We start from the raw sequence: 57,671 nt of genomic DNA, 5'->3' as shown, positions 1-57,671 counted from the left end.
GCCAGTGGCGCGTTAATCCCCCGCTCAACCGCTCGCGCCAGAACGCTACCCTGTGGTTGCGGAATACTGGCCGCTTCCGGCAACGCTTGCCAGCCAGGCACAAAACGCAGCAAGTGCGCCAGCAGGTTGCGCCACGGTTGCTGCGCCGCTAAATCGCCCCCCGGCAACGCTACCGCAGGCAAGCCGCCCAAATGTTCGCAATGCTGATAACCCACCAACAGGCATTCGCCACCCCACAGTTGCCCGTTCATGCCATAACCCAAACCATCCAGCGCCAACCCGATGACCTTGCCACCATTGCGCGGCCAGCCATGTTCGGCCAGGCAACTGACCAAATGGGCATGGTGATGAAGTATTTCCACACAAGGAATCGCTAAACGTTCGGCCAACTCTTGCCCCTGCTGATGGCTGAGATAACCGGGATGAGCATCAATGGCGATCGCCTGCGGTACCACGCCGTAGATCTCACTGAACAGCGCAATCAATTGCTGTTGCTGCTGGCGGGTGGCCTCATCGGTCAGCGAACCAAGGTGCTGGCTGACCACGGCGTGATCGCCCCACAACAGGCAAAAGGTATTCTTATTATCGGCACCCAGCGCCAGAACCGGGGATTGCATGTTAAAACCGGGCGGCAATGGCAACGCATCGGGCACATAACCGCGCGCACGCCGCAGCATTTCACAGCCCTGTTGGTTTAGGCGCAGCACCGTATCGTCGGCACGCTGGACGATCTCGCGGTTATGCAGCAACCAACCGTCAGCAATTTCTGCCAATTCCTCAAGCGCTTGCTGATTGGTCATCGCCGGGGGTTTACCCGACAGATTGCCAGAGGTCATCACCAACGGGCGGGCAACCTGCTGGAGCAATAAATGTTGCAGCGGATTGGCAGGCAGCATCACCCCCACTTCGTCCAACCCAGGGGCAATTTCCCGGCACAGCGGACTTTGGGTATGTGCAGGCACCAGCACTACCGGTGCCGCCGGGCTACGCAGCAGTTTGAGCAATGGCACGGGGTCTGCCACCTGAACACAGGCAGCCAACCCGTTAGCATCCGGCATCATCACCGCCAGCGGCTTGGCTGGGCGACGCTTGCGCTGACGCAGGCGCTGCACCGCCGCTGAATTAGTCGCATCACAGGCCAGATGAAAGCCGCCAATGCCTTTGATCGCCAGGATCTCCCCCGCCATCAGTGCCTGAGCAGCCCGTTGCAGCGCCTCTTCCGCCTTGGCCGTCACATTACCGCTGGCATCGCTCAGCCACAGTTGTGGGCCGCAAACTGGGCAGGCATTCGGCTGCGCGTGGAATCGACGGTCAGTCGGATCGTCATACTCCGCCTGACACGCCGCGCACAGCGGGAAAGGCTGCATAGAAGTATTGGGGCGATCGTAAGGCATCTGGCGAATGATGGTGAAACGCGGGCCGCAGTGGGTGCAGTTGATAAACGGGTAGCGGTAGCGCCGGTTTTGCGGCGAGTTCAATTCTGCCAGGCAGGCGTCGCAAGTGGCAGCATCGGCGACAATATGGGTATCGAGCCGCCCTGCGCCGCTGCGGGCGATGGTAAAATCCAGCGGTTCCTGCGGCCAATGCAAGGGGTGCTGGCTGATGCTGTCGATCCGCGCCAACGGCGGGCATTGTAGCGGCAAGGCATGCAGAAAATCCGCCACTTTGGCCGATTGCCACAGCCGGACGATCACCCCAGCGCCATCGTTACTGACATCACCGCGCAGCTCGAACTGCCGCGCCAGCAGCCAAACGTAGGGGCGAAACCCCACCCCTTGCACCTTGCCTTTTACCCGCAGGCTAAGGCCATTTCTATCGGCGGCTGTAATATCAATATGTGTCATGGCATCTAGCTACCACTACAACAGATGAGCACCGGTGTTGATGCCATTGAAGGCGCTGAACGCAGACGCAGCGCATAGGCGAACGCGCCATGGACGGCGCGTTCAGGCGAGACAGGCAGGGACGCCTGTCGTAGCCGGCCGTAATGCGCTGTGGCGGAGTGAAGGGAGCCGCGCAGCGGCCGCCTGATATGGCAAGGGCCGGGGTGCAGGGGGCTGGCTCTTGAGCCCCCTGCTCGGGCGCGTTCACGGCGCTACCTGATAAACCCCATATTTTTAGCGTCCGAAAAACATGCTTATTCAAGTTCAAGCCAGCAAACAAAATATAGCCCTTATAGGTAATAAAACGGGTCAGCTAACAAATCCGTGGCAGTGGCTCATCCAACGGCAGATCCAAGCGGCGGGAAACGCCAAACAACCCCACCACATTCACCTGCTGGCGCTCCAGCGTGCGGCCAATCACCGCCGCATCCCGCCCCAATGGGTGCTGATGCAGCACGGCCAACACCTCGGCTTCTGCCTCGGGGGCCACCACCAGCACCAACTTGCCTTCATTGGCAAAGTTCAGCGCATCCAGCCCCAATAACTCGCAAATCCCGCGCACCGCCGGTTTCAACGGCAACGCCGCTTCCACGATCTCCATGCCGCAGCCGCTGGCGCTGGCAAATTCATGCAGCACCGCCGTTACACCGCCGCGCGTGGCATCACGCAGCGCTCGCACCCCGGCGATGTGTAACAACGGCGCAATCAGCGGGGCCAGCAGAGCACAATCGCTGGCCAGTTCGCTTTCTAAGCCTAAGCCTTCACGCAGATTGAGAATGGTTGCACCATGATCGCCGAGCGTGCCGCTGACGATAATGCTGTCGCCCTGCCGGATCTGATGGACACCCCAATCGACGCTGGCCGGAATCGCACCAAAGCCGGTGGTGTTGATAAAAATCTTGTCTGCCGCGCCACGGGGCACCACTTTGGTATCACCGGTCACGATCTGCATCCCGGCTTGCTGCGCCGTAGCCGCCATCGACTGCACGACTCGTTCCAAGGTGGCAAACGGCAACCCTTCTTCCAGAATCAAGCCACAGCTCAGGTAACGTGGCAGCGCACCGCTGACCGCTACGTCGTTGGCTGTGCCACACACCGCCAGCTTGCCGATGTCGCCACCGGGAAAGAAAATCGGGTCGATCACATAGCTATCAGTGGATACCGCCAGCCGATCCCCTGCTGCACAAAGCTCGCTCAGCGCGATACGCGCCTGATCTTCCCGTGCGTTCAGTGCCGGGTTGGCAAAGGCTTGCAAGAACAGTTCCTCGATCAGGCGTTGCATCGCCCGCCCGCCGCTGCCGTGCGCCAGCGTGATCTCGCGCTCATCGTTCGGTTTAAACATTAAGCCGTCTCCCTGCAGTACTGATAATAAGCCGCACAGGCCCCTTCCGATGACACCATCAGGGCACCAAAGGCGTTGCTTGGCGTACACGCGTTGCCAAACAGTGGGCAAGCGTCCGGCTTGCAACGCCCGGTCAGCACCTCGCCACAGCGCGAACGCGGATCATCCGCCACCCGTTGCGTTTGGGGCTGAAAGCGCCGTTCGGCGTCAAACTCGGCATAGTCCGCCGTCAGTTGCACGCCGGAATGGGCGATCTCCCCCAAGCCGCGCCATTCGCTGCTGTCTTTCAGGCAAAACACCTCCGCCAACGCCTGCTGCGCCAAGCGGTTACCCTGCTCCGGCACAATGCGCCGATACTGGTTCTGCACCGCGCAACGGCCAACGCTCAACTGTTCCAGCAGCATCACCAGCCCTTGCAAAATATCCAGCGGTTCAAACCCGGTGACCACCAGCGGTTTATGGTATTGCTCGGCGATAAAGCCGTAAGGTGCATTGCCGATCACCATACTGACGTGGCCGGGGGCCAGAAAACCGTCAATGCGGATATCGGGCTGCTGTAACAGGCTGCGCAAGGTGGGGATCAGGGTAATGTGCTGGCAAAACAGGCTGAAGTTGGTCAGTTTACGCTGGCGAGCCTGTTGCAGAGTCAACGCACTGGCAGGCATGGTGGTTTCAAAACCCAACCCGAAAAACACCACTTCACGCTGCGGATGGTCCACAGCCAGTTGCAAAGCATCCAACGGCGAGTACACCACGCGGATATCAGCACCGTGCCGCCGGGCATCCAGCAGCGAGCCGTTGCGCCCACGCACGCGCATGGCATCGCCATAGGTGCAGAAAATCACTTCCGGATGCGCGGCAATTTCCAGGCAACTATCAATGCGCCCCATCGGCAAAACGCAGACCGGGCAACCCGGCCCATGGACAAACTCCAGGTTGTCCGGCAGCAGCCGATCGAGCCCGAATTTGAAAATCGCATGGGTATGGCCGCCGCACACCTCCATGATTTGCAGCGGTAAACGCTGCGACGTGGGCATGGCGATCATGAGCTGTGCAATACGATGCAACAAGGCCCGGGTCAACGCCGGATCGCGGAACTCATCAACGTAGCGCATCGCTGCCCCCCGGCATGGGTGACTCCAGCCCGACGGCCCGCATATGTTCCAACGCGGCCAGCGTATCCAGCGCTTCCTGTTCGTCCAGCTGGCTCATGGCAAACCCTACGTGCACCAGCACCCACTGCCCGAGCAGCGCCTGCGGTGAATCCTCACACACCAGTGCGATATTGACCGCGAGCGACACGCCACCTACCTCGACCGTCGCCAGTTGGTGCAGGTCTTCGCCAACCGCGATCACTTTACCCGGTACGCCGAGGCACATTATTGCGCCTCCAGCCAACTGAGCCAGAGATCCATCCCCTCACCGCTGGTGGCCGACAGCGCAATCACCTGAATGGTTGGATTAACCTGGCGGGCATAGGCAATGCACTGTTCAACCGAGAAATTAACGTAGGGCAGCAAATCGATCTTGTTGATCACCATCAGCGTGGCAGCGGCGAACATATGCGGATATTTGAGCGGTTTGTCCTCGCCTTCAGTGACCGACAGCACTGCCACTTTATAGCGTTCCCCGAGATCAAAACTGGCCGGGCATACCAGGTTACCGACGTTTTCGATAAACAGCAGGCTGTGATCCTGCAACAGCAGGCGGTGGGCTGCGTCGTGCACCATCTGTGCATTCAGATGGCAGCCCTTACCGGTGTTCACCTGAATCGCCGGTACGCCCGTGGCGCGAATGCGTTCTGCATCATTGCTGGTCTGCTGATCGCCTTCGATCACCGCACAGGGGACGCGGTGCGCCAGCGCTTGCAGAGTGGCTGTCAACAAAGAGGTTTTGCCGGAGCCGGGGCTGGAAACCAGATTCAGCACCAAAATATTCTGCTCAGCAAAATGTTCGCGGTTATGTGCCGCCAGATGGTTATTTTTACTCAGCACGTCCTGCTCGATTTGTAATAACCGCCGCTGGCCGATACCAGGGGCATGGCTCCCGGCCTCGCCATGACCATAATGCAGATCTTGCGAATGTGGCTGAACCTCAGGCACCAACGGCTGCGCTTCAGCGCTGGCATAATGATGATGCACATCACCCTGATGGTGATAATGATGGTGGTGATGGATCGTGACCGCCTGATGGTCAGGTCCGTGATGGTGGTGTTCATCATCATGATGGTGATGATGTTCATCCCCTTCGATGGATCTTTCTCCGTGGTCGCAACCGCACGTCGTACACATAAAATTTACCCCCTCAAATTTATTCCACTTCTAATTGTTTTAATCGCAGGCTTTCGCCGTTCTCAATGCGCAAAGCGTGGCCACCACAGTGTGGGCAACCCGCGTCATGCCGTTCAACCGCTACGCGGGTGCTGCAATCCCAGCACCAGGCGTGAGCCGGTTGATAACTCAGATGCAACTGGCAGCCTTCTGCCAGCGTCTGGCGGCTAGCGCTGGCGAAGCTGAAGCGCAAGGCATGTTCTTCAATACAGGACAACGCACCAATCTCCAGCCACACCGCCGTCACCCGCCGGGCTCCGTGCTGCCGAGCCTGCTGCTCAATCAGTTCCATGGTGCTCAGACACAGGCTGATTTCATGCATCTATCAGCCCCCTTGCGGCAAGCGGAACAGCGCACGCCGCCCCAGGTTGCTCGGGATGCTGCGGTCTACCACCGGCAACGACAACGCCATACGCGCGCTGCTTTCGGCTAATGCCAACGCCTGTTCTGCCCCCAGTGAGCTTTCCAGCGGCGACATCAGTGAACAGGCCAGATATTGCCCACAGCTTGCGAGGTAACCCACCGTAAAGCCGACGTTGCCACAGGGCAGTTCCAGCGCCAGTTTTTCGCCGATCGGGCGCGGTTCCCAGCGTTGCTGCGGGCCAGGGAGCACCAACAGACTGAGCATCCAAGGCGTCAGCATGCAACCGATCCACTGCTGTTCGAACAGTTGAAACCCACAGGCTCGAATCGGGATCTGTGAATGGAAAAAGGGCAGATCGCGCATACCGCCAGTCGCGACAGCCTGAAACGCCGCTTCCAGTTGCGGTGCGGGGCTGGTTGGAAAACCGCTAACAGCATCGAGCATCGGCGGCCTCCTTGAGCGCGATCGGCACACCGCTGTATTGCAGCGCCACCAGCACCTGCGCCAAAGCCGGTTCGATCGCCTGAGTCACCAATGGGCTAAGGCCGATGCCCGGTGTCAGCGATTCCGGCACCACGCCGACCAGCGTTAAGCGTCGTGGGAATTCCCCCGTCAGCCGCAGCGCCATCAGCACGTCCGACAGCCCCAACTGATGCGGGGAAACCTTGCGGGTAAACAGCGTGGGGATCTGTTCATCATGCAACACCACCACGCTGCCCGGTGCATCGCCGGTCAGCACCGCATCGGCCACGATCAGATGGTCACGATCGGCCATCGCTTCCATCAGTTCCATGCCGGAGGTGCCGCCATCCAGCACTTCAACATGGGCCGGTAACGCAAAACGCTGTTCCAGCGCCTCGACGATACGCACACCAACCGCTTCATCGCTCAACAACAGGTTGCCGATGCCTAGCACCAGAATACGCATCACAGCACCTTGACCCGGGTAACTTCGTTGCCGGTGGTGTCCACAATATGCACGGCACAGGACATGCAGGGATCGAAGGAGTGAATGGTTCTCACCACCTCCAGCGGCTTGGCCGGATCGGCCACTGGCGTGCCGACCAGCGCGCGCTCATAAGGGCCGGGTTCATCGTTATAGTTGCGTGGCCCGGCGTTCCAGGTGGAAGGCACCACTGCCTGATAATTGGCGATCTTGCCGTCTTTGATCACCACCCAATGGGACAGCGAACCGCGCGGTGCTTCGATAAACCCAACGCCGCGAATTTCGCCGGTTAACGGAATATCGGGCCGGATAAAGGTTTCGTGGTCGCCTTTGCCGATGTTTTCCACCAGTGCCTGCCATTGCTGCCCCAGGGTTTGATGCAGCACGCAGGCATGCACCGTGCGCCCGACGATCCGCCCTAGGGTGGATGGCAGTTGTTCGGCGCTTAACGCCTGCCCGGTCAGGGTTTGATAGGCGCTGTTAATACGCCCGAAGTAGTGCTGCGTAGGCTGATGTTCGGCATGCAGGCTGCACATCAGCCAGGCCAGCGGCCCCATCTCCACCGCTTTACCGTAGAAGGTCGGCGATTTCACCCAGGAGTATTTGCCGTCTTCCTGCCAGCCGGTGTAATTAGGCCGCGTCAGCCCTTCCCAAGGTGCCAGCGGTTGATCGTCCTGATACCAGGCGTGTTTGCCACTTTCCTGAATGCCGTTCACCAGATAGGTATCGCGCTGGTTGACGATCGGGCGGAACTGGCCGTTCTCCAAAAAGCCACCCGGCAACAGGAAGGTTTCGCCTTTGCGGTCGGTCGGCAACTCCGGCAGGCACAGATAGCAGTCCGCCCCCTTCCCCAGCGCCAACCAGCCCGGATAATGTGCGGCGATCACCGCGCTATCCACCAGGTACACCTGTTCGATAAAGTCGCCAAGGCGATCGATAAAGGTTTTCAGGTACATCAGGCGTTCAAGGTTGAGCACGCTAGGCGCATCCAGATTGATCGGATTGGCTACCCCACCCACCGCCAGGTTTTGGATATGCGGCGTTTTGCCCCCCAGAATGGCCACCACCCGGTTGGCATCGCGCTGGCATTCCAGCGCTTGCAGGTAGTGCGCAACGGCGATCAGATTGACCTCCGGCGGCAGCGCCATCGCCGAATGCCCCCAGTAACCGTTGGCAAAAATGCCGAGCTGACCGCTGGCCACCAGATCTTTAATCTTCTGCTGTACACGGCCAAACTCGGCGGCACTGTTGAGCGACCAGTTCGACAAGCCACTCAGCAGATCGGCGGCCTTTTGCGGATCGGCCTGCAAGGCCGACGTAATATCCACCCAATCCAGTGCCGAAAGCTGATAAAAATGCACGATATGATCGTGAATACTGTGGGCCGCCAGAATGATGTTGCGGATATACTGCGCATTGACCGGTACTTCCATCCCCAGGGCATTTTCCACCGCCCGCACTGAGGCTAAAGCATGGGTGGTAGTGCAAACACCACAGATGCGTTGGACGATCATCCAGGCATCGCGCGGATCGTTACCTTGCACAATCTCTTCCATGCCGCGCCACATGGTGCCAGAAGACCAGGCTTTGACCACCTTGCCGTCTTCGATTTCACAGTCAATCCGTAAATGCCCTTCAATGCGGGTGACGGGATCAATGGTGATGCGTTGGCTCATGCTCTACCTCTATCTGGTTGTTTTCATGCTTGTGTTGCTGCGCGGGCAGCACCGGTAACAACCTGATCAACAGGATGTACGCACACACTTCTATCGCCACAAAACCGATGGAGATCAGCAGTTCGCTGGCGGTGGGGAAATAGCCGTAACCGTTGCCGGGATCGTAGGCCAACAGTGAGTAGTTGAGCCGCCACAGAGCCGCCCCACAGATCATGCTCAGCGCACCGATAAACAACAGGCGTGAATCTCTGCGATTGCGTTGCCAGCGGAACAGCAGCAACGGCAACAGCATCAGAGCGATTTCCAGCCAGAACAACAGGGCGAAACGATCGAACTGCCACAGGTAATCGGTTTTGTGGCGGACAATCAGTTCGCCAAAGCGCAGCACGATAAACAGCAGCAAAATGACATCAATGATGTAACTCATGCGGGTAAACAGCGGCGTCTCGCGGGCCCCTTTGCCCAACAGACCCGCCTGCACCAGCGATCCTTCAAAGATGACAATCGAGAACCCAAGGATGCCTGCGGTCAGCAACGAGAACAGCGGCAACATTTCATAGCTTTGCCACAGCGGATGCACCTTGATACCTGCGGCGATCATCAGCGAGCCCATCGATGACTGGTGCATCGCGGGCAGCAACGCCCCCAGCGCAATAATCAGGAACATCGCCTTATTCAACCATTTGAGCGACACTTTCCAGCCCAAACGTTCGAACAGCGCCGGGGCAAATTCCAATGCCACTACGCCGATGTAGATCGTCATACAGACTGCGGTTTCAAACAGCACCGAGGAGGTGTTGAAATGGCCGGGAATGTAAAAGTAAGGCAGATTCCAGTAGCGGCCCACGTCGATGGTGATCGACAACCCACCCAGCGTGTAACCGAACAGGCTGGCCAACAGCGCGGGGCGCACCAGCGGATGGTATTCGCCACGGTTAAACACATATACCGCCCAGGCCAATGCCCAACCGCCGCAGGCCAGCCCGGTGCCCACCAGCAGATCGAAGGCAATCCAGATCCCCCACGGATAGCCACCGTTCAGGTCGGTTACCGACCCAAGCCCCAGCACCAAGCGTTTCAGGATCAGCAAGGCACAGAGCACCACAAACGGGGCCAGCAGCATCACAGGCCAACTCACCAACCGCCCGCCAAGGGGCTGCGTTTTATGCATCGTCATGTCGGTCTTCCTTCTCATCCTGACGCTCTTGCCGCGTGTTGCGATGCGCTAGAAAAGTAATGCCCGTCAGAGCCACCAGTGGCAGCACCATGCCGCTGTACAGCGAGTGCTGCACATGCTCGGAACGCGCGCCGGTCGAAAGTGGCTCCAACGGCGGCAGACCCAGCTTTTCAAACGGCACCCCGGTCAGCACCAGTACCTGCGTCCCTCCCCCCTCGGCTTCGCCATACAGATGCGGCTGATAGTGTGGGATCGCGTGCTCATAGTGGTCATCCGCCTGCACGGTCTGCCGGGGAAAGCGGTAGCTGGTACCGGGTTTACTTGCCAGGCGCTGCTGCGCCTCGGCCAATAGCTGTTCACGGGTGCCAAAGATCACCGCGCCGGTCGGGCAGACTTCCACGCAACCGGGCAACCCGCCCTGATCCAGGCGTTCAATGCCTTTCTGGTTACACAATTCGCACTTGTGAATTTGGCCGAACGGGTTGTCGTAGTCGTATTTCGGCACGTTGAACGGGCAACCGACCATGCAGTAACGGCAACCGGTACAGACATCCGGGTTGTAATGCACAATGCCGGTTTGCGGGTGTTTGGTCAGCGCCTGTACCGGGCAAACCGAAACGCAGTTGGGATCAACACAGTGCATGCACTGCTTTTTGATATAGGCATAGCCATCTTCCAGCCGATCTTTATGCTGGCCGCTGCCGCTGCTCCATACCTGAATGATGTTGTTGGTATAGGGGCTGAGTTTGTCGTTGTTCGACCAAGTGGCCTCATTGCCCGCGTAGGCATAGGTTTCGCCATGGGCCTGATTATCGCTGTGGTTGATCTGTTGGCATTTGCTGACGCAGGCTTGGCAACCGACGCACAGGGTTGAGTCGTACAACATGCCCAATGCGCCTGGAATCGGCGGTTTATTCTCAGCGGCGGCCAGCGCCGGAGGTGCGCCCCCTGCCAGTAGCGCGCTGCAGGAGGCCAGTTTTAGAAAATTACGTCGGTTCACGGCTCACTCCTTGCGCGGCGGTTGTTCATCGTCTTTACGCTGCTGCTTTTGCTGCCGCCCCAGTTCCCGCACCGTCATCAGACTCACGCCAGCCACTAACCCGACCACGCCCCCCAGCAAGCCAACCGCAGAGGCGCTGACGTGGCCGCCTTCAGCATTCTGTACCGCCGGTTTAGCATAACGCGGGGTGGGATTTTCAACGTTTGCCAGTTGGGCAATGCCTTTGGTAAAGCCGATACCTTGCTCATTACAGCCGTAACAGGGGTGACCGATGCCTACCGGCCAGATGCCGCCACCGACGTCGCAGAATTCCAGCGTCGAACAGTTGCCGTAGGTTTCTGGCCCTTTACAGCCAAGGTGGTAAAGACACCATCCTTGACGATGCCCATCGTCACCGAACTCTTTGGCAAAACGCCCGGCGTCAAAATGTGGTCGGCGTTCACAGTTCTCGTGAATTAGGCGGCCATAGGCAAATTCGGGGCGGTTTTTGGCGTCCAGTTTCGGTGGCCGTTGGTAGGTAATGATGTGCGCCACCGTGGCCAGAAAGTTATGTGGATTCGGTGGACAACCGGGAATATTGATCACGGTTTTACCTGGCAGGACGTCCTGTAGGCTGACCGCGCCGGTCGGGTTAGCACCGCTGGCAGCAACGCCGCCCCAGGCCGCACAGGAACCAATGGCGATCACCGCCGCCGCGTGTTCTGCCGCTTTGCGGATGTGCTCGACGATCGGTTGGCCCGCAACCATGCAGTAGATACCGCCATCTTTCATCGGGATCGAACCATCGACCACCAGCACATATTGGCCTTGGTACTGCTCGATGGCGCGGTTTTTGTTCTCTTCCGCCTGTTCACCAAAAGCGGCGGAGAGCACTTCGTGATATTCCATGGAGATCACGCTGAGCAGCAGATTTTCGATGGTTGGGTGGGTTGCACGCAGTAATGATTCCGTACAACCGGTGCACTCCTGGGCGCCAATCCAGATCACTGGAGGACGCTGTGGTGCCGCTACCGACTGGGCTATTTCGGCAGCGGCTTTACTATTAAGTCCCATGGTGGCGGCCAGAGCCGCACAAAGTTTCATAAAATCACGGCGATTAACGCCATTTTGGAAAAATGTCTGATTTTCCCTTAGCATTATTATTGTTCCCCTGTTTTTGCGCCATAAAAGTACCAATCAATAAACGGGCGGTTAATTTTTTGTTATATATAGGGTGAGTGGTGTTGATCTTTATCAACCTTTAATGGCTTAAGCATTAATATTTCCATAACATGACTCAGATCGCTTCAGCAAAAAATATTTAGCTTGCATATCTTTATCGCTACCAGTAATAACCCACAACCAAACAAGAATAAATCTCATTATTAATTTAACGTCTGCCTGGGCGGAATAATGACAGAAAATTAACTATCACCTTTCGCAATAGAATAACAATATTTATCAAAGCGGCCAGCCAGAAAATCACGGCGATAAAAACCCATAAAACAATAATTTAAAGTTACACAGAGAGTCAAAAAAGCCCGAAAATTGACCTTAAGCAAACATTAGCAACGGTATAAAGGTATAGTATTTTTTGGCTGATATAAAATACCGTGACGCCGGATTAATAATAGCCACTGATGAAGCTGTTAAATTACCGGCCATTGCCAAACATTTATCTTTTTGTGTAAATGATATTAATACACAAATCCAGAATTACCCTGAGCCCAACACCTACGGGCAAATAAAACAGCCTGACTAAAGCAGGCTTTAAGAGGGAAGCATTTATGAACGACATCGAGAGTCAACATCTTCTCCATAATAACATCAGCCGACGGCAACTCATCAAAACCGGCGGTGCCGCCAGTTGCTTGCTGGCGGCCACATCAGGGTTGGTTTTACCGTTCCGCAAAACCGTTGCCGCCGAAAGCCCACCGAACAGCCCCCCTCAGGCAGACAAAGTGGTCTGGAGTTCTTGCACCGTCAACTGTGGTAGCCGCTGCGCACTGCGTCTGCATGTGCGTGATGATGAGGTGTATTGGGTAGAAACTGACAATACCGGTAACGATGAATATGGCGACCATCAGCTACGGGCTTGTCTGCGTGGCCGTTCGATCCGCCGCCGTATGAACCACCCGGATCGCCTGAAGTACCCGATGAAACGCGTCGGGAAACGCGGCGAAGGCAAATTTATCCGCATCAGTTGGGACGAAGCGCTGGACACCATCAGCGGCAAGCTCAAGCACACGCTGGATGAATACGGCAATGAAGCGGTACACGTGCTGTACGGCACCGGGGTGGACGGCGGCAATATCACCAACTCCAACGTGCCTTACCGGCTGATGAACTCCTGCGGCGGCTTCCTCAGCCGCTACGGCAGTTACAGCACCGCACAAATCACCGCCGCCATGCCCTATCTGTACGGCGCGCAAGAGGGCAACAGCCCGGATGACATCGCTAACAGCAAGTTGGTGGTGTTGTTCGGCAATAACCCGGCAGAAACCCGCATGAGCGGAGCAGGCGTAACCTACTATCTGCAACAGGCCCGAGAACGCTCTAATGCACGCATGATCGTGATCGACCCGCGCTATACCGACACCGCCGCAGGCCGTGAGGATGAGTGGATCCCGATCCGCCCAGGTACCGATGCGGCGTTAGTCGCCGGTATCGCCCATGTGTTGATCAGCGAAAACCTGGTGGACCAGCCATTCCTCGATAAATACTGCATCGGTTACGACGAGAAAACCCTGCCCGGCAGTGCGCCGAAAAACGGCCACTACAAAGCCTATATTCTTGGCCAGGGTGAAGACGGCGTGGCCAAAACCCCCGCTTGGGCCGCGCGCATTACCGGCATCCCGGCAGCTCGCATCGTCCAGTTGGCACGTGAAATCGGCATGACCAAACCGGCGTATATCTGCCAGGGCTGGGGGCCACAGCGCCATGCCAATGGTGAACAAACCGCGCGCGCTATCGCCATGTTACCGATCCTGACCGGCAATGTCGGGATCAACGGCGGTAATACCGGCTGCCGCGAAGGGTCGTTCGATCTCGGCGTGGAATGGTTTGATATGCTGACCAACCCGGTGCAAACCAAGATTTCTGTTTACACCTGGACCGATGCCATTGTGCGTGGCCCGCAAATGACAGCCAAACGCGACGGCATTCGCGGCAAAGACCAGCTGGACGTGCCGATCAAATTCATCTGGTGCTACGCCAGCAATACGCTGATCAACCAGCATGGTGATATCAGCCGCACCCATCAAATCCTGCAAGACGACAGCAAGTGCGAAATGATCGTGGGCATCGAGCACTTTATGACCTCTTCCGCCAAATATTGTGACATTCTGCTGCCGGACCTGATGCCAACCGAACAGGAAGATCTAATCCCCCATGAATCAGCCGGTAATATGGGCTATGTGATCCTCGGCCAGCCTGCCACTTCACGCAAATTTGAACGCCGCCCGATTTATGAAATCCTGTCGGAAGTGGCCAAACGCTTGGGCAAAGACGCCGAAAATACCTTTACCGAAGGCCGCAGCCAGCAGGAGTGGATCCAGTATCTCTGCGAGAAAACCCGTGAGCGCAACCCAGGCATGCCAAGTTACGAAGAGCTGAAAACGGTGGGGATTTATAAGCGTAAATGCCCGCAGGAACATGTGGTGGCATTCCGTGAGTTCCGCGAAGATCCGCAGGCCAATCCGCTAAAAACGCCGTCGGGCAAGATTGAAATCTACTCTGAGCGGCTGGCAGAAATTGCCGCCACTTGGGAGTTAGCGGCTGAAGACGTGATCCACCCCTTACCGGTCTATGCCGCAGGTTTTGAAAGTTGGGAAGATCCGGCCCGCAGCCAGTTCCCGCTACAGCTATTCGGTTACCATTACAAAGCCAGAACCCACTCCAGCTACGGCAATATTGACGTGCTGCAACAGGCCTGCCCGCAGGAGGTCTGGATCAACCCGCTGGATGCACAAGCACGCGGCATCAAGCATGGCGATCTCGTCAAAGTATTCAACAGCCGGGGTGAAACGCATATCCAGGCCAAAGTCACCCCACGGATTATGCCCGGTGTCACGGCTATGGGCCAAGGTGCCTGGTTGGCGGCAGATATGTTCGGCGACAAGATCGATCGCGGCGGCAGCGTGAATATCCTCACCAATCAACGCCCTTCCCCACTGGCAAAGGGCAATCCGCAGCATACCAATCTGGTTGAAATCGCTAAGTTATAAGGGGATTCGGGGCTGAATGACTCAGCCCCCATTCAACATGCAGTATGACGAATATGGGTAATGATCCGTTCCACGGCGGCGTCACAGGTTGTGTGGTTGGTAATTTCAACCACAGGGCACCCGATGTTCTCAAGCCACTTTCTATGCTTGTAAGCATTTCTGCTTATTTCTGTCGAAGTATCATAGGCTGCAGCCCATTGAATAAATGTTTGATATTTTTCACCTAATTCGCCCTCAGAGAAAATTGCCTCTCCATATCTTGCAAACTCTCGCTGCCTGAGGCGTTCGACCCTGACGTCGTTCTTTACATAAACATAAATAACCAGATCGAAAAAAGGAATAAACAGATCACCCCACCCGCAAAGAGAACCGCTCAGCACCCATTGGTTATTCGCTGTTAATTGGGCCGATAATAACCGTTGCCGTTCCTGAGTCTCACGCGCGGCAATATAGGGCGGTGATGTTTTATGCCAGTAAAAATCGTCAGTATCAAAATGCTGATAACCGATCGCTTTGCATAATTGTGCCGCAATGGAAGTGGTGCCCGAACCCGAGGCTCCCATGATATGTATTTTATTTTTTTGCGGCATAATCGATACCCGTCATACTGTAAGTTGCTGGTTGATGCCTCAACGGAAATGCTGGTTACGTTTAACTAAGATAAGTTGTCGTGTGCAGCGATTAAACCCGTCTTGGTAGTTGCTATTATTACGGTTATGGTAGCAATATTGCCTGATGCATCATCTACCTGCAACTCACTCTCTAGGTTGAAATGACAGAAGGAATATGTGATGGATTCACAAAAAAAGCATGGGTGTATAGATAACATCGAATTTGCCGTCAGCGACATTGAACGCTCAAAGAAATTTTATGGAGAAGTGTTCAACTGGCAATTTACAGTTTATGGCCCTCAATACTGTGAATTTACTGATGGAAGGCTCTGCGGCGGCTTTACCACACTCAGTGAACCTAAACCTACAGGTGGGCCTTTGGTTATTCTGTATACAGAAAACCTTGAAGAGACTCAAAAACGCCTGGAAACGCTGGGAGCACCGATAGTCAAACCCGTGTTTTCATTCCCAGGCGGACGCAGATTTCATTTTACAGACCCAGATGGTTATGAACTGGCGATGTGGTCAGATCAATAAATGAATAGATACCCCAAATAATTCGAGTTGCTTCCCGGCAGTAACATGCCATCAAGCAACCTGAAGTATGACGGGTATAACTTGCTGCCTTTATCACTGTGCTTCTGGTTTATGCCTTTGAAAACAATCCTGCTTAAAATCCGGCGCAAGCATTTCCTATTGGGTACAGCCATAACCGTACCGTGTGCGCTTATTGCTCTTTTGCCCACCGAGATAAGATCGCTATGGGCCGACTTAGCTGGTCTGTTTTTCATCGGGGCAAGTTGTGGCGCGTTGGCGATAGTAATACTTTGCGGCCTGCAGGTTCTTGCTGGTGCCGCATCGCGCAAGAGGGGAAATGTCCTCCAGATAGTATGTGGTATGTTTGCCTTACTGTTGGCAATCCCCCTCTTGATGTTTTTCATTCCGTATCTACCCAAGAAACTGATCATAATTGCGGGTGTGGATCATGCCGAAACCTGGTTCACTCTCTACTTTCGCAGAGGAGGCAATACAAGTTATGACGTTCCGCTGGTCACCTTCGCAGGGATCCTCGTGGGTTCAGTCAGTGTTCCGCTTCTGGCGGCATGGGTTACCCTGTGTTACCAGAAATGGCGGCGCCCCGAGAGCAGAAATGCCGCAATCTGGCGACCACAATCCCCGGCAGAGCAAGAGGCCCTGAACAGATTACCCTCTCTCCCCAAACTCCCCGGTCTGCCAGAGAGCGGTGTCACCTATCGGCTGGACGTTGAAACAGGGCTGCCGACACACTGGAAATCCGATGATACCCCGATCTGGCAGCGCCTCACGCCCCAGGAGCGGGAAGCTTTGCGCCCCCACTTTGCCGAGCGTTCACTGCGCTTCGCCATACCCGATAAAAAAGCCAAAGTGCGCACAAAACGCCGGAGCACCCGCTAAAGATTGATCGCTATCAAGCAGATAAAAACGGATCCTCGCCTGGGAACAATGTCTTCCAGAGTGAGTAATCCTTTATAATGCGCTGCTTCTCAAACGGAGCCTGAGGTGATCCATCAGCTAATTTGGCATGATGGGGAGGCGGATCGAAAACTGGTACGTCTGGTTGCTGGTAAACACCATCGCGGTCCCACTTTACGCCTCACGCGAGCTATATCTCACTGCTGGCCTCTATCTGATCTTTTGGTGTAATGCCTGGCACGGCCTCTATCAATGGCATCGGGAGATGAAATGTTGGGAACAGAGAAACGGGCATTTAACTTTTGATGACATGCTGGATATTGCACAAATCCAGATTTCGCGCGAAATGACCGCGCGGCCCAATCGCTACCTGGTTTGTGATACTTCGCCACTAACCACGTTATTTTATTCATTGGCCCTGTTTGGCAAGGCAGAACCGGAGCTGGAAGCCTTAGCCTGCCGACCTTATGACACCGTTGTGCTTTGTGCCGATGATTTTCCTTTCCAGCAGGATGGTACGCGCCAGGATCCATCATTCCGCCAACGCCAGCAACGGTGGTATCTCGATCAGTTGACCGCCCGAAATATCCCATTCTTACACGTTACCGGCAGCGTGACGCAGCGATTAAGGCATATCCTTGAAAACTTAGGCTGCGCCTAGTTCAGCTCATTCGGCAGCCGCCGAGTGTCGTTCATCTCTTATATCGCTAAACCACTTAACCTGTAGCCTGGAAAATACGCTATTGTTTTGCCGTTATCTGCCAGGCAATTTCTGGCAGAAACAAGGAGCATCTGCATATTGAAACCATTAATACTATAAAAAGTGGAGTTGTATCAGCATGAATAGGGATATGGAAAAGACCATCGCGGCTGTCGGTAGCAGTCATCTCAATAACCCGGCTCAAGGTTGGGTTAATGGCTTTTTAGGCATGCTGATCTTCAGCGGTTCCTTGCCTGCAACGCGTGTCGCAGTACTTGAATTCGATCCGGTTTTCTTGACAGCCATTAGAGCGACCCTTGCGGGCTTGCTGGCCGTTTGCGCACTATTAATGATAAGACAGCAATTACCGCAGAGGCATGAAATCCTGCCACTGGCTTTTGTCGCGCTCGGCGTGGTGATCGGTTTTCCTTTACTGACGGCATTAGCGCTACAACATACTACCTCGGCACATTCGCTGGTCTATATCGGCCTTCTTCCGCTGGCAACCGCCTGTTTTGGCGTGATTCGGGGCGGAGAACGGCCAAAACCGGCTTTCTGGCTATTTTCAGTGCTGGGCGGTGTATTAGTGGGAGGTTTTGCACTCAGCCAAGGCTCAGGCAGTTCATGGCTTGGCGACCTGCTAATGATTGCCGCTGTCCTACTTTGTGGCTTGGGCTATGCCGAAGGTGCAGTGCTTACACGTAAGCTGGGCGGATGGCAGGTGATCTCCTGGGCACTGGCGATCGCTTTACCACTAACGGCCTTAGCTACCGTACTTTCAGCCCCCAACACTTGGCCAGAGGCAAGCCGCGCGGCATGGATCTCTTTGGCTTATGTCTCGCTGTTCAGCATGTGGCTCGGTTTTATTTTCTGGTATCGCGGCCTGGCACAAGGCGGTATTGCTGCGGTGGGCCAGTTGCAGTTGCTGCAACCCTTTTTCGGCCTCGCGTTGGCGGGGTGGATATTGCATGAAACCGTCCAGCTCTCGATGATTGCCGTTATGGCCGGTGTGCTGGTGTGCGTTTTTGGGGCGAAAAGATTTTCCTGAAGCGCAAATGAAGAGCCAGCGCAAAACTCTGCACTGGCCCGATTGGTTCTGGCATGGCTTAGCTACTCAAGCCGCTCAAACCGCAACCAGTTTTATGCACCTTGCGCGGGGAGCGGCGGTGGCATTTTAGGGAAGGTCGGCACCCCTTCATGCAGTAAGTGCCAAGGCGCGGCAGACTCCACGTACAAATGCAGGTTTGGTTTCAGATCTGCATTGTTATCCAAAGCCCCGAGTTTAACCGCCACAAACGGAGCCTGAGTAGGCATGCTCCAGAGCGGCGTGCCACACTCAGGGCAGAAAGCACGCTTCACATTGTTACCGCTGTCTCCTTTAATACTATAAATCTTGGCTTCTCCCTGGGTGACTGCGAAGGAGGCTTCAGGCGCCAGCGCAACGTAATTTGGCGCACCGCCCGACAATTTCTGGCAATCAGTGCAATGGCATACGCCGACTCCCATCAGCGGCGCCGTAATTTTAAACCTGATAGACCCACAAGCACATCCTCCGGTACGTTCTGTCATCATCTTTCTCCTTTGTGTTTACTCATCATGCTGTTAGTGACAGGCATGTTAGCCATTACACAACACTATGCCTGGCCCCACTGTCAAATTCTGTCAGCAGTAACGCATGCTGAAGGAGAAAGCTTCTTGCCCAGCCTAACCACACCACATCAAATGCTCCCGCAGGCTACGCGTCTCTTCCGGCAACCCTGCCAACACGGTTTTATAGCGTGCTTCTTTGGGGTAACCGCGAATAGATTGCAGCAGCAAGCGCAGCGCACTGTCCCAGACAATTCCCTGTAAATCGCTGTACGGCCATAAATCCGGTTCGGCGATAAACGGCACCAGGTAATCGATCCCCAGCTTGACGCTTCTGCCATCGCGCATCTCGTTCCAGCGATCAAACTCAACGTGCTCCGCATAGCGGTTGAGCAACAGATGTGCTTCCAGGTTAAACAAGGAGTAATGAAACGGCACCGGACGCTCCAGCTCCATGGTCTGTTTACCGTCCTGATCGATTTGCGCCGCCATCCGCTGGGTGATGCCCTGCTGGATAATCCGCGCCGCCAGCCCTTTATCCCCATAAAACAACGCGTTTACCGCACGCTGTACGTCGTACCAGGTACCATGGTTGTTATGCCACACGTATTCGGAATGGCCGACTTCGCTGTGATACATCCAGTGATTGAAATCACGGAACCACTGATGCAACCCGATAATATCGTCGGTATCCAGCACGTTCGCGGCACTTATCAGGCCAATGGTGTCGATCACCATCCACATCAGGCGGGTATCAATCAGCCCAGTGCCGCGCCCGGAGACAATACCCGGTATCGCCTGACCATAGTTCAGATGTGGATTCATCAGAGTATCGGCCTGGAGAAACCAACAGCGGATCTGTTCGGCTGCTGCCAGAGCATATTTACGCTGCTCGGTGAAATACCACGCCAACCCAAGCGTCAGGCAGCGCTCACACATACGGATCACCCGCGTGGTATCGGTATCATTGTTCTGGCACTGCGGGTTGGTATGCCCGTCGCGCCGGATATAGGGTAAGCCATTGGGCCGACGTGGGTTCGGCCACCAGTAAGTTCCCAAACTGTAATAGTCGTGGGGATCGCCACTCACCGGGCGCAGCTTCTTGTGCACCACCGTTTCCAGCGGTTGCCCACGCAAGGCGTCAGCTTCGCCGAGCAACCGGGTTAATGCTGCCTGCAACGGGGAAAACGGCTGCTGCAACCGGTGCCGGGCATTTTCCAGGCAGGTGACATCCAGTGTGTATAACTTCATCCGTCCTTCTCTTTTATACCCTTCATACTTCAAGTTGCTTGGGTGTTGGCAGCCTGGTAAGGCACGCGCTGCCCGCTCTGAGCATCAAAAATATGAATACCTGCCAGCTTGGGTTGCAGCCACACCGTTTCGCCTTCCTGTACCTCAAGACGTTGCTTGAATACCGAGGTAAACGCCCCGCCGCCGGTATCACAGAACAATTGCATATCCGAACCGGTGTTTTCGATCGCGGTAATGGTGGCTTGCAACGCACCGCTGTGTTCGCTTTCATTCACCACGTTGACCTGTTCTGGGCGAATGGCATAAACCACCTGCTGCCCCGCCCGCACCTGCAGGCCAACTGGCAAACGTAGCCAGGAATCATCCGCCAGGCGCAGCAGGGTTTCATCGCCCTGTATCACAATTTCCCCTTTCAATTGGTTTATTTCCGGGGAACCGATAAAACCGGCCACGAACAGATTGGCTGGGCGATCGTATAATTCCAGCGGGCTGCCGACCTGCTCAATCCGCCCATCACGTAACACCACGATCATCTGCCCCATGGTCATCGCCTCGATCTGATCGTGGGTCACATAAACCGAGGTGGTTTTCAGGCGGCGATGCAATTCGCGAATTTCACCACGCACCTGGGTGCGCAACTTAGCATCCAGATTGGAAAGCGGTTCGTCAAACAAAAACACCTGCGGATTACGCACTATCGCCCTGCCCATCGCCACCCGTTGGCGCTGGCCGCCGGAAAGATCTTTCGGCAGGCGATCGAGCAGCACGCCAAGCCCGAGCAACTCCGCCGCCGCATCCACTTTACGGTTGATTTCTGCTTTCGGCAGCTTGGCCATCTTCAGCGCGAAGCCCATATTCTCCCGTACCGACATTTGCGGATAGAGCGCGTAACTCTGGAACACCATGGCAATATCACGCAGCTTGGGCTCCACGTCGGTAACGTCTTTGTCATTGATCGCTACCTGCCCACCGGTAATCTCCTCCAGCCCGGCAATCATGCGCAGCAGCGTCGACTTGCCGCAGCCGCTGGGGCCAACCAGCACGCAAAATTCACCGTCGGGAATAGTCAGAGAAACATCTTTAATGACATGTGTATCGCCATACGATTTACAGACATTGCTCAATACAACGGATCCCATGTGTCACTCCTTATCCTTTCACTGCGCCGGACATAATCCCGCGGTTGAAATGTTTTTGCAGGCCGAGGTAAACGATGATGCTGGGCAACATCGCCAATAACGTGATGGCAATAAAGATGTTCGGGGTGATGCTTTCGTCGGTACGCAGAGTGCTGAGGATCACCGGAATGGTGTTCAGGCTGTCCTGATTCACCACAATCAGCGGCAGCAGATACTGATCCCAGATCATGATAAAGCCGAAGGTCACCACGGTGCCGAGCGCCGGTTTCACCAGCGGCAGGATCACATGGAAGAAAATCTGCCATTCGTTGGCCCCGTCGATGCGTGCCGCTTCCTCCAACTCTTTGGGGATGGCGGCCATAAATTCGCTCAAGACGAAAATAGAGAAGGCCCACCCCACCACCGGCATGATCATCCCGAGATAGCTGTTGTAGAGTGAGGCATCGATCACCGGCAGCCGCCAGTTGATGATCATATACAGCGGAATGGCGATCACCTCTTCCGGCAGCATCATAGTGGAGAGGATCACCAGGCTGACCAGCGACACGCCGATAAACTTCTTGCGGGCCAGCGCATAGGCCGCCAGTGCGCTGACAGAAACCTGCAAGATGGTGCCGAAAAAGACCACCACCATTGAGTTCAGCAAATATTGCCACACGCCGATCTCTTGCCAGGCAAAGAGAAAGTTTTGTAGTGAGAAGGCGTTCGGCCACGGCAATAGTTCGCCCGGTTTGACCGGTGCGGCGCTGAACGCGGTGGCAACAATGCCCCAGAACGGGCCGACGAACACCACCAGCAACAGTGCATAGATTATCCAGCGGCCAACGGCATCCCAACGTTTACTCAGCATAATCGGCTCCTTAATAACGGGTGATGCGCTTTTTCAGCGTGAGATGGCATAGAGTCAGCAACACGGTGAAGGCGAACAGCAGGAACGACACCGCCGAGGCATAACCGTAGTCAAACTGTTCAAAACCGAGCTTGTAGATATGCGTCATGATCATTTCGGTGGAGTTGGAAGGCCCACCACCCGTGGTGGCATACACCTCAGCAAACACGCGGAAGCCACGAATGAAAGACAGCATCAGCACCACGGAAAGCGCCGGGATCATGCCAGGCAATGTCACGTAGCGCAGGCGGTTCCACCAACTGGCGCCGTCAACGTTGGCAGCGTCATACAGGTCTCGGCTGATCCCGGCCAGCCCGGCGATAAAGATCACCATGTTATAAGGCACCGCTTTCCAGATATGCAGCAACATGATCACCCACAGCGCCTGATCGGAACTCGCCAGAAAGCCCTGATCGGCCACGCCGAACCAGCTCAGCACCTGGTTGATTACACCGTTTGGCGTCGGGTTAAACAAAATGCGCCACATTTCGGCGACGATCGCCGCACTGGTTACTGCGGGCAGGAAAATAGCGGTGCGGATAAAACGCAGGTGGCGTGCCGGGCCTTCCAGCAGCATCGCCAGGAAAAACGCCAATACCGCCGCGACCACCATGGTCACAATTACATACAGGAAGGTATTGTATACCGCCGCATGCAGGTCGGTATCCGCGAAGGCGCGGGCAAAGTTGGCAAACCCCACCCACTCGTTCGCTTGATTAAAGTTCACCTTGTAAAAGCTCATCACCAAGCCTTGCAGCATCGGAATAAATTTAAACCAGGTGAAAATGATCAGCGCCGGGGCCAGGAAGATCCACGGCACCAGATGCCGTTTCTGGCGGGAAGTCAGCATGGTTATCATCGCTCTCAGAGGAGTTAATAAAGTGCCGCACCGGGCGGCACCTGAGACATTACTTCGCCAGCACGCCCTGCTTTTCCAGCTCGGCGTTCACTTTGCCATGGGTGGCTTGCAATTCAGCGGCGATATCGCCATTACAATCCGCCAGAATGCGGTTAAAGCCCTCGGCGGTGATCTGGCGGATCGGCGTCCAGTTAGGCACCTGCGGCACATAGCGGCCCTGCTCGGCATACAACGTGGCAAAGGTAGCCCAACGCGGATCGTTATAAACCGCCTGAGTATCCACCAACTTGTTCACCGGCAAACGCACCACCGGGATATTGCTGCTGCCTTTACCCATACCGATCTCTTGCCCTTCCTGAGAGATCATAAATTCGATGAACTTGCGCGCCGCTTCCTTCTTCTGGCTGCTCTTCATCAGGAACACCGTGGTGCCTTCTGCCAGCGTGGCCTGGCTTTTCGGCCCCTGCAGGCTGACCACTTCGAAGGTGTCTTTACCCGGATCTTTATCAAACAGCGCAATATGATAAGGCCCGCTGAAGAACATACCGCTCTGGCTGGAACGGAAAGAGGGGATCACATCCGCCGTAGTGGCATTAATCGCCCCCGGCTGCACCACTTTGTCGCACAGCATGCCACGCATAAACTGCAGCGTTTCAACGGCTGCCGGTTCATCCAGCGCGGCTTTAAACTTGCCCGGTGCTGATTCACGCATAAAATCACCCCCGGCCTGCCAGAGAAACGCGCTCATAAACCAACTGGCGTAACCACGGGTGGTAGAGGCGGGCAGGATAAAACCGTAGGTATCGGCTTTACCGTTGCCATCCGGGTCTTGCGTGGTAAAAGCTTTTGCCAGTTTTGCCACATCTTCCCAGGTTTTGGGCGGCGGCATCCCCAGCTTCTCACGCCAGTCTTTGCGCACAAACAGCGCAAAAGTCTGAGCCGAAGTCGGTACCCCGTAATATTTGCCGTCGGTATAGCGGGTACTTTGCCAAGCGAGCGGATAAATATTGTCATGCCCGGCAATGCTTTGCGGGTCGATCTCATCGGCGATACCGAGCTGGATAAACTGCCCAATCGCCACCGCATCGTTAAAAATCAGATCCGGCAAGGCATTCCCCGCCGCAGCCCGCGCCAGGCGCTGTTCAAAGTCGGTGGTGGCGTTGAAGTACTCAATTTTTATGCCGGTTTTTTTCTCAAAGGTTTCTGCTTCTTTCTTGTAGATGTTTTTTGAGTCGTTACTGGCCCGGATCCAGATATTGAGAGTTTCTTCGGCATAAGCCTGAGCCGCGCCCAAGCCAAGTACGGATAACAGTAATAAGGATTTAATTTTTGTCACAGACATTTTTATTCACATCCTTTTGTAAGAGGTTTGATTATCACGAAAATGGAGTGAGCCCGAACAATTTATATTTTAAATAAGTACTGAGCCATTAAATCGAATGCCATTTTTAAACACAATGCCACAAAATAGAAATCGTGTTTCAAAACTGTAAAACTTGCTTCCGATCACATCAAGAAGTGACAATAAAAGTGACAAATTTATTTATTCAAATAAAATCAGATAATTATGAATTATTAACTTTATATTATAAAATAAAAAAATGTTGCAAAACCTTATTTACTGTGACGAATGAATCATTTTTTAGGGCTAATTTTAATCTTAGCGTTAAATTTGAAGTGCATCACAAAAAAAATCAACCGCTCTCTTACACTGCGCCATCAGCACCATGAAACATTATTTCAGTTTCATTTCCTGCGGGAATAAATAACATTAACGAACATTAAGCAATATTTAATAGCCTTACGGCGAACGGATATTTATTGCCTGGAAATGAATAACCGTATCCTCTGACGAATGGAGAAAATTATGCGAACGATAAAAATGGCTTTATTGTCCCGTGGATCTTGGCTGGCGCTCGCCGTTGCTGCCGCACTGCAAGTTACGGCTGCCTATGCTGCCGAGGCGCACCCGCTGCTCGTCAGACTCGACGATTTGCAGTACAGCCAACAGCAATTGGCAGCGCAGAATCCGGCGTTTATTGGTGCCTATAATGCCCTTATCGCCAAGGCCGATAAAGCGCTCGGCAAACCACTGTATTCGGTAATGGATAAAAGCCTGACCGCCGCCAGCGGCGACAAACATGACTATTACAGCTTTCCGCCCTATTGGTGGCCGGACCCGGCCAAAAAGGACGGGCTGCCTTATGTACGCAAAGACGGCGAAACCAACCCCGCAGCCAACAGCGACGCTACCGATAAAAAACGCCTGAACAGCATGAGTGACGACGTCTGGACGCTGGCATTAGCCTGGCAGTTCAGCCAAAAACCGGCCTATGCCGAAAAGGCGCGCGATCAGCTGGTCAACTGGTTTATCAACCCGCAAACCCGCATGAACCCGAACCTACAATATGCACAGGCGATCCCGGGGATTAACGACGGACGCGGCATCGGGCTGATCGACAGCCGGGCACTGGTAGAGGTGATCGACGTGGTGGAGCTACTGCGCCCAGCCAAGGTGCTCAGCGAGGAGGATTACCAGAAAATCAAACAGTGGTACGGCGATTTCTACCAGTGGATGACCAGCAGCCAGAACGGCTTTGAAGAGGACAACTGGCATAACAACCACGGCACCTATTTCGACCTACAGGCCGCCTCATTTGCTCTGTTCAGCGGCAATCTTCCCGAGGCGAAAAAACGCCTGCAAATCACCCAACTGCGGCGCATTGCCTCTCATTTTGATATCGAAGGCCGCCAGATGGCGGAGCTGGAACGCACCCGCCCATGGCACTACAGCAACTTCCACCTGGAGGCTTACAACAAGCTGGGGCGTTTGGGCGAAGTGGCAGGCGTCGACGTGTGGAATTTCACCCTTGACGATCACAGCCTGCGTAAAGGCTACAGCTACATTGCCGGGTTCGTTAACAGCGATGCGCCATGGCCGTGGAAAGACATCGACAAAATGGATGCCAAAAAAGCCTTGGTCAATATGGTGAGTGCCGCCCGCGCCTGGCCCGATGATAAACAGTTCAGCGAAAAAGCCCAATGGCTGATGGCAACTTATCCTGATGATATCACTACGCTTATCACTCCATTAAAACACTGATGCTAGGGAATAGGGATTAACCGCGATGAAGCAGTTCACCACGCAACAACTTATTCTCTTGAGAAACCGAGCGGTGCAGCAGCCACAGGTGATTGAGCACCTGAGAGCGCAAAATGCCGTCGTGCTCAATAGCCCGGTTCAAGTACCGAAAACCGCCATAGCCACCTGGAATCTGTACTATTTCTGCCCGGTTCACGGCGTGCGGCTGGTGTGGGATCGCGCCTGCTCGACCCACCATCGCTGCCCGGTGGATGGGCAGCAGTTTAGTGGTGAACCTTATGACGGCGCCTGGTGGCGCGAGATGAACGGCCTGAATGCCAGAGCCTGCCATCAGTTAGGGCTGCTGTGGCAACTGACCGGCGAAGCGCAGTATCTGGATAAAGTCACGGCGATTTTGACCGCTTATGCGGCGTTTTATCCCAATTACCAGATCCACGGCAATATTCCGCACAACGGGCCGGGCAAAATGAACGCACAAACCTTGTGTGAAGCCAACTGCCTGCTCGAATTTGCCCTGGGTTTTGATTACATTGCCGAAGCGTTAACGGCACAGCAACGCGACGATATCCAATCCCGCCTGCTGCGCTGCGGGGCAGAGTTCCTGTTGGCCCACCGCACACCCCAGTTGCACAATCATGAAGTGAAGATCGGCAGTGCCATTGGGGTGCTGGGATTTATTTTGCAGGATGAATCCTTGCTGGAATTTGCCGTCAACCAACCCTACGGCTTGCGCTATCAACTGGAGCATGGGCTGTTCGAGGAAGGATTGTGGTTCGAAGGTTCGATCCATTATCACTTCTACGCGCTACAGGGTTTTCTCGCGTTTGAAAAACTGGCCAAGGGCAGCCGCTGGAGCCTGCTGGATGCTCCCTTCTACCGCAAGATGCTCAGCTTCCCGCTGCAGCTGCTGATGCCGGACGGCAACTTCCCACGTCTTAACGACTGTATTTATGGTCAGGAAAAGCTCGACCATAGCGATATCTACGAGTTTGCCTGGTCTTGTTACCGCGATGAGGCTTACGCGGCGGCGCTGCAGGCCATGTATCGTGCTACACCACGCAGCAATATCGATGCGCTGCTCTACGGCACCGACCTGCCTGCGCAACCGTTGCAACTCCTCCCTCAACAGCATCTGCATGCACCAAGCTGCGGGATCACCATTTGGCGCAACCCGGCCAAACGCCGGGCTCTCTTGGTAAAACACACTCCCTACGGCGGTGAACATGACCATTACGATCGGCTAAGCCTGATTCTATTCAACCACGGCAAAGAGATCCTGCCCGATCTGGGCACCACCGGCTACGGTGCCCAGATGCACTATGCCTACTACAAAAACAGCGCCACCCATAACACGCTGGCGGTGAATCAAGCCAATCAGCCCCCGGCGATACCGCAGGTACTGCATTATCATGAGAATAAAGCGTTCTGCTGGCTGGATACGGAAGTCGACTGGCGTCAGCCCCCCCCCGTATTGGACAGCCATACCCGAGTGGAATGGGATAACCAAGCCTATCGTGACGTCCGCTTTCGCCGCCGTCTACTGTGGCTGGAGGACGCATTAATCGACATCAGCAGTATAGAGAACCCACATCAGCAGCAGTTGGACTGGACGCTGCATCTGCCAGGCAAAGCGCTTGATGCCACCGGTGATACGGCCACTTTCAGCCAGAACGGGCCACTATCAGTGATGCACGATGCGCGGGTGACACCTCTGCTCAACAGCCAGCCACGCCACTTTGCGGTTTCGCGTGAGGGGCAGGCACTGTGGCTATCTGGCCACGCCATGCTGTGGCAGGGTTCTGCTCCAGCCAACCCGGCGGTGACTGATTTAAGCTATCTGACGCTGCGCAGCCACCAAACACAGGCAGAATTTGTTTGCGTGTGGGATTTTAATCATAAACAGCCGATAACCAAGATGCGGGTGAAGCGTGATAACAGCGGTCTGCGCATGCAAATGTGGCGCAGCGATCTCACTCTGGTCGTCGACGTAAACGACGATCCCAGTCAACTGCCCCAACTCTGTGCACGATAAGACTTTTTTGGCTATACAGAGGGTGGGTAGCTCTGCAACAATCGGATTTTGCACGCAAGCGGAGCAAACATGACAACGGGCATCATCATCGCCGCTGCCGGGCGAGGTGAACGCTTCACCCAGGCTGGTGGTGCGGGGCATAAACTCAACGCTGCCCTGCAGGGCAGCACGGTGTTTGAACTGACGTTACAGCAGGCGCTGGCGTCCGGCTTGCCAGTCCATGTGGTGACCCGGCCTGAAAATCTGCCGGTACAGCGCGCTTGTGCCGAGCATCAGGTGCCGGTCACGCTGCTGGCGAGCGGTGGGCTGGGGGAGTCTATCGCCGCTGGCGTTGCGGCCACGCCCGATTGGTGTGGCTGGCTGATTCATCTGGCAGATATGCCCTTTGTCACCTCTGCGGTATTTTTGCAGGTGGCGAGCGCGTTACCACAGCACAGCATCGTCCGCCCCGTCTTTCAACAGCAACCGGGTCATCCGGTAGGGTTTTCTGCCATCTGGCGCAGCGCATTATGCGCCTTGCATGGCGATCGTGGTGCTCGTGAACTCCTCAGCCGCGAGCCGGTTTATCTGCTGCCCCTTGAACAGCCCGGCGTTGTGCAGGATATCGACCTGCCGTCACAGTTACCCTCTGAGCAGTGAGTTGCCCCCTTATCAACCTGATAATCCTCTTATCAGATTGATAAGTTATCGCCATCGGTACTCATCATTTACTTACCCCAAGCGCGTCGCGCCCCGCGAAAATCAGTATCAACTCACGAAATTCACATTATCTCAGCGAATCAACCGATTATGGCCTGCAAGTTGCTGTTCCCCCTTAGCGGCTTTTTTCTATCATCAGGGGGGCCAATATGGCTGTAGGAGTGTCGCTTAAACGCGTTGATGCAGAAGCCAAAGTTACAGGCCGGGCTCGCTACACCGACGATCTCAGCATGCCCGGTATGCGCTATGCCAAATATGTCCGCAGCCCGATCGCCCACGGCCTGGTCACGCGCATCGATACGCAAAAAGCCCTGCTGTTGCCAGGGGTGGAAGCCATCTTCACTTATCAGGATGTGCCACAACAGTGCTTCCCGACCGCTGGCCACGCCTGGTCACTGGACGCCAATAAACACGATGTGGCAGACAAGCAACTGCTGACTGGCCACGTGCGCCACCACGGTGATGGCGTGGCAATCGTGGTGGCCTGCGATCCGTTAACGGCAGAAAAAGCCGCACTGCTGGTCGAGGTTGAATATCAGGAACTGCCGGTGATGACCAACGCCGCAGCCGCTCTGGCGGCCGAGGCCCCGTTGCTGCACGGCGGCACCAGCAACGTGCTGAAACAGCACCGGCTACAAGGTGGTGACCCTGAGGCGCTCTTGGCGGCGGCAGAGATCTTGGTTGCAGGCCACTACCAAACGCAGGTGGTACAGCATTGCCATCTGGAAGGGGTGATCTCCTACGCCTATATGGACCAGATGAACCGGATAGTGATCGTCTCCAGCACCCAAATCCCCCATATTGTGCGCCGCGTGGTAGGCCAAGCGCTGAACATGCCGTGGTCGGCCATCCGGGTGATTAAGCCCTATATCGGCGGTGGCTTTGGCAATAAACAGGATGTGCTGGAAGAACCGATGTGTGCGTTTCTGACCTGGAAACTCGGCGGCGTACCAGTCAAGATCGAACTGAGCCGCGAGGAGTGTTTTTTGGCCTCCCGCACCCGGCATGCGTTTGCAGTCAGCGGCAAACTGGGCGTTAGCCAGGATGGCCTCCTGCAGGCCTACAGTCTGGATGTGCTGTCCAATACCGGCGCTTATGCCTCCCACGGGCATTCCATCGCTGCCGCCGGAGCCAACAAAATCGCTTATTTATACCCGCGCGTCGCCCTCGGCTACCACGCCACCACCTACTACTCCAACCTGCCCAATGCCGGGGCCATGCGCGGCTATGGCGCACCGCAGGTAACTTTTGCCCTGGAATGCATGATGGACGACGCTGCCGCCCAGTTAGGCATGGATCCTCTCGAACTGCGGATGAAAAACGTTGCCCGCCAAGGGGATACCAATCCGCTCAATCATAAGACTATTCACAGCGCCGGTATCCTGGAGTGCCTGCAAAAAGGCCGGGAGCTGTTTGAATGGGATGCTCGGCGTGCCGCCTGCCTGCATCAAAGCGGCCCGATCCGACGCGGCGTTGGCGTGGCTTGCCTGAGTTATGCCTCCAACACTTATCCGGTTGGCGTGGAGATCGCCAGCGCGCGCCTGCTGATGAATCAGGATGGCACCATCAACCTGCAGATTGGCGCGACGGAAATCGGCCAAGGTTCTGATACGGTATTCGCCCAAATGGCAGCAGAAACCGTCGGCGTGCCCTGCTCCTCGATTTATGTGATCTCTACACAAGATACCGACATCACCGCCTACGATCCCGGCGCTTTCGCCTCACGGCAAAGTTACGTTACCGCTCCGGCGATACGCCAGGCCGCCAGCGAACTGCGCACCAAAATCCTCCGGCATGCGGCCACACTGTGCGGCCAACCCGAATGGGCGCTAGACGTCGTCAATGGTCATGTGGTGTTTAAAACTCAACCAGAACAAGTGCTGCTCTCGGTAGAGCAGGTTTCCATGAGCGCCCATTACGATCAGGAGATCGGTGGGCAACTGATGGCCGAAGTCTCCTGCAAAACCCGCAGCAACCCACCAGCCTTTGGCTGCACTTTTGTCGATCTCACCGTCGATATTCCACTGTGCAAAGTCACCATCAACAAGATTATCAATCTGCATGATTCCGGCCAGATCCTTAACCCGCAGTTGGCCGCAGGGCAGGTGCATGGCGGGATGGGCATGGGGATCGGTTGGACACTGTTCGAAGAGATGATCGTTGACGAGAAAAGCGGTATTGTGCGCAACCCTAACCTGCTGGATTACAAATTCCCGACCATTCTCGACCTGCCCGATCTGGACTGCGCGTTTATTGAAACCTATGAGCCGCAATCCGCCTACGGGCACAAGGCCTTGGGTGAACCACCGCTGATCTCACCTGCTCCGGCGATCCGTAATGCCATCTGGCTGGCAACCGGCGTGAAGATCGATGAGTTACCGCTGACGCCAAAAACGCTGTACCGACACTTCGCGCAAGCGGGCCTGCTCGAGTAACAGGAGAACAATATGTACGATATCGCACACTATTATCGGGCAACCAGCATCAGCGATGCCGTACAGCAATTAGCCGCCGATCCCCGGGCTAAGCTGATTGCTGGCGGTACCGATGTCTTGATCCAGTTGCACCACATGAACGGTAAATACCGCCATCTGGTGGATATCCATGACTTAGCCGAATTGAATGGCATCAGCCTGCTGCCCGACGGTACGTTGCGCATCGGTAGTGGCACCACTTTCAACCAGATTATCGACTCCGCGCTGGTTCAGCGCTATGTGCCGGTGCTGGCCGAAGCCGCCACCACCATTGCCGGGCCGCAGGTGCGTAACCGCGCTACGCTGGGCGGCAATATCTGCAATGGCGCGACCAGTGCGGACTCCGCGTCGCCTTGCGTGGTAATGGAGGCCGAATTGGAGATCGCCTCCGCCACAGGGCTGCGCCGCACGCCGCTCCTTGGGTTCCATACCGGCCCCGGTAAAGTGGCGCTGGGGCAGAATGAAGTGGTGGTGGCGTTTCTGTTCCGGCCACAGCATTACCAAAACTACGGTGCCAACTACTACAAATACGCCATGCGCGACGCCATGGATATCGCCACTATCGGCTGTGCCGCCGCCTGCAAAATCGAGAACGGCTATTTCAGCGCAGTGAAAATCGCCTTTGGCGTTGCCGCTCCGACGCCGATCCGCGCACCCAGCGCCGAATCCGCCGCACTTGGCCGCCCGGTCAATGCACAAACCCTCGCCGCCGTGCGTGAAGCCGTAATACGCGATGTGTTGCCACGCTCGTCATGGCGCGCCAGCAAAGAGTTCCGTATGCAAATCATCCGCACCTTGGCAGAACGCGTTCTCGCCCAGGCGGCTCAACGCGCCGAAGGAGAATGGCTATGATGATCACCTGCACGATCAATGGTCGCCAGTATCAGTTCACAGTGGCCCCGGGCTTGTCACTGATGGAGTTACTGCGCCAGCAAGGGTTAAATAGCGTCAAGCAAGGCTGTAGCGTCGGTGAGTGCGGTGCCTGCACGGTGCTGATCGATGATATCGCTACCGACAGCTGTATTTATCTGGCAGCTTGGGCCGATGGCAAAACGATTCGCACGACTGAAGGTGAGGTGAAAAACGGCGAGCTCTCTGCCGTGCAGCAAGCCTATGTCAAAACGGGAGCGGTGCAATGTGGGTTCTGTACGCCGGGGCTGGTGATGACCAGCACTTCAATGGTTGAACGCTTTCGCGGCCACCGGCTCACCGAACAGGAGATCCGCCGTGGCTTGGCCGGGAATTTATGCCGCTGCACCGGTTACACCTCAATCGTGAAGGCGGTACAGCAGGCACAGTTACTGGATGAAGAAACACCGGGCTGATTAATTGAGCATATACCCAAAATAATTCGAGTTGCTTGTAGGCGGCAACCGAGTGAAGCCCCAGGAGCTTACTCAAGTAAGTGACTGGGGTGAGCAAGGGCAGCCAACACCCAAGCAACTTGAAGTATGACGGGTATAGATGGCTGGACTCATCGGCAGTATCGGCCCATGCCATAGCGGCTGACGCTGCGTGGCCAATACGCTTAATGGTGGATTTTCGCCAGATCTTCGGCGGAAAGGCCGGTCAGTTCCATCACCAAAGTACTTTCAAGACCGCTAGCCAGCATGGAACGGGCGATTTTCAAAGTGGCTTCACGCTCCCCTTCCTGCCGGCCCTCAAGACGACCTTCTACAAGACCTTCCTGCCGCCCTTTCTCAATGCCTTTTTGTTCCAGTTTCTGCGCAATGGTCATTAGTACCTCCTCATGCTGTGGCGCACGTTTTGCCAATTCACGGATAAAAGTTTCCGGTAGGGCCGTTTCACCCACCTGTATATGCGCTGAATTTACCACAAGATGCTATGTGTTCATATTATGAACACCCAGGTAAACCCACCTCACCTAACACCCTCTCTTTTTCCTATATTGGACGAGTATTTATTTCGGTCGCTAAACATTTTGCATCCATTCAGTAGCACGATGAACGCGACCAAGCAGGGCCGGTTGAGGCGATATGAACAGGGATGTGAATTGAGCCGACCCGTCCGGCAACGGTGATGCAGCGAAGGTACCCGCGTAGCGGGCAGGTCATGTTAAGCGTAGGCGCGGGTGCAGGGCCCCGCCTTGGGCCCTGCAATTGCCATTCACTGTCGTTTCATAGAATGGCGCACTGTTTACGGCAATTCCCATGATACCTTGCTTACATAGACCAAACTGTTGTGAACAAGAACTACCACAGAGAAAAAAACTCAATCAAATCGCCCAACCCCCGGCATAAAATGCCACCAGCGCCACTGCGATAATCACTGTGCCGACATTCAGCTTCCGCCACTCGTTCGCACAAACCCGGCCAATCACCAGCGTGCTGAAGCCCAGCATAATGCCGGTGACGATATTGCAGGTCAGTACGATAAACACTGCACACACCAGGCCAGACATCGCATCCACAAAGTCGTTGAAATCCAGTTTGGTGACGTTGCTCAGCATCAGTAAACCAACATACATCAGCGCTGGGGCGGTGGCGTAACCGGGTACCAGATAGGATAGCGGCGACAGAAACAACATCAGCAGAAACAGCACCCCTACCACCACCGCAGTGACGCCGGTTTTGCCCCCGGCTGCCGTTCCCGCAGCAGATTCAATGTAAACCGCCGCAGGTGAAGCCCCCACCAGCGCAGAGAACATGCTGCTCATTGAGTCGGCGGTTAACGCGCGGCCACCGTTGATGATCTGCCCGTCTTCGTCCAGCAGATTAGCCTGCCCGGCCACCGCACGAATGGTGCCCGTGGCATCAAATACCGCCGTCATCACCAACGCCAATACACTCGGCAATACCAGCGGGTTCAGCGCGCCTTTGATGTCCAGATTGAAGATCAATGACTGACCATCCGGCCCGCTCAGGCTCGGCAACGCAAACAATCCCTGATATTTCACATTCGGATCAAATATCAGGCCAACCACAGAAATACCGACAATCACCAATAAAATCCCACCCGGCACACGCAGCTTTTCCAGCCCCAAGATCACCGCCAGCCCAAGTAACGACATCATCACCGGGAAAGAGACAAAAGACCCCAGCGCCACCGGCAAGCCGTCCAGCGGGTTCTTGATCACCATACCGACACCGTTGGCGGCAATCAGCAGCAGAAACAGGCCGATACCAATCCCAGTACCATGAGCGATGCCCATCGGCAGATTACGCAAAATCCACGAGCGCACACCAGTGACCGAAATGGCGGTAAACAGCACCCCCATCAGAAAGATCGCCCCCAACGCCACCGGAACGCTGATATGCTGGCCCAGCACCAGGCTGAAAGCGGTAAACGCCGTTAAAGAAATGGCGCAGCCAATCGCCATCGGCAGGTTAGCCCACAGCCCCATCACCAGCGAACCAACGCCAGCCACTAGGCAGGTGGCCACAAACACCGCAGCGGGCGGGAAACCGGCTTTACCCAACATGCCGGGTACCACGATCACCGAATAGACCATCGCCAGAAAGGTGGTCAGCCCTGCCAGCACCTCCTGCCGTATGCTGCTGCCCCGAGCGGTAAGGTTAAAATAGGTATCTATCGAACGGGTCGCTTTCTCTGACGTCACCTGTGAAAAATGATTAGACATTGCTCTGCCCTCTGCAGGACTGCTTTAAGTGCGTTCATACACCAACCGGCCATCCACATAAGTACGATAAATCGACCGGTCATCCCCTAGCGTCATCATGACAAACAGCTTATCGATCAACGTGGTTGAGTTGTCGTAGCGCAGTTGTTGCAACGGCGTGGCCGTCGGCTCCAGCACCACGAAATCAGCCTCTTTACCGACATTGAAATTACCAATGGTGTCTGCCAGCCCGAGCGCATCGGCACCGCCCAACGTGGCGAGATAAAACGCTTCATAGGCCGACAACCGATAGTTCTGGAGCTGCATCACCTTGTAAGCTTCATTCAGCGTTTGCAGCATATTGAAAGTGGTCCCCGCACCGATATCGGTGCCCATCCCCACCTTGATCCTTTTCCGCCAGGCATTTCGCAGATTGAACAGACCGCTGCCGAGATACAGGTTAGACGTCGGGCAAAAAGCGATGGAGGAATGGGTATCGTGCAGGCAGTCCCACTCGGCGTCTTCCAAGTGAATGCAGTGCGCAAACACGCTGTTTTTGCCGGTTAGACCGTAGTGATGGTACACGTCCAGATAGCTTTTGCGTTCTGGGTACAACGCCTTTACCCAGGCAATTTCTTCTTTGTTTTCCGATAAATGGGTATGCAGATAGGTATCTGGATACTCCTGGCGCAGCCGTTGGGCTACCGCCAGTTGTTCTGGCGTCGAGGTTGGCGCAAAGCGCGGGGTAATGGCATACAGCAGGCGACCATTGCGGTGCCAACGCTCAATCAGCGCCTTGCTCTGGGTATAACTGCTTTCTGCCGTGTCTAAAAGATAATCCGGCGCGTGGCGATCCATCATTACTTTGCCCGCAATCAAGCGCATGTTGATATGGTGCGCCGCTTCAAACAGTGCCTCTACCGATTCGGGGTGTACGGTACCGAAAACCAGCGCCGTGGTGGTGCCATTACGCAGCAGTTGCTTGATGAAAAAAGCCGACATCTCACGGGCATATTCCAGATCGTCGTAGCGCTTTTCTGCCGGGAAGGTGTGCTTATTCAACCAATCCAGCAACTGCTCGCCATAGGCCCCCACCATTTCACATTGCGGATAGTGAATATGGGTGTCGACAAACCCTGGCACGATCATTTTGCCACTGTAATCACGCACCCGGATGTTGGCCGGGATGCGGTGATGCCCATCCGCCCAGGTACCAAACCAGTCCACCTGGCCATTACGGATCAACAATAAGCCGTCTTTGATAAACCGCAGATGGCCTTCTATTTCTTCTGGGCACGGCACGGTGCGGGTAATATCCAGAAAACTGCCCCGCACGGCCTTGATTGAGGATTCACATTCCATACACACATTCCTTTTAACAGTAAACGGGGGACGTTAATCCGTATTCTTCTCCGCAGCGGTAATATCAAACTCGGCAGCCGCCACAGATTGGCTTTCGCGATTATTCAGCGGTATCAGCCAGTTCAGTAAAATAGCCGTTAACCCACCGGCACAAATCGGGTTTTCCACCAGAACGTAAATTGAGGCGGGTAAAATACGGAACACCTCTGGATCGTAAGAAACGCCAAGGCCAAGCCCCAGAGAGGTCGCAACAATAATGGTTTCGCGGCGGTTCAAGCCGTTAGAAATAATGATACGAATCCCGGCTATGGCGATCATAGAAAACATCAGCGTCATTGCGCCGCCCAATACCGGTGCCGGTATGGTGGTAAAGAAACGGCCAACGATCGGGAATAACCCCAGAATGACCAGAATCACCGCGATATATTTACCAATATGGCGCGAAGCCACACCGGTCATTTGAATCACTCCGTTATTCTGGGAAAAGGTGGTTAACGGTAATGAGCCAAGCATAGCGGCAATCACCGACACCAGGCCATCAGCCAACACTCCGCCACTCAGGCGCGCTGTATATTCATCACCCTCAATCGGTTGATTAGAAACCATCGCGGTCGCAGTGATACTCCCCACGGCTTCCAATACGCTCAACATATAGATGATTGCGGCCACCAGAAATGCGTGCAAATCAAATGTGAAGCCATATTTAAAGGGAATTGGCACGGTCACCAACGGCAAGTTATTCAATACAGAAAAATCGACCATCCCCAAAAATAACGCCACCACATAACCGACGATAATACCAATGGCGATCCCTCCCATTCGCAACAGAGCGTTTTGACAGCAGTTAAACCCAATCACCACCACCAGCACCAACAGGCCAATACCAATATTTTCATAGTTACCAAAAGTGCCGCTGCTTTTAGCCGAAAAACCGCCGCCAAAGTCGATAATGCCAACCTTAATCAGGCTCAGGCCAATCATCAGCACCACCACACCGCTGACCGTCGGCGTAATCACCCGTTTCAGGTAGGGCAAAATAAATGAGGAGCCAGCCACCAGAAAAGCCCCGACAAAAGAGACGCCCATCAAGGTGGAGAGCATCGCTTCCACATGCAGGCCGTCGGCTTTCATGGTGCTGCCCAGGGCGATCATCACGGTGACGAAAGAGAAATTAACCGATTGGATCGACAGCAAACCAGAGCCGATGGGGCCATAACGATTCACCTGTAACCAGGTACCAATGCCAGAAGCAATCATCGCCATCGAAACCAGATACGCGGTGATATCGGCAGGCAGATTCAGTGCGGTGCCCACAATTAATGCCGGTGCCACCATCGGGACAAAAATAGCCAGCAAATGAGTGATTGCACCAATAATACATTGATTAAATGGTGGCTTATCATCAACGTGATAAACAAGATCGTTATTTTCAGTAGGTATATCAGACATCCCTTTACTCCCTTCCAGTAAATTTGATCATCTGATTCAATAAACACGCGTTAACTGCTCCACGCCCTGCACTTTCGCCATGTTAAATCCACGGGCCAGCCTGAGCATTTTGACTTCGCTCATTATTCTTTATGGCGGCAATAACAGTATTGAATCGCTTCTGCCCGTCGCCTTTTTAATTACCGATTAAAGACGACGGGCATCTGGGCTCACGCTGACAATTTATTTAACCCCCTAAGGATTTTCTCCGGCGTGAAATGCCATTCACGCAGCCAAACACCACAGGCGTCATGAATGGCCATAGCGATAGCCGGAGCCGCGCCGTTAACGCCGATTTCAGAGATCGACTTGGCACCGTATGGCCCCACGCGATCGTCACTTGGCACCAGAAACGCCTGGAAGTCGAGCGGGATATCGCCAATTTTCGGCGCGCCGTAGCTTTGCAGGTCACGGGTAATCGGTATCCCATGGCGATCGTAGATAATCTCTTCCGACAGGCTGTGGCCAATCGCACGCATCGAAGCACCGTAAATCTGCCCCAGCGCCAGTTCCGGGTTAACCGGTGTGCCACAATCCAGCAAAGCGTAGAACTTATCCAGCCGGATCTCACCGGTACGGGTATTGACCGCCACTTCGGCGAAGTTGGCACCAAACGGGAAGGCAAACTCAGAAGTGATATAGCTCGCAGTGGCAACCAACGTGCCAAAACCGGTGCCAGTCTCTGCTTTGTGGGCGATGTGCGCGAATGACACTTCACCGCGCTTACCGCGCACTACGCCGGGAGCGGTCAGTACCACATCGGCTTCTGGCTCGCCCAACATCTGCGCACCGTGGAACAGGATTTTTGCCCTGAGATTCTCCGCCGCGCTTTTCGCCGCGTTACCAGAGAAACAGGTGCCGGAAGAGGCATAGGCCCCTTTATCAAACAGGGCGTGATCGGTATCACCCGAGATCACATGCACATCAGCAAACGGGCAACACAGCACTTCTGCCGCCAGCTTGCCGACCACCGTATCCAGCCCGGTACCGATATCCGCCCCACCGGAATGGACAATAAAGGTGCCATCCGATTCGAGCTTAATCATGCAGTTGGCCTGATCGATATCCGGGATGCCGGACTTCTGCATGATGATCGCCACGCCACGGCCAACCTGCCAGTCGCCGTTTTTCGCCTTTGGTGAGTTCCAGCGGATCAGCTCACGCCCTTTGCGTAAAATAGGTTCCAGCGCACAGCTGGCGGCCCTGGGCACCGAGGTCGGCATTTTGCCTTCACCAATCGCCCCAAGGATCTTCAGTTCCTGCCCTTCCACCACCCGGTTGATCTCAATAATCTCCAGTGGATCGCGCCCCAGTTTTTCAGCCAGTTCGGCCAGAATCATGGTCAGGGCAAAGTTGCCTTTTGGCGCGCCGTAGCCTTGATACGCGCCATTCGGGCAGATATTGCTGTAATAGGTGGTGACCTGGAAATTGACGTTTTCACACGGATACAGCGGCAGCGAAAGCGCTGGGCCGTTGCTGGGCACCGTCAACGCATGGTTGCCGTAAGGGCCGGTATTCGCCAGGAAGTTCATGTCGATCGCCGTCAGGCGACCATCTTTCTTCGCGCCGATCTTCACCCGTACTTTCGCCACATGGCGCGAGGTATTGCTGATAAATTCCTCTTCGCGGGTGTAGTGGAAATAGACCGCGCGACCAGTCACGCAAGTAGCCCAGGCGCAGACCTCCTCCAGCAAGATGTCCTGCTTGGAGCCAAAACCACCACCCACGCGCTCTTTGATCACATGCACTTTATGCTGCTTCAAACCGACAATGCGCGCCACCTGACGGCGCAGGTGCCATGGCACCTGGGTTGAAGCGTGGATCACCAGCCGATCGCCGTCCATGTAGGTGTAGCAAACGTGTTTCTCCGCCGGGCACTGCTGCACCTGCTTGGATTCATAGGTGCGCTCCAGCACCACATCCGCGTCGGCAAAACCCTGCTCCACATTGCCGATCTGCCCATGGACTGCGGCGGCAATATTGCTATGCGGCTTGGCACCAATCGGGAAGTTGATGGTCAGATGTTCACCCGCACGCTGCGCGGAACCCTGATTCTGCTCGGCTAAATCACTGGGGGCACCATTAACGTAAACGATCGGTTCGTCATGCACCCGTGGTGCGCCCTCTGCCATCGCCTCATCAATCGACATCACCGGTTGCAGCACCTGATATTCGACCTTGATCAACGCCAGTGCTGCCAGCGCAATCGCTTCGCTTTCGGCCACCACTGCCGCAACCCGATCGCCCACGTGGCGCAGTTTCTGGCCAAACATCCGGCGATCGAGCGGCGAAGGCTCTGGCGCGCTCTGCCCGCCAGGGGTGTAATAGATATCCGGGCAATTGAGATGAGTGATCACATGCACCACGCCCGGCAGCGCCTCGGCTTGGCTGACGTCCAGGTGAGTAATCAACGCATGAGGATGCGGGCTACGCAGCATTTTGATGATACAGGCATTACGCGCCACGCGATCTTCAACATAGCAAGGTTTGGCCTGCACCATTTTTGCGGCGTCCACTTTCGGGCACAGCTTGCCAACCACGTTCAGATCGCTGCGAAACTCAGGGGCCGCCAGAGCCTGGAACTCAGGATCGCTGCGGCGTGCCACTGCCAGTGCCACCACCTGGTAAAACTGCTGATACCCGGCATCACGGCTGAACAACCCCGACAGCGCATCGTCGGTCTCCGCCCGCGTTGGTATTGCAATGCGCTCGAGCAAATCCGTCAGGATCAGCGCCGCCGCCGGGTCGTTATAGCCGGACTGCACCACGCCCACGTCGACCATCGCCTGCTGCACCAGGCTAAGCTGGTTCCAGCTCCCGAGCGCTTCTGCGGTGGTGACCACCGCGCCATCAAGTTGGGCGGCAATCAGCAACGAGGCATTAACCACCACGCCGTTACACATAATCGCATCCGAACCGGCAAAGCCGAATCCGTCATCACTGTTGCGTACCGAGTGCATGCCCAGCTTAAACAGCAATAACTGTACGTTATCGCCCGCTTGGCATTGCATCACCTGCTCACTGTCGTTGAGCGTAAAACGGATATTGATCATTGTTCCCCTCCTGACGCCTGGCAACGGGCAAGCAGATCGGCCACCACCACGCCGCTGATATAGCGCTTATAGGCAACGCTGCCGCAGAGATCGGCTTGCGGAGCTACCGCTTCGGCGACCACTTTTTCCAGCGCCGGGCCGCTCAAGCCGTTGTACTCGGCATCGCGCAGGCGGCTTGGCCGCGCTACCACTCCGCTCAGGGCAATACGCACCTTCGATTGCGCATCACAGGAGACGGCGGCGGTCAGCACCGCCAACCCGGCAGCCGAGCGGGCAACTTTGTGTGTGGCACAACGGCGGTAAGGATCCGGCAATACCACCCGCAACAGCAACTCCTGCGGGTAATCCGCCAGATAATCCTCCAGCGTTACGGTGTTACCGTTGCCGAGCACCACGTTAGCACTCAGCGCCAGCAAGACCGGCAGCAACACCGAATCCTTGGGCGCGGCGGCAATCTCACCGCCCAAGGTGGCCTGATTACGAATGTGGCGGGAATAGACAAAGCCCAGCGCTTCGTGCAATGCCTGCGGGATCAGTGGCGAATCCCGCAAGGCCTGCAACGTGATGGTCGCACCAAGCAGCAGTTCACCCTGCTGCCAGCTCACCTGATTCAGCCCCAGTTGCGCTAACGCAATGGCGATCTTTTTCCCGGTTTTCGTGGGTGTGGCGTTTAACTTGCTACCGCCGCCGAAGTACACCGCCTCATCAAGAAACTGGCGTTTCAGCTCCAGCGCCTGTTGTACCGATTCTGGCCGATAGAATTGCTCAATCATTTTTCACCCTCATCAATGTCAACCGCCCGCTTGACGCAGGCGGTAACCGACTTAATTCAAGGCATCCATACGCTGCCATAACTGGGCTGCCACCTTGCGCGCCTCGGCGTAGAGCGGTTCCACATCGAATGGGAATTTGCCGTCCTGATACACCAGCTTGCCCTCCACCATCACGCTGTTGACGCTGCTTGCCCCCATGCCGAAAGCCAGGTGGCCACCGATATTTTGCGCCGCCAGCGGCGTGGGTGATGGGTAATCACAGATGGTGAGATCCGCTTTGTAACCTGCCGCCAGGCAGCCGAAGCGTGCACCAAAGTTACGCGCCAGCAGTTGGTTGCCGTTCGCCAGAAAGCGGGCAAAGCTGTCTGGCCACAGCGTTCCCCCGGCATCGCGGTGTTTGAAGTAGGCAAACTTCAGCTCTTCAAACATGTCCGAGCCGATGCCGTCGGTGCCAAGTGCCAGATTGCGATACTGCGCCAGTTGGTGGTTGTAACCGACATGGTTATTCATATTGGAACGGGCGTTGTGCACCAGAAATGCGTCATGCTGGTTGATCAGCTCGATATCGCTGGCAGAAAGGTACAGGCCGTGAGCCACCAGCGTTTTAGCGCCGAGCAGATCGTACTGCGCCAGCCGCGCCATCAGATCTTTGCCGTATTTATCATGGCTGTGAGAGACATCGTAACGGTCTTCGGCGGCGTGAATATGCAGCCCGCGCCCGGTGCTCTGCACCGCTTCGCGCAGCATCTCCAGCCCAGCATCGGCCACGGTGAACGGCGCGTGGGCACCGATATGGGCCTCCACCAGATAAGGTTCCTTACCGGCAGCTTTGGCGGCGTCGATCAAATTGGCAAAGGCGATATTCTCTTCAACCCCGGCCTGCAGTTCACGGTTGCCACCGTTGCGATCGGTGGTTTCAAAGCAGGTCATGCCGCGCAGCCCGGCCTTGATAAAGCCCGCGCGCAGGGTTTTCAGCGATCCGGCAATAAAATTCGGTGAGGCATGGTGGTCGATCACCGCAGTACAGCCACTCTTGATGGCTTCCAACGCGCAGATCAGGCCGCTGTAATACAGTGATTCCTCATCCAGTGCGCGATCCAGACGCCACCACAGGTTTTTTAGCGTGGAGATAAAATCCGGGCACGGTGCGATATTGGCCATAATCCCGCGCGACAAACCAGAGTAGAAATGGTTGTGCGCGCAGACGATCCCCGGCATCACCAGCTTGCCGTGCATATTGCGGGTTTCCGCCTGCGGATATTTTGCCGCCAGCCCGTGGCCTACGGCTTTGATCAGCGCCCCTTCAATGGCGATATCGACCCCATACTGAATGCTGGTGGGCTCAAGCTGCACGGCGGTCGCATTGGTTAAGATCAACATGATTACACCTCCACCTGACCCAACAGATAATGATGATGGGCATACACCTGATTGATGATGTGGCCCATCTCCTCCAGCTCCGGCGGCACTTGCTGGAGTTGGCCATCATTGCCTAACTGCAGTTGATAAATCTTGCCGTCCTGACGCACGCTGATTTGCTGCCCGTTCACCAGAAAACCGGCGTTAGTGCTGTTGGCAAAATCTTGCGGCAGGCTGAAGACGGTGACTTTGTCTTGATACGGCTTACCCTGCCATGGGCAGAACTGCGCACAGTTACCGCATTCGTTGCAGTAAGCGTCCAGATGCAGGGTTTGGAAACGATCGCGGAAGCCCGGAATCGCGATCGACACGTTGGCGCGGTTCGGGCAAACATCGACACATTTGCTGCACACGTAGTTGCATTCCAGGCAGCGTTGCGCCTCTTGCGCCACAAAAGCTTCACGCTGCGTTTTATCCACCACCGAGACGGCAATCGCTCCTTTGCGGCGATAGATTTCTGCCGGATCCACATTCGACCAGTATTTGTCTTGGTGATGGGTTTTGACATTTTCCCGTGCCAGCACCGTTTCTGCTGCGCTGCGGGCGCTGCCGATGGCGGCGACAATCGAAGACGGACCACGCTGCACATCGCCGATCAGGAACACGTTAGGCCGGGTGGTTTCACCGGTCATGCTATTGACCTGCGGATAACCGGCCTCATCCAGCGGTACCCCCAGCTTGTGCAGCACCTCTTCATCGGCCTGTTCGCCAATCGCGGTGATCAGCGCGTCGATCTGTAGCGTGAGGGTTTGTTCGGTTGGCTCCGGGCGACGGCGACCCTGTTCGTCGGGATCCCCCAGCACCATCACTCTGGCGGTTAGGGTGCCGTTGGCATCGAAATGTTCCGGGTTGGTGAGGAACATAAACTGCACGTTGTCTTCCACGGCCTCCAGATACTCTTCCCGGTAAGCGGGCATTTCGTTCAGCGTACGGCGATACAGCACGGTGACATTCTGCACCCCTGGCACTTTCAAGGCCGCCCGGGCGCAGTCCATCGCCGTATTGCCCGCACCAACCACCGCCACGTGTTTACCCAGGTTCATCGGCTTACCCTGATTGAAATTGCGCAGGAACGGCAACGATTTGTAAACGTTACGGTTATTGCCCGCCAGCTTCACGCCGCTGTTTTTATCGGTGCCGATACCGATAAACACGTAATCAAAGCCCTGCTGTTGCAGTTTGTCGACCGTCAGATCGGGATCGCAGCCATAGACAAACTTCACACCATGCGCAGCAACAAACTCGATATCATGCTCAATAGCCTCCGCCGGGATACGGAAGTGAGGAATAATGTTCTTCACCACGCCACCGGCATTGGCTTCACGTTCAAACAGCGTGACCTGATAGCCCGCCCGCGCCAGGAAGTAACCGGCAGAAAGCCCCGCCGGGCCTGCGCCCAAAATCGCCACCGGATGTTTGCTGCCAGAACCCGCAGGCTTGTTCCAACGGCGCTGGTAGTCGTCCCAGCCTTTCTCCAGTGCCACCTTTTTCAGTTCGCGGATGTTCAGCGCACTGTCGTAATCAATGCGGGTACAGTTGTACTGGCACTGGTGATCGCAAATATGGCCGGTGATAGCCGGTAGAGCATTGCGCTGATAAATCAGCTCCAACGCCTCGGCGTAGCGCTGTTCACCCAGCAAGCGGATATATTCCGGGATGTCCTGCTTAATCGCACAGGCGCTAACGCAGGGTGCCACATAGCAGTCAATCATCGGCAGCGGGCCACCCGCGTCAATGCTGTCCTGTGCTTTCCAGTGTTTCTGGGTGTATTCCATGCTGACGGCTTTTTCTGCCAGCGCGGCCAGTTTGTCGACGTCAATGCGCGTCATCTGCCAACAGGCCGATTGTTCCAGTTCACGCAGGCATTCGGTCTGGCGTAAATAACCGCCGGGTTTCAGCAGATCGGTGGCCATGGTGATTGGCCGGATACCGGTTTCAAAAATATCGCGGATATTAAATTTGCTGGCCCCACCGGAATAGGAGATCGGCAGTTCACCGTTAAACTCGCGTGATAACACCGCCGCGACGTTGATAGAAAGCGGGAATAATGCGCGGCCAGACATGTACATTTCTTCGCCGGGTAGCGCGCCTTTGTGGTTGATGGCCCCGAGAGTATTGGTGAGTTTAACCCCAAAACCCAACTGGTGCTGTTTAGCCAACGCCACCAAACGGCGCAGCATCGCCACCGCCTGGTCCAGCTTGAGATCGTGCTCGAAAGACTCTTCTTTCAGGCCAACATAATCGAAACCGCAGGTATCCAGAATCGCCCGCACGCGCTGATACCCCAGCAGCGTCGGGTTTAATTTCACAAAAGTATTCAGGTGCTTTTCTTCCAGCATATAACGGCAGATGGCTTCGATTTCATGGGGTGGGCAACCGTGCATGGTGGAAAGGGTAATTCCGCTGACCAATTGCGCAGGAATGGTATTCGGCAATTGGCTTAATGCGCTGCGCTGGGCGGATAAATCAAACTGGGCAATAAAACCTTCGTTGTTCACCCATTCATCGAGCACCTTGGCATATTCGGCATATTTCGGCTGTTGGGCCGAATCGATCATATTATGGATAAATGCCTGCATCGGCGGTTGTTTGATCCCGTCGAGGTTATAGCCCACGCTCATATTAAAGATAAAAGATTTACTTTCGCCTTTTACTCTGGGATCAAACATCGCCTCCAATAGATGCAATGCAAACCAGGCTTTTAAATATTCGTCATACGCCTTGAGCAGGGTAAACTCTGTCGACCATTCGGTGTTAAAGCATTCATCTTCAGCATCGATACAGGGTTTTTCAATCTCCAGACGATCGAGGATTTGTACGGTTTTTAATTCGATAAATCGCCCGCCAGTCAGCCAGGAGACGATAATATTCTGCGCCAATTGCGTATGTGGGCCCGCCGCCGGGCCGAGCGGAGTTTCGCAACTCTCATTGAAAACGTTAATCTGCCGATCGTCATTTTTGCGATAAAACTGCGGTTCCGGAATACCAAAGATGGAGCGATTCTCATGATATTCCTCGAAAATCCGGGTTAGCAGCGCCTTGAACGGAACCGGACGCATGATATCTCCCATAGCTTATCTCCTTGCGACGAAATGCCTGAATGGTGAATCGGCAAAAACCAGCCTGCGGTTTTCCACCTCGGTTGGGCATAACGCAGCAACAATCAGGCCAAATCTCCGCACACCGCTGTTCACTGATAAAATTCGTGAGGCAGTTCTAATTGTTATTTTTATTTGTGAAGAAGCTCACAGGCACAAATGAGAATAACAATCACTGCTTATTGATGGGCAATAACAGCCACTCACCCTATAAGGTTAATTATCAAAAAAGAACCTCTCAATATCACTTTGATACGCTCAAATGAACGATCGAATAAAATCGTGAGCGCAATCGATAAAGTATGAATACTTAATAAACCTCGATTACATCAAACAATCCCCATGATTAAACTGCTAATCAGAAATAAAAAGACGGCATATTACAGTTCAGCATTATTTTTTAACTCATGAGATAACTTATTTATGACTCCAACCTTCCAGGAACTATTCAGTGAAGAATATCAGCGTCTGAATAATGGCCAACCTTTACTGATTAGCCTGATTGGTGCCGGTGGCAAAACCACCACCCTGTTGTGGTTGGCGCAAACGTTCTATCAGCAAGGCAAGCGGGTGCTGTTTACCACCACCACCAAGATGTATCGCCCCGAACCCACCACTTATCATCAGCTTGTTATCGGCAAGCCGCCTATTACCACTGCTACACCGGCGATCACCGCCTGTTTCAGCCATTATCAGCCGCACAATAACAAGGTTGCCGGATTCAGCACCGAACAGATTGATCAGATCAAACGGCAGGGGGAGTTCGACGTGATTCTGGTGGAGGCCGATGGCTCTCACGGTTTGCCGCTGAAAGCCCCGGCAAGGCATGAACCTTGCATCCCTTCCAGCAGTGATTGTGTGATCGCGTTAACCGGTAGCCAGGTAATTAATCGCCCTGCCGATCCGCAGCAGATTCACCGCTGGGAGATCTTCTCGGCGCTGACCGGCGTCGCTGCCGGTGAGCCGCTTGATAGCCGGGTATTCCGTACCTTGATCGCTCACCCGCAAGGGATGTTTAAAGGTGCGCCTGCCGGTGCGCGCCGGGTTTGGCTGATTAATCAGTTTTCTCATTCTGATAGTCAACTCGATCCCGCCTGGCTTGAGCTGTTGCAGCAAGATGCCGCACTCAGCGCTATTTGGCTTGGTGCGGTGCCGCAAAACCCTGCGATCCGCCACTGTTTACGTGCCTAGCCGCATAAAATTTTAGGTTACTGATGAGGACAGCATGAATATCTTCGCCGAAGCCGCACGACTAGAAGAAGAAAACCGGCCCTTTGCGCTTGCCCAGATTATTGAAAGCCGTGGCTCCACGCCGCGCCACTCCGGGCAAATGTTGGTGATGGCCGATGGTGGATCCATTGGCACCATCGGCGGCGGCATGATTGAACGCCTGGTGATTGAGCAAGCGATGGCGGCCATTACGGAACGCAAGGCCCGAGTATTTCATGGCCGTATGGCGCGCAATGGCCAGGATGCGGTGGGTTCCGACTGCGGCGGCGCCATGTCGGTTTATATTGATGTTCACGGCCTGCGCCCGCGCCTGGTGCTGATCGGTGCCGGACACGTTAACCGCGCTATCGCCAGCGCGGCTAAACCTTTGGGGTTCGATATTCACGTTACCGATATTTATCCCGCCAGCCTTGATGCTGACCGGTTCCCACCGGGCACGACACTGGTCTATGGCGAAAGCTTCCCGATCGCCATCAGCAAGATGAATATCGAACCCAGTAATTTTGTGATTATTGCCACCAACAATCAGGATTGCGAAGCCTTAAATGCGCTGATCGACCAGCCGCTGCGCTATTTGGGGCTACTCGCCAGCCGCCGTAAGGTGCAAACCTTTACCCACTTGCTCCGGCAACGTGGCACCTGTGAAGCCGATCTTGCCAGGCTCCATGCCCCGATCGGCTATAACATTGGCGCAGAAACGCCGGAAGAGATCGCCATCAGTGTATTAGCGGAACTGCTGCAGATAAAAAACCAGTCGGCAGGCGGCTTGATGAAAGAAGATGTCCGGTTGGCGCGTGACAAACTGGTGGTGATCCGTGGCGCAGGCGATATCGCGACCGGCGTAGCGTTGCGGCTGTATAATGCCGGTTTTCAGATCATGATGCTGGATATTGCCCAGCCCACTGCCATCCGCCGCACGGTGGCTTTTGCTCAGGCGATGTTTGACGGCCACACCTGTGTTGAAGGGGTGACAGGCCGCTTGGCAAAAGATATTGATGAAGCTTTCGAGTTGATCAACCGGGGTGAAATCCCGTTGCTGATCGACGGCGCAGCCCAGTGCCTGGAACAGCTCAAACCGCGCTTTCTGGTGGATGCCATTCTGGCCAAGCAAAACCTGGGGACTCATCGCGATATGGCTCCTATTACCGTCGCTCTCGGCCCCGGCTTCAATGCCGGGCAGGATTGCGACGCGGTGATTGAAACCAATCGCGGTCATCAACTGGGGCGGGTCATTTATCACGGTTATACCCAGCCAAATACCGGTGTCCCTGGCAATATCGGCGGCCACACCACGCGCCGGGTGATCCGCGCGCCTGCCGATGGCGTAATGCGCTGCTGCGTAACGTTGGGGGATGTGGTGCAAGAAGGGGATCTTGTCGCCTATTGCGGCGAAACTCCGGTGATCGCACCACTTTCCGGTATGGTGCGCGGGTTGTTACAGGCTGGGCTGGAGGTGAAAACCGGCTGCAAGATTGGCGACATCGATCCGCGCGGCGCACAGGCGGATTACACTACGGTGTCGGATAAAGCGCGGGCTATCGGCGGAGCGGTGCTTGAGGCGCTGATGAAGCTGGGGCGGGGGTAATGACGGCACCCACTGTTGGCTTGTCATTGCTCGGCTAAGTGAGATTTGGTGTCATGCTGAAGATAACGTTATCCCTCCATTGGGCCGCCGCTTATCAAACTCGTTATGGTGATGCTTCAGCATGACTCAAACAGGTTAGTTGATAACCACAGATCCGTTCACTGATCAAGCCGAAAACTGACGGAAGATCAGGCAAAGTTCTTAATACTTTTGTTGACCAGTGGATTGAAATCCATCATTTATCAATAGATAAAGGCTGAATCTCATTACACATAACTAAAGGTAAAAAAATGAAAATAAAAGAATACCATGGAGGATGTCTATGCGGCCATATTCGTTTTATTGCGCGTGGAGAGGCAAAAAAACCTCACACCTGTTCATGTACCATGTGCCAACAGCACTCGGGCTCACTGACACTTTGCTGGGTCGAATTTTCCAAAAACGATGTGCAGTGGACAGGTCCTGGCGGCCCCCCTTCTTTATATCGCTCTTCAGAGGCTTCTTGCCGGACATTTTGCCCGGTTTGTGGAAGTACTCTCGGCGCCATTGACGACGCGCCAACAATAGGGCTCTTGGTGGGAACGTTTGACAAAAAAAATAATAAAAGCCTCATACCGGATTTTCATTCGTTCAGATCTTCGCGTCCACGTTGGTGGAAAGTAGAAATATCCAATGTTACTAAGGAGTAAATCTATGCATCCCATTCTTTTCAAAGCGGAAGTAGTACGCCGCCTTCGTACAGAACTTGAGGCCGAAGGATACACCGAATTTATGACACCCCAAGGATATTGCTAACGATAAACGTCAATAGAGAACCAAATGTGGGGTTCAGAGCAATCTTCAAAAACGAACGCTGCCAATCCCCACCAATCCAGTGTATTAGCTCAGACTCGACCTGACAGTTTTCTCGGGCAGCGCACAATCAAATCTGACAGTCGGCTATGAGCGAAGCGGACGGATGACTATTGACTGAACCACAATCTGGTTAGGCGTCCCACATAGCTCAAAATAACTGCTCATGAAAGTAGTTTTTTGTTGATATTACATGGATATTTATTCAGGGTGGTAAGTGAGCATTGGCACCTGGCTATCCATTTGCAACTTCGTTGACTATCGCCAGATAAATCTAAGCCGTGAATTCAACTGACCGATGCAATGCGAGCAAAACAACTTTGATAAGGAGTGATTAAGTGGCAGTAGTACAAATTAAGTGGGACTGGCTGCAGTGGAACTGCCGTCAGACCTGGAAAAAAGATATCCTTCCAGTATTACAAAGCAGAGGCGTTAGTCAGGAGGATCTTCAACGCTGCGTTTATGTCATCAGGCTCAATGGTCTATTCGCTATTGAGTACCCACGCGGCATTTCTCCCACGGTCTACATCGGTGAAGGAAACTTTGAACAACGCATTACTCAGCATAAGAACTGGCTGATGGATCTCGCGGACCTGCAAGGCGAGTATGAGTTCCTTATTGGCTATTGTTTCCCTCGGGCGAGAAATGTCTCAAAGGTTTATTCTGAATTCGAAGCGATGCTAATTCATGAGTTTCGAGACATTTACGGCGCGGCTCCATTGCGCAACAAGCAAATGGAATTTCAAAAGTCGAATCACGAGTTTCAGCCAACTAGCGAAATTCGTAGCGCTATCATGATTGGCAAAGGGGTGCGTTTTCATTGGGCGGTAAAACCGATGAAAAGTTCATCCATGTATGATGTTTATCAGCTCACTAAGGAACAGACCACCTCTTAATGAGATAATCTGGATAACAATATTTTTTTGGAAATATAAAGTTTCGTCCGCCTCTGACACAGGCTGTGTGAAAACGTTTTTGATCGCAGAAATGGCCAAAAACAAAGCTGAAAAGCGTGCTTATACGTAAAATTTGACTCTGCCGATCAGCTGTTCGATTTCAGATTTTGCATAACTTCATGCATTTAAGTTTTTGGCCAGAGTTTTCACACAGCCTGGACACGAAGCGGACGAGCTAATTGAGCCGAAGGTCCGCTGTGAGCGTGAAGCAGACGTTGAGGGCTATAAGAAGACTACTTAATGTTAGTCGGCTTCAACACAAGCGTGCCGTAGTGTGCTTCGCGGTGACAGTTCGGACAGAGTGCAATAGCATTTTCAACAGAGTCCTCTCCACCGTTAGCAAGCCACTCCACATGATGCACTTCAAGATACGGTCTACCATCTTCCCGCTTGAATGGTGCCTCACGTAGGCAGCTTTGACACTTACCTCCAGCTAAGGCTAATACCTCTGCTACAACGAGGGGATTACGCTTGAAGGTATAGCTCTTTATAATGGCCCTTTCTGGCGTGGTGTTGGCTGTAGCCAGCTTCTCTCTACGTTGTTCTGAGGTAAGTTGAGACGCTGTTTCTATGGCCTTTTCAAACTCACTTTTAACCGGACGTGTTAGCCATTTGCCGTCTGAAGCTTCATAGATTTCAAACACACCATGAAGTGCGGAATCATAGACCTCGAAAACGTTTCCGCGCTTGAAAAGTCGATCATATTCATGGTGGCGATGGGTGGCATCATCTGTTCGTCTGGCAGTCCTGTTAAAACTCCAGTGACCACGATTGCAGTTAACTGCGTTAACTATCAGATTCAAATAAGTATTGTCTTTGTAATGTGGAAATCTTTTCTTTAAAATTGCATCGACCTGAGCAGCCGTAGCCTTTCCAGCAAACTCGTTTTCAACTATCTCAGCGGTTGTTGTGCGGATTGGTTTATCACCATAAACATACTTACGAGCCATTTCTCTATTCCTTGAAAAGTTCTGGAAGGTGTTGCTGAAGCATAGGCGCGGTGAACATCTTTGACCTGCTCCCAGCAAACTAACATAGCATGATGTAAGCAAGTTCCGCTCCTGGCACATAGCTGCCTGTCAGATTAGGTAGAACTCTGTACTATAATAGTGTCAGATCAGATTTGAGCTAATACAAATCAAGTTATCAGGAATAACCCCCAGCCTTTCTAATATCAGCCCCGAGTCTGCATACAAGCTCATAGGCAGCCCGATTCTCCAGACCTTTCAATAGCTGGAATTATAGCCACTACAAACTAATCACCGTCCCCGTCTTCCCTTCAATACCAAGCTGTGCCTTGTTCAACACCGTAATTAATGCCTGACGCCCCGGCTTGGATTCGGCAAACACCACTGCCGCTTCTACCTTCGGCAACATCGAGCCTTTAGCAAAGTGCTCCTCTGCAATAAAGCGCTGGGCGTCAGCAACGCTCAACTTTTCCAGCCACTGTTGGTTCGGTTTACCGAAATTAATCGCCACCTTTTCGACAGCAGTAAGAATGATCAGCATATCGGCATCAATCATTTCAGCCAGTTTGGCGCTGGCCCAGTCTTTATCGATCACCGCGCTGGCCCCTTTCAAATGATGGCCTTCACGTATTACCGGGATGCCGCCGCCGCCAACGGTGATCACCACCTGCCCGGCGGCCATCATGGCGCGCACCGTTTCTTTCTCAACGATATCCACCGGCTGGGGTGATGCCACTACGCGGCGATAGCCACGCCCGGCATCCTCTTTCATGTTATAGCCGTTTTGCACCAGCAAACGGGCTTCGGCTGCGCTGAAAAAGGAGCCAATCGGCTTGGTCGGGTTCTTAAAAGCCGGATCGTTGCCATCTACGATCACCTGAGTAATCAACGTGGCAACCGGTTTGTCGATATGACGATCGAGCAACTCTTCACGCAAGGCGTTTTGCAGATCGTAACCGATATAGCCTTGGCTCAGCGCCACGCAGACCGACATCGGTAACAACGGGGTATGAGCTTCGGTCTTTGCCGCTGCTTCAAACGCCTGGTTGATCATGCCCACCTGCGGGCCGTTGCCATGCGTAACCACCACCTGATGGCCGTGTTCAATCAAATCAACGATTGCCCGTGCGGTGGTTTTCACCGCCTGCATCTGCTCTGCCAAACCTTCACCCAAAGCGTTGCCACCCAATGCCAATACTATTTTCTTTTTCATGTTGAACCTCAATTTTTACCGCGATGTTTGATTGCCATAGCCCTCTCTCCAAGGGAGGGGCTCGGTTAGTGGGCGATATTTTCATCAAAAGGACGGCGGTGTAAGAACTGCCCATACCCCTGCTGCCCGGTAAATACGCCGTTGCGAGCCACAACTTCGCCACGACACAGCGTCAACACCAGCGCACCCCGGCAGTGAAAACCTTCATAGGGGGAATAATCCGCATTATCATGCAGTTGGCGGTGGTTAATCACCGTGGATTGGCGTGGATCAATCATCACCACATCAGCATCAGCGCCGGGGTTAAGGTTGCCTTTACGCGGCCAGAGGCCAAACAGGCGCGCCGGGTTATCACTGGTGAGTGCCACAAAGCGTGAGGGGGTAATCCGCCCACTCATTACGCCATGAGAAAACAGCAGCAGCATGCGGTTTTCCACTCCCGGCAGGCCGTTCGGGCAGCGGGTAAAATCGCCCGCCGCCATCGCCTGGCGTTGATAATAAGGAAAGGTGCAGTGATCGGTGGCTACCGTGTCAATCGAACCGTCGGCGATCCCTAGCCACAGGCGATCCAACTCCTGCTGATTGCGTAGCGGTGGGCTCAGAATGTATTTCGCACCGTCTTCACGCAGGTAACACTGCTCATTAAGCAGCAGATACTGCGGGCAGGTTTCCACCCACACCGGTTGCTGCCGTTGACGCGCCAGGCGCAAATAATCCAACCCTAATCCATTGGATAAATGGACGATATACAGCGGTGCGTTGTCGGCCAAACGCGCCAGATTGATCACCCTGCCTATCGCTTCAGCTTCACACTCCACCGGGCGACTCTGCGCATGGTGAATCGGCGCGGTTTTCCCGGCGGCCACCAGCGCGGCGCGGCGAAAAGCAATGCCAGCGTCGTTTTCTGGGTGCACCGTGGTTAATGCCCCCACCTGCCGCAACTGCCATAAAGCGCGCAGCACATCGGCATCGCTCACTTTGTAGTGGTAGGTCAGGTACAGTTTGAAGCTGCTGATCCCTTCGTCATGCACCATGCACGCCATCTCTGCGAGAATATCGTCATTGATATGCTGAATCACGCCGTGAAAGCCGTAATCAATCACCGCGTTACCGGCGGCGTATTGATGATAAAGATTAAGCTGATGGTGGAGATTGCAGCCCGCCGGGCCGAACCCCATATGATCGATAATGGTAGTGGTGCCACCACAGGCAGCGGCGCGGGTGCCAGTGAAAAAATCATCGCAACTGCGGGCGATACCGACGTCGATATTAAAATGGGTATGCACATCGATGCCGCCGGGCATCACATAACAGCCTGTCGCATCGATAACTTCGCAGTCGGCATCAGGTTCGATACTGGCGGCACGTTGGCAAATCACCCCATGCTCGATCAGCAGATCCTGAGCATACTGCCCATCGCTATCCACCAGAATGCCGTTTTTAATCAGCCGCTTCATGCTGGCACTCCTGAAAAAGTCACCCCGACAGATACTGCCGGGGTTATGTTTAACGTTTACTGATTCAACTCTTCCAGATAAGCCAACGGCACGGCGGCGTACATGGCGGCGCAGGTCACCAGGTGCTCCTTCCAGGTTTTCTCGTTCGGCGCATGGGCTTCCGGCTCTTTGCCGGGGCCAAAACCGACCACCGGAATACCGTGGCGGCCCATAATCGACACTCCGTTGGTGGAAAACGTCCATTTGTCCACTACCGGTTTTTTCTTGAACAACCCTTGATAGGCTTTGCTCAGGGTTTTCACCGTGATGTGATCCTCTTCCACTTTCCAGGTCGGGAAATAGCATTCGGTCGGGTACACCAGGCCGGTGTAGGACGGGCGTTCATAGTCATACATCGATACCACCGCTTTCGCGGCCTGCACCGCTGGCAAGGCGCGGATCTCTTCCAACGCCCCTTCCCAGGTTTCGCCCCAGGTCAGGCGGCGGTCAATTGACACCGCACAGCTATCGGCCACCGCACAGCGGCTCGGCGAGGTGAAGAAAATTTCGGAAACGGTCAACGTGCCTTTGCCGAGGAACTCATCGTTGCCCAGGTTGCCCGCTAACTGCTGCAGTTCGTTAAGGATCGGCCCCATTTTGAAGATGGCGTTATCACCGCGCTCCGGTGCCGAACCGTGGCAACTGATGCCTTGCACGTCGATACGGATCTCCATGCGGCCACGCTGGCCACGGTAGATCTGGCAGTCGGTGGGTTCGGTGCTGATGACGAATTCCGGGCGAATCTTCGATTGTTCGATGATGTACTGCCAGCACAGGCCGTCGCAGTCTTCTTCCTGCACGGTGCCGGTCACCAGCAATGTATATTGATCCTCCAGCCCCAGATCCTTGATGATTTTGCCCGCATAGACCATCGAGGCCATGCCGCCTTCCTGATCCGATGCACCACGGCCACCGATAATCTCGTCGTTTTCCATGCCCTGATAGGGGTCAAAGTTCCAGTTTTTGATATTGCCAATGCCGACGGTGTCAATATGCGCATCCATCGCAATCAGGTGCGGGCCGTGGCCGATATAGCCGAGAATATTGCCCATCGGGTCAATTTCCACCCGGTCGAATCCCACCTTTTCCATTTCCCGCTTGATGCATTGCACCACCAATTTTTCATCACAACTTTCGCTCGGGATCGCAATCATGTCCCGCAGGAAACGCGTCATTTCATCTTTGTATTGGTAGGCTTTCTCTAACACCAGTTCAAAAGGAATTTGCTTTGCCATTGTGTTCTGTTCTCCACGCCTGTATGACTTCTCGCCTGCACGAGAGATTGGATAATCTGAGGGTTCCGCTTAATACCCTATGGATTCCAAGTTGCAGCGTTGTTACCTGCAGCTTGAAAGACAGCGGGTATTTCAGACCGAATATTTCCCTTCCCATACCACTTCGCGATAATGCTTAACGTCGGTATCGCCTTCCGAGCTGATCAGCAGCACCACTGACTGACTGTTCAAGCCGAGCTTTTCCATCAGTTGTGCGCGTTGCGGGTGATAATGCACGGCAGCCAGCACGCCAAGCCCGACGGCCCCGGATTCACCAGAAATAATGCGCGGATCGTTACCCAACGGATTACCCAGCACCCGCATGCCCAATGCCGCTACGCTGTCCTGGCAAGAGATAAACTGGGTGGCGCAGTTGCGCAGCAGCGGCCAGCCCAATGGATTCGGCTCCCCGCAGGCCAGGCCCGCCATGATGGTGGCCATCTCACCGCCAACGTTGACGATTTCGCCTTTCTTACCGGAGCGGTAAACGCAGTCCGCCAGTTCGGGCTCCACGATCGCGGAATGCAGTTGTCTGGCCCCAAACACTTCCGCCAGATAGCCCAGCACCCCACCCGCCATCGCCCCGACGCCCGCCTGCAACAACACATGGGTCGGGCGTTCAATCTGCATTTGCCGCATCTGTTCCACAGCTTCATCTGCCAGCGTGGCGTAACCTTGCATAATCCAGGTCGGGATCTTGGTGTAACCTTCCCAGGCGGTGTCCTGCACCACTTCCCAGCCGCGTTCCTGTGCCGTTTTCATGGTCAGGCGCACGGTATCGTCGTAATTCATGTTCGTTACGATGCATTCGGCACCCAGATTGCGGATGTGATCCACCCGCTCCTGCGCCGAGCCTTTAGGCATATACACCACCGCATGCTGCCCCAACTGCTGCGCAGCCCAGGCCACTCCCCGGCCATGGTTGCCGTCAGTCGTGGTGGCAAAGGTCATTTTCCCGCTTAGCGTGGATTTAAATTTTTCGAAGGAAAACGCGTTAATATCGATCTGATATTTTTCACACAGTAACCGGGCGATGGCGTAAGCACCGCCAAGCATTTTGAAGGCATTTAAACCAAAGCGTTTGGATTCGTCTTTGACCAGGATTTTCTTTACGCCGAACAGTTGAGCGAGATCGTCCAGCGCACATAACGGCGTTGGCTGATAACCCGTAATTTTTTGATGAAACGCCCGTGCCTTGCGCGCCTCAGCCTGAGAAAATAGCGGTGAGGTTTCGCCATTAAAATAACGGTTGTCCTCAATATCCACTTTCAATGAAAAAACCGACATTGCTGTTACCTCCTCTGGTCGCATTAACCTTTCACCGCGCGGGAATACCAGAGAGTGTTCCCGCGCAGCATGGATTTATTTAATGCGCCGTTCCGCGTCTTGCAGTAATTGCTCCAACGTCAGACCCGGGTTGGAGAATTTGCGCGCCATAATCATGGCGGCGATGATATAAGGCTTCCAACTGGCTTCCTTATAGGTGGCAATGCGGTATTTCTCGAACACACTGGCACTGACCTCGCCTTCGCTGCACGACACATCGGTAATATCCGCAGGCAGGCAGTGCATATACAGCGCTTCACCACCCTTGGTCAGCTTCAT

47 protein-coding genes and 2 pseudogenes (2 of these 49 cut by a window edge) are annotated in these 57,671 nt (G+C 54.7%); 16 read left to right on the top strand and 33 right to left on the bottom strand.

Annotated elements, in window-relative coordinates; genetic code table 11:
- The 12 genes from hypF to hybO all read right to left on the bottom strand — a co-directional run.
- A protein-coding gene (hypF, locus tag IV04_RS04760) for a carbamoyltransferase HypF (protein WP_037396008.1) crosses the window boundary here: on the bottom strand, positions 1-1,844 show its 5' portion. 454 nt of this gene lie to the left of the window's left edge; only the first 1,844 of its 2,298 coding nucleotides appear in the window; it begins with the start codon at positions 1,842-1,844; its stop codon lies off the left edge, out of view.
- A gap of 352 nt (positions 1,845-2,196) precedes the next feature.
- Positions 2,197-3,225: a hydrogenase expression/formation protein HypE gene (gene hypE / locus IV04_RS04755; RefSeq protein WP_037396006.1), complete on the bottom strand. Its 1,029-nt coding sequence runs from the start codon at positions 3,223-3,225 to the stop codon at positions 2,197-2,199.
- Positions 3,225-4,340 carry a hydrogenase formation protein HypD gene (gene hypD / locus IV04_RS04750; protein WP_037396004.1) on the bottom strand — a complete coding sequence of 372 codons (1,116 nt, stop codon included), beginning with the start codon at positions 4,338-4,340 and terminating at the stop codon, positions 3,225-3,227. The genes hypE and hypD overlap by 1 nt, the downstream gene beginning before the upstream one ends.
- Positions 4,327-4,605, bottom strand: coding sequence for a hydrogenase maturation factor HybG (hybG, locus tag IV04_RS04745; RefSeq protein WP_037396002.1), 279 nt, complete (start codon positions 4,603-4,605; stop codon positions 4,327-4,329). The genes hypD and hybG overlap by 14 nt, the downstream gene beginning before the upstream one ends.
- Positions 4,605-5,516, bottom strand: a complete 912-nt coding sequence (gene hypB, locus IV04_RS04740) for a hydrogenase nickel incorporation protein HypB (protein WP_037396001.1) — start codon at positions 5,514-5,516, stop codon at positions 4,605-4,607. The genes hybG and hypB overlap by 1 nt, the downstream gene beginning before the upstream one ends.
- 19 nt (positions 5,517-5,535) lie before the next feature.
- Positions 5,536-5,877: a hydrogenase maturation nickel metallochaperone HypA gene (hypA, locus tag IV04_RS04735; protein WP_037395998.1), complete on the bottom strand. Its 342-nt coding sequence runs from the start codon at positions 5,875-5,877 to the stop codon at positions 5,536-5,538.
- Positions 5,878-5,880: 3 nt separating this feature from the next.
- A complete protein-coding gene (gene hybE / locus IV04_RS04730) occupies positions 5,881-6,363 on the bottom strand; it encodes a hydrogenase-2 assembly chaperone (RefSeq protein ID WP_037395996.1) in 483 nt (160 codons plus the stop codon).
- A complete protein-coding gene (locus tag IV04_RS04725; RefSeq protein ID WP_037395994.1) occupies positions 6,347-6,847 on the bottom strand; it encodes a HyaD/HybD family hydrogenase maturation endopeptidase in 501 nt (166 codons plus the stop codon). The genes hybE and IV04_RS04725 overlap by 17 nt, the downstream gene beginning before the upstream one ends.
- Positions 6,847-8,541 (bottom strand): hydrogenase 2 large subunit, encoded by a 1,695-nt coding sequence (hybC, locus tag IV04_RS04720; protein WP_037395992.1) that lies wholly within the window; start codon positions 8,539-8,541, stop codon positions 6,847-6,849. Before hybC ends, IV04_RS04725 begins: the two co-directional genes overlap by 1 nt.
- A complete protein-coding gene (hybB, locus tag IV04_RS04715; protein ID WP_037440651.1) occupies positions 8,519-9,718 on the bottom strand; it encodes a Ni/Fe-hydrogenase cytochrome b subunit in 1,200 nt (399 codons plus the stop codon). The genes hybC and hybB overlap by 23 nt, the downstream gene beginning before the upstream one ends.
- Positions 9,705-10,718 carry a hydrogenase 2 operon protein HybA gene (gene hybA, locus IV04_RS04710; RefSeq protein ID WP_037395990.1) on the bottom strand — a complete coding sequence of 338 codons (1,014 nt, stop codon included), beginning with the start codon at positions 10,716-10,718 and terminating at the stop codon, positions 9,705-9,707. The genes hybB and hybA overlap by 14 nt, the downstream gene beginning before the upstream one ends.
- A gap of 3 nt (positions 10,719-10,721) precedes the next feature.
- A complete protein-coding gene (gene hybO / locus IV04_RS04705) occupies positions 10,722-11,855 on the bottom strand; it encodes a hydrogenase 2 small subunit (protein WP_037395989.1) in 1,134 nt (377 codons plus the stop codon).
- Positions 11,856-12,484: 629 nt separating this feature from the next.
- On the opposite strand from hybO, the gene ynfF reads away from it, so the two are divergent.
- Positions 12,485-14,923 (top strand): selenate/tellurate reductase subunit YnfF, encoded by a 2,439-nt coding sequence (gene ynfF / locus IV04_RS04700; protein WP_037395988.1) that lies wholly within the window; start codon positions 12,485-12,487, stop codon positions 14,921-14,923.
- Between the two features lie 32 nt (positions 14,924-14,955).
- Here the strand turns inward: ynfF and IV04_RS04695 are convergent, their stop codons facing one another.
- Entirely contained in the window at positions 14,956-15,513 is a 558-nt protein-coding gene (locus IV04_RS04695) for a hypothetical protein (protein WP_037395987.1), read from the bottom strand.
- Positions 15,514-15,714: 201 nt separating this feature from the next.
- Here IV04_RS04695 and IV04_RS04690 point away from each other — a divergent pair, with 201 nt between their 5' ends.
- The 5 genes and pseudogenes from IV04_RS04690 (at position 15,715) to IV04_RS04675 (ending at position 18,734) form a co-directional block, all read left to right on the top strand.
- The gene (locus IV04_RS04690) at positions 15,715-16,071 is read left to right on the top strand and encodes a VOC family protein (RefSeq protein WP_037395986.1); all 357 of its coding nucleotides are present in this window, start codon (positions 15,715-15,717) and stop codon (positions 16,069-16,071) included.
- A 45-nt stretch (positions 16,072-16,116) separates the two neighbouring features.
- Positions 16,117-16,968, top strand: coding sequence for a hypothetical protein (locus IV04_RS04685; RefSeq protein WP_037395985.1), 852 nt, complete (start codon positions 16,117-16,119; stop codon positions 16,966-16,968).
- A 121-nt stretch (positions 16,969-17,089) separates the two neighbouring features.
- Positions 17,090-17,257, top strand: a pseudogene (locus IV04_RS26710) (nicotinamide mononucleotide transporter); the annotation flags it as partial.
- Entirely contained in the window at positions 17,252-17,647 is a 396-nt protein-coding gene (locus IV04_RS26705; protein ID WP_255351717.1) for an AAA family ATPase, read from the top strand. The pseudogene IV04_RS26710 and the gene IV04_RS26705, both read left to right, overlap by 6 nt.
- 178 nt (positions 17,648-17,825) lie before the next feature.
- Positions 17,826-18,734: a DMT family transporter gene (locus tag IV04_RS04675; RefSeq protein ID WP_037395983.1), complete on the top strand. Its 909-nt coding sequence runs from the start codon at positions 17,826-17,828 to the stop codon at positions 18,732-18,734.
- 92 nt (positions 18,735-18,826) lie between these two features.
- Here IV04_RS04675 and IV04_RS04670 read toward each other — a convergent pair whose 3' ends face one another.
- The 6 genes from IV04_RS04670 to IV04_RS04645 all read right to left on the bottom strand — a co-directional run bounded on the left by IV04_RS04670 (position 18,827) and on the right by IV04_RS04645 (position 24,753).
- Complete coding sequence (locus IV04_RS04670) at positions 18,827-19,258, bottom strand: GFA family protein (protein ID WP_072010828.1); 432 nt, start codon at positions 19,256-19,258, stop codon at positions 18,827-18,829.
- A 132-nt stretch (positions 19,259-19,390) separates the two neighbouring features.
- Positions 19,391-20,524 (bottom strand): alginate lyase family protein, encoded by a 1,134-nt coding sequence (locus IV04_RS04665; protein ID WP_037395978.1) that lies wholly within the window; start codon positions 20,522-20,524, stop codon positions 19,391-19,393.
- A 29-nt stretch (positions 20,525-20,553) separates the two neighbouring features.
- Complete coding sequence (locus IV04_RS04660) at positions 20,554-21,663, bottom strand: ABC transporter ATP-binding protein (protein WP_037440648.1); 1,110 nt, start codon at positions 21,661-21,663, stop codon at positions 20,554-20,556.
- A 10-nt stretch (positions 21,664-21,673) separates the two neighbouring features.
- Positions 21,674-22,513: a carbohydrate ABC transporter permease gene (locus tag IV04_RS04655; RefSeq protein ID WP_037395975.1), complete on the bottom strand. Its 840-nt coding sequence runs from the start codon at positions 22,511-22,513 to the stop codon at positions 21,674-21,676.
- A gap of 10 nt (positions 22,514-22,523) precedes the next feature.
- Positions 22,524-23,411 carry a carbohydrate ABC transporter permease gene (locus tag IV04_RS04650; RefSeq protein WP_037395973.1) on the bottom strand — a complete coding sequence of 296 codons (888 nt, stop codon included), beginning with the start codon at positions 23,409-23,411 and terminating at the stop codon, positions 22,524-22,526.
- Between the two features lie 49 nt (positions 23,412-23,460).
- Complete coding sequence (locus tag IV04_RS04645) at positions 23,461-24,753, bottom strand: sugar ABC transporter substrate-binding protein (RefSeq protein ID WP_037395972.1); 1,293 nt, start codon at positions 24,751-24,753, stop codon at positions 23,461-23,463.
- Positions 24,754-25,293: 540 nt separating this feature from the next.
- On the opposite strand from IV04_RS04645, the gene IV04_RS04640 reads away from it, so the two are divergent.
- The 6 genes from IV04_RS04640 (at position 25,294) to xdhC (ending at position 33,044) form a co-directional block, all read left to right on the top strand.
- Complete coding sequence (locus IV04_RS04640; RefSeq protein ID WP_081893166.1) at positions 25,294-26,514, top strand: alginate lyase family protein; 1,221 nt, start codon at positions 25,294-25,296, stop codon at positions 26,512-26,514.
- 25 nt (positions 26,515-26,539) lie between these two features.
- Positions 26,540-28,546, top strand: a complete 2,007-nt coding sequence (locus IV04_RS04635) for a heparinase II/III family protein (RefSeq protein WP_037395971.1) — start codon at positions 26,540-26,542, stop codon at positions 28,544-28,546.
- Between the two features lie 69 nt (positions 28,547-28,615).
- Entirely contained in the window at positions 28,616-29,185 is a 570-nt protein-coding gene (locus tag IV04_RS04630) for an NTP transferase domain-containing protein (protein WP_037395969.1), read from the top strand.
- A 209-nt stretch (positions 29,186-29,394) separates the two neighbouring features.
- A complete protein-coding gene (gene xdhA, locus IV04_RS04625; RefSeq protein ID WP_037395967.1) occupies positions 29,395-31,680 on the top strand; it encodes a xanthine dehydrogenase molybdenum-binding subunit XdhA in 2,286 nt (761 codons plus the stop codon).
- A 12-nt stretch (positions 31,681-31,692) separates the two neighbouring features.
- Positions 31,693-32,571, top strand: a complete 879-nt coding sequence (gene xdhB / locus IV04_RS04620) for a xanthine dehydrogenase FAD-binding subunit XdhB (RefSeq protein WP_037395966.1) — start codon at positions 31,693-31,695, stop codon at positions 32,569-32,571.
- Positions 32,568-33,044, top strand: coding sequence for a xanthine dehydrogenase iron sulfur-binding subunit XdhC (xdhC, locus tag IV04_RS04615; protein ID WP_231566247.1), 477 nt, complete (start codon positions 32,568-32,570; stop codon positions 33,042-33,044). Before xdhB ends, xdhC begins: the two co-directional genes overlap by 4 nt.
- 203 nt (positions 33,045-33,247) lie before the next feature.
- On the opposite strand, the pseudogene IV04_RS04610 reads toward xdhC, so the two are convergent.
- The 8 genes and pseudogenes from IV04_RS04610 to ygfK all read right to left on the bottom strand — a co-directional run.
- A pseudogene (locus IV04_RS04610) lies at positions 33,248-33,538 on the bottom strand (ISNCY family transposase); the annotation flags it as partial.
- A gap of 417 nt (positions 33,539-33,955) precedes the next feature.
- Positions 33,956-35,320: an NCS2 family permease gene (locus IV04_RS04605; RefSeq protein WP_037395963.1), complete on the bottom strand. Its 1,365-nt coding sequence runs from the start codon at positions 35,318-35,320 to the stop codon at positions 33,956-33,958.
- Between the two features lie 24 nt (positions 35,321-35,344).
- Entirely contained in the window at positions 35,345-36,661 is a 1,317-nt protein-coding gene (gene guaD, locus IV04_RS04600) for a guanine deaminase (RefSeq protein ID WP_037395962.1), read from the bottom strand.
- Between the two features lie 33 nt (positions 36,662-36,694).
- Positions 36,695-38,110 carry a nucleobase:cation symporter-2 family protein gene (locus IV04_RS04595; RefSeq protein ID WP_037395961.1) on the bottom strand — a complete coding sequence of 472 codons (1,416 nt, stop codon included), beginning with the start codon at positions 38,108-38,110 and terminating at the stop codon, positions 36,695-36,697.
- Between the two features lie 209 nt (positions 38,111-38,319).
- Positions 38,320-41,199 (bottom strand): molybdopterin-dependent oxidoreductase Mo/Fe-S-binding subunit, encoded by a 2,880-nt coding sequence (locus IV04_RS04590; protein ID WP_037396170.1) that lies wholly within the window; start codon positions 41,197-41,199, stop codon positions 38,320-38,322.
- Positions 41,199-41,975 carry a molybdopterin-dependent oxidoreductase FAD-binding subunit gene (gene ygfM / locus IV04_RS04585; RefSeq protein ID WP_037395960.1) on the bottom strand — a complete coding sequence of 259 codons (777 nt, stop codon included), beginning with the start codon at positions 41,973-41,975 and terminating at the stop codon, positions 41,199-41,201. Before ygfM ends, IV04_RS04590 begins: the two co-directional genes overlap by 1 nt.
- A 51-nt stretch (positions 41,976-42,026) precedes the next feature.
- Positions 42,027-43,355: a putative aminohydrolase SsnA gene (ssnA, locus tag IV04_RS04580; RefSeq protein WP_037395958.1), complete on the bottom strand. Its 1,329-nt coding sequence runs from the start codon at positions 43,353-43,355 to the stop codon at positions 42,027-42,029.
- 2 nt (positions 43,356-43,357) lie between these two features.
- The gene (ygfK, locus tag IV04_RS04575; RefSeq protein ID WP_037395956.1) at positions 43,358-46,465 is read right to left on the bottom strand and encodes a putative selenate reductase subunit YgfK; all 3,108 of its coding nucleotides are present in this window, start codon (positions 46,463-46,465) and stop codon (positions 43,358-43,360) included.
- Positions 46,466-46,915: 450 nt separating this feature from the next.
- Between ygfK and yqeC the strand changes: the two genes are divergently transcribed.
- From yqeC to IV04_RS04560, 4 genes are all read left to right on the top strand, one after another.
- On the top strand, positions 46,916-47,683 hold the full coding sequence (yqeC, locus tag IV04_RS04570; protein ID WP_037395954.1) for a selenium cofactor biosynthesis protein YqeC: 768 nt from the start codon (positions 46,916-46,918) through the stop codon (positions 47,681-47,683).
- A gap of 34 nt (positions 47,684-47,717) precedes the next feature.
- Entirely contained in the window at positions 47,718-49,307 is a 1,590-nt protein-coding gene (gene yqeB, locus IV04_RS04565) for a selenium-dependent molybdenum cofactor biosynthesis protein YqeB (protein WP_037395952.1), read from the top strand.
- 290 nt (positions 49,308-49,597) lie between these two features.
- A complete protein-coding gene (locus tag IV04_RS25035) occupies positions 49,598-49,996 on the top strand; it encodes a GFA family protein (RefSeq protein ID WP_072010827.1) in 399 nt (132 codons plus the stop codon).
- Between the two features lie 501 nt (positions 49,997-50,497).
- Positions 50,498-51,055, top strand: a complete 558-nt coding sequence (locus IV04_RS04560; RefSeq protein ID WP_037395950.1) for a hypothetical protein — start codon at positions 50,498-50,500, stop codon at positions 51,053-51,055.
- Between the two features lie 293 nt (positions 51,056-51,348).
- On the opposite strand, the gene IV04_RS04555 is transcribed toward IV04_RS04560, so the two are convergent.
- The 6 genes from IV04_RS04555 to ygeW all read right to left on the bottom strand — a co-directional run.
- Positions 51,349-52,065: an HNH endonuclease gene (locus tag IV04_RS04555; protein WP_037395948.1), complete on the bottom strand. Its 717-nt coding sequence runs from the start codon at positions 52,063-52,065 to the stop codon at positions 51,349-51,351.
- 298 nt (positions 52,066-52,363) lie between these two features.
- Entirely contained in the window at positions 52,364-53,296 is a 933-nt protein-coding gene (gene arcC, locus IV04_RS04550) for a carbamate kinase (RefSeq protein ID WP_037395947.1), read from the bottom strand.
- Between the two features lie 65 nt (positions 53,297-53,361).
- Entirely contained in the window at positions 53,362-54,753 is a 1,392-nt protein-coding gene (gene hydA, locus IV04_RS04545; protein ID WP_037395946.1) for a dihydropyrimidinase, read from the bottom strand.
- Between the two features lie 56 nt (positions 54,754-54,809).
- Complete coding sequence (locus IV04_RS04540) at positions 54,810-56,027, bottom strand: YgeY family selenium metabolism-linked hydrolase (RefSeq protein WP_037395945.1); 1,218 nt, start codon at positions 56,025-56,027, stop codon at positions 54,810-54,812.
- A gap of 132 nt (positions 56,028-56,159) precedes the next feature.
- A complete protein-coding gene (gene dpaL, locus IV04_RS04535; protein WP_037395944.1) occupies positions 56,160-57,353 on the bottom strand; it encodes a diaminopropionate ammonia-lyase in 1,194 nt (397 codons plus the stop codon).
- 75 nt (positions 57,354-57,428) lie between these two features.
- Positions 57,429-57,671, bottom strand: partial view of a knotted carbamoyltransferase YgeW gene (ygeW, locus tag IV04_RS04530; protein WP_037395943.1) — the final stretch only. Its footprint extends 945 nt past the window's final position; only the last 243 of its 1,188 coding nucleotides appear in the window; the start codon falls outside the window, past its right edge — the gene reads right to left on this strand; its stop codon occupies positions 57,429-57,431.

This window comes from Serratia sp. Ag1 (assembly GCF_000743355.1).
Lineage (GTDB): Bacteria > Pseudomonadota > Gammaproteobacteria > Enterobacterales > Enterobacteriaceae > Chania.
The sequence above is the reverse complement of the archived record's forward strand: the minus strand, read 5'-3'. Positions and strand labels throughout refer to the sequence as shown.

Coding starts and splice junctions, on each gene's coding strand:
- IV04_RS04555 (WP_037395948.1), bottom strand. CDS start 52,065: ATGGCTCGTAAGTATGTTTATGGTGATAAACCAATCCGCACAACAACC.
- IV04_RS04640 (WP_081893166.1), top strand. CDS start 25,294: ATGGCTTTATTGTCCCGTGGATCTTGGCTGGCGCTCGCCGTTGCTGCC.
- hypE (WP_037396006.1), bottom strand. CDS start 3,225: ATGTTTAAACCGAACGATGAGCGCGAGATCACGCTGGCGCACGGCAGC.
- yqeB (WP_037395952.1), top strand. CDS start 47,718: ATGAATATCTTCGCCGAAGCCGCACGACTAGAAGAAGAAAACCGGCCC.
- xdhA (WP_037395967.1), top strand. CDS start 29,395: ATGGCTGTAGGAGTGTCGCTTAAACGCGTTGATGCAGAAGCCAAAGTT.
- ygfK (WP_037395956.1), bottom strand. CDS start 46,465: ATGGGAGATATCATGCGTCCGGTTCCGTTCAAGGCGCTGCTAACCCGG.
- hypB (WP_037396001.1), bottom strand. CDS start 5,516: ATGTGTACGACGTGCGGTTGCGACCACGGAGAAAGATCCATCGAAGGG.
- IV04_RS04690 (WP_037395986.1), top strand. CDS start 15,715: ATGGATTCACAAAAAAAGCATGGGTGTATAGATAACATCGAATTTGCC.
- dpaL (WP_037395944.1), bottom strand. CDS start 57,353: ATGTCGGTTTTTTCATTGAAAGTGGATATTGAGGACAACCGTTATTTT.
- yqeC (WP_037395954.1), top strand. CDS start 46,916: ATGACTCCAACCTTCCAGGAACTATTCAGTGAAGAATATCAGCGTCTG.
- ygfM (WP_037395960.1), bottom strand. CDS start 41,975: ATGATTGAGCAATTCTATCGGCCAGAATCGGTACAACAGGCGCTGGAG.
- IV04_RS04665 (WP_037395978.1), bottom strand. CDS start 20,524: ATGAAGTTATACACACTGGATGTCACCTGCCTGGAAAATGCCCGGCAC.
- IV04_RS04685 (WP_037395985.1), top strand. CDS start 16,117: ATGCCATCAAGCAACCTGAAGTATGACGGGTATAACTTGCTGCCTTTA.
- IV04_RS04670 (WP_072010828.1), bottom strand. CDS start 19,258: ATGATGACAGAACGTACCGGAGGATGTGCTTGTGGGTCTATCAGGTTT.
- hybG (WP_037396002.1), bottom strand. CDS start 4,605: ATGTGCCTCGGCGTACCGGGTAAAGTGATCGCGGTTGGCGAAGACCTG.
- IV04_RS04630 (WP_037395969.1), top strand. CDS start 28,616: ATGACAACGGGCATCATCATCGCCGCTGCCGGGCGAGGTGAACGCTTC.
- arcC (WP_037395947.1), bottom strand. CDS start 53,296: ATGAAAAAGAAAATAGTATTGGCATTGGGTGGCAACGCTTTGGGTGAA.
- ynfF (WP_037395988.1), top strand. CDS start 12,485: ATGAACGACATCGAGAGTCAACATCTTCTCCATAATAACATCAGCCGA.
- hydA (WP_037395946.1), bottom strand. CDS start 54,753: ATGAAGCGGCTGATTAAAAACGGCATTCTGGTGGATAGCGATGGGCAG.
- hybO (WP_037395989.1), bottom strand. CDS start 11,855: ATGCTAAGGGAAAATCAGACATTTTTCCAAAATGGCGTTAATCGCCGT.
- ssnA (WP_037395958.1), bottom strand. CDS start 43,355: ATGTTGATCTTAACCAATGCGACCGCCGTGCAGCTTGAGCCCACCAGC.
- IV04_RS04695 (WP_037395987.1), bottom strand. CDS start 15,513: ATGCCGCAAAAAAATAAAATACATATCATGGGAGCCTCGGGTTCGGGC.
- IV04_RS04540 (WP_037395945.1), bottom strand. CDS start 56,027: ATGGCAAAGCAAATTCCTTTTGAACTGGTGTTAGAGAAAGCCTACCAA.
- IV04_RS04650 (WP_037395973.1), bottom strand. CDS start 23,411: ATGATAACCATGCTGACTTCCCGCCAGAAACGGCATCTGGTGCCGTGG.
- xdhC (WP_231566247.1), top strand. CDS start 32,568: ATGATGATCACCTGCACGATCAATGGTCGCCAGTATCAGTTCACAGTG.
- IV04_RS25035 (WP_072010827.1), top strand. CDS start 49,598: ATGAAAATAAAAGAATACCATGGAGGATGTCTATGCGGCCATATTCGT.
- IV04_RS04660 (WP_037440648.1), bottom strand. CDS start 21,663: ATGGGATCCGTTGTATTGAGCAATGTCTGTAAATCGTATGGCGATACA.
- IV04_RS04605 (WP_037395963.1), bottom strand. CDS start 35,320: ATGTCTAATCATTTTTCACAGGTGACGTCAGAGAAAGCGACCCGTTCG.
- IV04_RS26705 (WP_255351717.1), top strand. CDS start 17,252: ATGAAATGTTGGGAACAGAGAAACGGGCATTTAACTTTTGATGACATG.
- hybE (WP_037395996.1), bottom strand. CDS start 6,363: ATGCTCGATGCTGTTAGCGGTTTTCCAACCAGCCCCGCACCGCAACTG.
- hybB (WP_037440651.1), bottom strand. CDS start 9,718: ATGACGATGCATAAAACGCAGCCCCTTGGCGGGCGGTTGGTGAGTTGG.
- hypA (WP_037395998.1), bottom strand. CDS start 5,877: ATGCATGAAATCAGCCTGTGTCTGAGCACCATGGAACTGATTGAGCAG.
- IV04_RS04725 (WP_037395994.1), bottom strand. CDS start 6,847: ATGCGTATTCTGGTGCTAGGCATCGGCAACCTGTTGTTGAGCGATGAA.
- hybC (WP_037395992.1), bottom strand. CDS start 8,541: ATGAGCCAACGCATCACCATTGATCCCGTCACCCGCATTGAAGGGCAT.
- xdhB (WP_037395966.1), top strand. CDS start 31,693: ATGTACGATATCGCACACTATTATCGGGCAACCAGCATCAGCGATGCC.
- IV04_RS04645 (WP_037395972.1), bottom strand. CDS start 24,753: ATGTCTGTGACAAAAATTAAATCCTTATTACTGTTATCCGTACTTGGC.
- IV04_RS04675 (WP_037395983.1), top strand. CDS start 17,826: ATGAATAGGGATATGGAAAAGACCATCGCGGCTGTCGGTAGCAGTCAT.
- IV04_RS04655 (WP_037395975.1), bottom strand. CDS start 22,513: ATGCTGAGTAAACGTTGGGATGCCGTTGGCCGCTGGATAATCTATGCA.
- guaD (WP_037395962.1), bottom strand. CDS start 36,661: ATGGAATGTGAATCCTCAATCAAGGCCGTGCGGGGCAGTTTTCTGGAT.
- IV04_RS04635 (WP_037395971.1), top strand. CDS start 26,540: ATGAAGCAGTTCACCACGCAACAACTTATTCTCTTGAGAAACCGAGCG.
- IV04_RS04595 (WP_037395961.1), bottom strand. CDS start 38,110: ATGTCTGATATACCTACTGAAAATAACGATCTTGTTTATCACGTTGAT.
- hypD (WP_037396004.1), bottom strand. CDS start 4,340: ATGCGCTACGTTGATGAGTTCCGCGATCCGGCGTTGACCCGGGCCTTG.